Here is a 53153-nt window from a genome sequence, read left to right as displayed (position 1 = left end):
GACTAAGGATTGGCTGACGCTCTTGTCCGAGGCCGTGGCGGAATCCAGCAAGGCCGCCGTCGCGGAGGAGCTGGGCGTTAGCCGCCCGGCCGTTAGCCTGCTGTTGCTCGGCAAGTACCCCGGCAAAACCGACCGCATGGCCGCCCGGATATTGGAGCGCTACGCCCGCTTGGATTGCCCGCACACGGGCAAGAGCGTGACGCCGGACCATTGCCGCAAGTTCTGCGGCCCGGTGCCCACCTCAAGCCCCGCCGCCCTGCGACAATGGCGCGCCTGTCTGACCTGCCCCAACAACCCCAACCGCGAGGAGCACGCCGCATGATTCACGAGTCAATTTCCAACGTGGCCAATGTGTTGGATGACCTGCGCCAGCATGTCACCCAGGAAGAGTCGGAAGTCATCCGCCAGGCCTGCATCGTGTTGGATGCCGCCGCCGAGGACGTGAAGAATCTGGAAACCCTGCTGCCCATCGCCGGAACCGGCGAGGAGTGCAGCGCAACGCCTGCGGCTGCGTAGGCAAGGAGAACAGCAATATGGCCACCAGAACCAAGCCCCAGCCCCTCATCATCGGCGACCTGCCCCAGGCCGACGAAGCCCTGCGCAAGCTGGCCGAGATCACCCGCGAGCAGGCCCTCATCGAACAGGGCCTGAACGAGCAGATTGACCAGCTGAAGGCGGCGGCGAAGCTCCAGCTGGAGCCCCTCACCGCCTCGCGCAAGCGCCTGGAGGACGCCCTGGCCGTGTTCGGCACGCTCAAGAAGGACGAGCTGTTCGGCGCCAAGCGCAGCCTGGACTTGACCTTCGGCGTCATCGGCTTTCGCAAGGCCACCAGCCTGCGCCTTTTGGCCAAACACACCTGGGCCATGGTGCTGAAGCGCCTTCAGGACCTGGGCCTTTCCGAAGGCATCCGCACCAAGCTGGAAGTGGACAAGGACGAGCTGCGCGGCTGGCCGGACACCCGCCTGGAGACCGTGGGCGTGCGGCGCGAAAGCACGGACGAGTTCTTCATCGAACCCAAGCAAGAAGAGATCGCCAGCAAGGCCGCGTGAACCAAGCGAAACCGCCCCGGCCAATGGGCTGGGCGCGGTCGCCGGGGCGTGGTTGCCCCGGCCTGATGAGCAGCCAAACACATGGAGCCCGTATGAAAACCGAATCCCGCCGCAGCTTGCTAGCCAAGGTGCATATCGCCGCCAAGGCCCTGGGCCTGGAGGATGACGCCTACCGCGACATGCTGGAGGCACTGACCGGCCAACGCTCGGCCGGAAAACTCACGGAGAAGCAACTGGTCCTGGTCATCACCGCCTTACGCAAAAAGGGCTGGGTGGACGAGGACCCGCGTCCGGCCCGCAAAAAGCCCACGCCCCGCGCCACGCCGGGCACCGCGCCCTTGCTGGACAAGATCGGCGCGCTTCTGGCCGATGCCGGGCGGCCCTGGGCCTACGCCGTGGGCATGGCCGCGCGCATGTACAAGGTGGAGCGTCTGGAATGGGCCAAGGCCGAGCAGCTGCGCGGCATTGTGGCCGCGTTGGTGAAGGACGCCAAGCGCCGCGCGCAAAAGGAACAGGAGGTGCCCGCATGAATACCGACAACCCGTCGTTTGCGCAGCTTGAGCTTGAGCAGCTGCCCGTCATGGCGCGGGAGCTGGCAGCGGCCATTGGCTTGCGCCAAGCCATGCGCCTGGTGGACGCCCTGGGCGGGACCACGTTCCCGGTGCCCAAGCGCGAAACCAAACAGGGCGAGCTGCGCTTTAACACCTTGGCCCACGTCATAGGCCCGGCGGCGGCGGAGGTGCTGGTGCGGCGCTACGGCAGCACGGACCTGTACATTCCCCGGTGCGCGGATGCCCTGCGCCGCGTGCGCGATACGGCCATTTGCCGCGAGTATGACCGGCTCATTCAGACCATGAGCGGCAACCAGGCTGTGCAGCGCCTGGCGCGCGCCAATAGCCTGTGCGACCGCCGCATCTTCGACATCCTGAAGCAAACGCCCGTGCCCACCTTGAACGTGGGCGGGACGGGGCAGCTGCGGCTGCTGGGATAGCCCAAGCGAAACCGCCCACACGGGCGGTCGCCGGGGCGTGGTTGCCTCGGCCTGATGAGCAGCCACAGACAAAATAAGGAGGGGGGCTTTTGCCCCGGAACCATGGCAGAAAAGCGTAAAAAAAAGGGGTCTGTTTTGCTCCGGTTCCGGGGCAAAACGCGGAATTTCGACGTGTTCCCTGCCGAGCAGTGGCCGGACCAGCACGGGGCGGACCTCGGGCTGTATCGACTCTGCGAGTACACCTGGGAGAGCGGTAAACGGCGCGAGAAGTGGTTCAGCATCGGCGGTCAGAAGTACACGTTTATCACCCCCGAAGCCCTGGGGCAGCTTGTCTCTAAGGGGCTGACGGAACCCGGCTGGCTGGAGGCGCTGGAGCGGCCCGCCCCGAAGTTCAAAGCCAAAGATTGGGTGCGCTGGTACGGACCGCAGCTCAGCGCCCGTCAGTTCCGGCTTCGCAGCGACCCATTCCTCTGGGTGGACGGCCAGTGGCGCGTGCTGATTGAGGACTTGCGGCTCGGCAAGCAACTGGTGTGCTGTGACGAGCTCGTGCTTTTGGACCGCTTCGGCAAGGAGATTGCCCGATGATCTGGCGCGCGCTGGTCTTCTTCGACGTGCTGACCGTCGGCAACTATATCTGGCGCGATCATGGCGAGGCTGCGGCCTGGCCGAACAAAAAGCCCTGTTGTCCAAGATTCTCAAGGGGTACATGAGATGACTTTCGACACCCGCAAGGGCTTGTCCCGCGAGCCAGGCTGTGACAAAAACAGATCCTTGAGCAAATGAGGAGGATGCCATGTTTGTGGAAGCAATCTCTATTGGGGCAGTCGCTGGGCTGTGCATCGCCGTGGCGCGGCGCTACCCGTGGTACGGGGCGCTTTGCCTCTTCGTCGGGCTCACGTTGCTGGGCATCTTTGGCATTGAGTATGCTTACTCCGCCACCGGCAAGGTGGGTATTTTTAGCGTGTTGGTCATCGCTCCATTTTTCGCTATCCCCGAGGCGCGAAAGGCCATGAAAGGACAGCCCGTTACGGCTGCGGCCATGAAATACGTCTATGGTACATACGGCGCGCTGGCCGTTCTTGCCCTGTGGGGTGTTGGACGCACCGTCGAAATTTTCTCGAAGTAGCCCCCGCCTACTGAACCCCTTCCATCTGTTCCGCCCCCATTTGCCGCCTAGGATAGGCGGCACGTGGGGGCGGTCTTTTTCGCCTCCTGAACACCAAAGGAGGCCCCTCCGTGAACAAGATCAAGTCTCTCACCGATTGGTTGCGCCGCAAGTCGCCGCGCATGACCCTGCCCAGCATCCTGGCCACTGTGCTTATCCTCGCCGTGGTGGCCATCGCCCCGCACCAGGCCCCGGTACTTATCTACAAGCTCGGTGATGTGGCCGGGGGCGGCGTCCTCGGCTACCTGCTCGACGTGGCCGCGTTCCCTTACGCCAAGCCCTCCGGCTATCTGCGCGTTGACTGGCGCGATGTGGACAACTTCGAGGATGACCGAGTGGACTTCGGCTTTGCCCTCGGCGGCGAGCTGCCGTTCCTCATTGCCTGCGCGCGCCGCGCGGCCATCATGTGCGCTTGCATGCTGGCCGTGGCCCTGGCGCTGTAGGAGGCGGGCATGCGTCGTTGGCTGGTCGCTCTTCTTCGGAACATCCCAGATTCTGCGCTGCTGTTCGCAGGCAAGGTCCTTTGCTTTGTCGCGCACAGGATAGCTACGGGCTTCTGGATCGGCGTTGGTTTTACCCTCGCGGTTGTCATGGTGCTTTCGTGGCTCGGCTATGCCCACGCCGAGCCCATTCCGGCCGCCGCCCAGCAATACCGCTCGGTGGTCATCCGCGCCGCGCGCGTGGAGGCCGGGATCAATGCCCCGGTGGCCGTGTTCGCGGCGCAGCTGGAGCAAGAGAGCGGCTGGAACCCGCAGGCCGTAAGCCCCGTGGGCGCGCGCGGTCTGGGGCAGTTTATGCCCGCCACGGCGCGTGACATGGGCCGCACCCGGCCGGACCTCGGCCCGGCCGAGCCCACCAACCCAGGCTGGGCCATCCGCGCCTTGGTGGCCTACGACCTGGCCAACCTGCGCCGCGTGCGCGCCGCCACCCCTTGCGACGCCTGGGCCATGGCCCTGTCCGCTTACAACGGCGGCCTCGGCTGGGTGTGGCGCGACCAGGAGCTTGCCAAGCGCCTGGGGCTGGACCCCGCCCGTTGGTGGAACAGCGTGGAGACCGTCAACGCCGGGCGTAGCCTGGCCGCAATCAGCGAGAACCGAAAGTACCCCTACGGAATCCTGTTCCGGCGTCAACCCAAGTACCTGGTGTGGGGGCCGGGTATCCTTTGCGAGGTGCCCCAATGATCGACCTTGACCTCACAAAACCCGCCACCAAGCTGGCGCTTGGCCTCGGCGCGGCGCTGCTCGTGCTCCTGCTCTGCCTGGCCTGCGGCTGGGGCGGCTATCGCCACGGCTACACCACGGCCACGGACAAAGGCGACAAGGCCCTTGCCGAGTTGCGCAAGGCGCAGGCGGACGCCTGGGCCGAAAGCAAGGCCAAGGCGCTGGACCGCTACGTGCTGGCCACCCAGCGCGCGGACCAGCTGGCCACGGAACACCAGGCCGCCCAGCTGCGCCTGGCCGATACCCGAACCCTCATTTTGAAGGAGATACCCCATGCGACGGCTGGCCTTGCTGCTTGCTCTTTCGGCCCTGATTTCCTGCGCACGTACAACCGAGCCCTCGGTCTCGGTGCCGGTGGAGTGCCAGCGCCCGCCGGTTCCGGCGGCCTTGCGGCAGACAACGCCACCGCCCGCGCCGCTGACGCCGGGGTACGCGGCGGCGCATCCGTAGAGGCAAGCCCGGCGGACCTGCTCACCCACGCGACCGACTACGGCAAGTGGTGCCAGGACACGGCCGACCAACGCGACAAACTGCTCAAACTGCTGACCGAGGAGGCCCGGTAATGGATTGGTGGAACATGGCTTTCAATGCAGCCTCCCTGCTGCTGCTCGTCTTCCAAGGCCTGTTGGCCTGGGCGCTGTGGAGTCTGCGTAAACAGTTCGTTTCCGGCACCCACTGCGAGAAGCAATGCAAGGCCGCAGCTGAAAAGCACACCAAGCTTGAGCAAGAGCAAGCCAAGCTGAAGCAAGAGCAGGCGCGGCTTGAACAGGCGCAACAGGCCCTGCCCGATGCCGCCGAGGTGCAGGCAATGGCCGTACAGCTGGCGGAGATCGAGGGCAGCATCAAGGCCGTCATGGCCACGGTGCAGGGCCAGGCCGAGTTGATGCAGCGCATCGAGCGGCCGCTCAACCTGTTGCTTGAGCACCATGTGCGGGGTGACAAATGAATTTTGCCAAACTTTTGTCCGAGGACCGCCGCCTGGTCATCCTGCGCCTGCTCGCATGCGCGCCGGAATACAGCTTGAACGCCTTTGTGCTGCGGCCTGGCCTGGAGGCCGTGGGCCACGCCATGAGCGCGGACCAGCTGGCCACGGAACTGGCCTGGTTGTCCGAACAGGCCCTGGTGAACCTGGACGCCGTGGCGGACATGACCGTGGCGCACCTCACCCCGCGCGGGGCGGACGTGGCCACCGGCCGCACGGTGACGCCGGGCGTTAAACGGCCCGAGCCGGGCGTTAACGACATGATGAGCCTGGGCCTGAACCTGATACGCGGGAAAATGGGGGCGTAGGCCATGGCCCACAAGGACGAGAAGCGCCAGGCCTTGCGCCAGGCGTATGTGTTCGACCGCCTGCCCCTGGAAACGGCGGCGGACAAGGTGGACGTGCCGCACAGCACGGCGGCGCGCTGGAAGCGCCAAGCGCGGGCCACGGGCGAGGATTGGGACAAGCTGCGCGCAGCCAACCTGCTGGCGGGCGAGGGCATGGAGAACGTGGCCCGGCAGATGCTGGCCGACTACGTGGTGCAGCACAAATCCCTTATGGACCTCATCAACGGCGACGCCAACCTGGGCGCGGCAGCCAAGGTGGATATGCTGGCCAGCCTGGCGGACAGCTTCAACAAAACCGTGGCGGCCAGCCGCAAGGTGCTGCCCGAGACGAACAAGCTGGCCACGGCGCTTTCCGTCATCAACCGCCTGTCCGATTTCATCCGCGCGAACTTCCCCCAGCATGCCGCCGCCTTTGTGGAGATTCTGGAGCCCTTCGGCGACGAACTGTCCAAGGATTAGGAGCACACCATGGCCAAGACGAGCGCCCGGTTCGGCCAAAAGAACTTTTTGGAGGAGCTGGCCAAGCTGGCCACCTCCCTGCGCCAGCAGATAGAGGCCGAGTGCTCCGGCTTCGCGCCGGACCCCAAGGCGTCGAAAGAACGCAAAGAGCAGGCGCAAAACGACTTCGCGTTCTTCCGCCGCACCTACTTCCCGCACTACACCAAGTACGGCGATAGCGTTCTGCACACCTGGCTGGACGAGAACCTGCCCCGCCTGGTGGACCTGCCCGCAGGCCAGCGCCTGGGCGTGGCCGCCCCGCGCGGCGAGGCCAAGTCCACGGTGGTGGGCCTGCAATTCGTCATCTGGTGCGCCGTAACCGGGCGCAAGCGGTACATGCTGGAGATCGCCGACGCCTTCGAGCAGGCCGCCGCCCAGTTGGAGGCCGTCAAGGCCGAGCTGGAGGCAAACCCGCGCCTGGCGCTGGACTTCCCCGACCACACCGGCCAGGGGCGCGTGTGGAACGCGGGCGTCATCATCACCAAGGGCCAGGTGAAGATACAGGCCTTTGGCGCGAACAAGCGCATGCGCGGCCTGCGCCACGGCCCGCACCGCCCGGACCTGGTTATTTGCGACGACCTGGAGAACGACGAGAACGTGAAGAGCCCGGAACAGCGCGACAAGCTGGAGAAGTGGCTGCGCCGCACCGTGCTTTCCCTGGGCGAAGCCGGCGACACTATGGACGTGTTCGTCATCGGCACCATTCTGCACCACGACTCCGTGCTTTCGCGCCTGCTGAAGGCCCCCCTGTGGCGGCACAAGAGCTTCCGGGCCATCCTCAACTGGCCGGACCGCATGGACCTGTGGGACGCCTGGGAGGAAACGCTTTTGAACAGCGGCGAGGAAGCCGCCCTGGCGTATTACGGCGAGCACCTGGCGGACATGGAACTCGGCGCCACCGTTTCCTGGCCATCCGCCCGGCCGCTGTACAGCCTTATGACCAAGCGCGCCCGCGACGGACACGACGCCTTTGACAGCGAGCAGCAGAACGCCCCCGGCAGCGGCGACGATGCCCCGTTCAAGGTCATCACCTTTTGGGTGGACGTGCGGCACGATTGGACGTTCTTCGGCGCGGTGGACCCGAGCCTCGGCAAGCTGGGCAAGAGCCGCGACCCCTCGGCCATTCTGGTGGGCGGCTGGTGCCGCGACACCATGACCCTGGACGTGGTGGAGGCCAGCATACGCAAGCGCCTGCCCGACCGCATCATAGAGGACGTGCTGGCCATGCACGCGCAATACCGCTGCATGCTGTGGGCCGTGGAGGCCGTGCAGTTTCAGGAGTTCCTGCGCACGGAGCTGATACGCCGCGCCATGGTGCGGGGCATGGTCATACCCGCCCAGGCCGTCACGCCCATTGCGGACAAGGCCCTGCGCATCGAAAGCTTGCAGCCCTATTTCGCGCAAGGCCGCATCCGCCTGCACCCCTCGCAGAACACGCTCATTGAGCAGTTCCGCAACTTCCCCCTGGCCGACCATGACGACGGCCCGGACGCAACGCACATGCTGTGGGAGATAGCCGTGGGCGGCTTTGTGACCATGGCCTTCGACCCCGTGCCCAAGCACGGCGGCATCAACACGCGCAACCTTTGGAGCGGCTCCGAGGAGATGGATGATGAAGATGACGACGATTATTGATCGGCTGAAGGCGAGCTGGGGCGGACTGCGCAACGGTCCGGCCGAAACGATGCAGAGCGAGGCCCTGGCCTTGCTGCGCAGCGAGTACCTGGCCAGCCTGGTGGGCGGCCTGACGCCGCGCAAGCTCAACCAGATTCTGGCCAACGCGGATGCCGGGGATATTGTGGACCAGTGCCGCCTCTTTGCGGAGATTGAGGACCGGGACGAGCATGTCCACGCCGAGCTTTCCAAGCGCCGCCGGGCGCTTTTGGGCCTGCAATGGAACATCGTTCCCGGCAAGGGCAAGGGCACGCCCAAGAACCCGGACAAGCGCGCCGCCGCCGTGGCCGAGGCCGTGCGCGAGCAATTCGACTCCATCCCCGACTTTGAGGACATGGTCCTCGACCTGGCCGACGCCATCGGCTACGGCTTCGCGGCCCTGGAAATTGAGTGGGGCTTTGACGGCCGCGTCCATGTGCCCGTGTGCCTGCACCATCGGCCGCAGACATGGTTCCAGCTTTGGCCGACGCCCTTCGGCGGCGACGGCAACACCTTGCGCCTGCGCGACGGCAGCATGGAAGGCCTGCCGCTTTTGCCCCTGGGCTGGGTGCTGCACCGCCACCGCAGCAAGTCCGGCTTGCTGCCGCGCTCCGGCCTGTTCCGCGTGCTGGTGTGGACCTACCTGCTCAAGGGCTATGCGCGCGGCGACTTCGCCGAGTTCTTGGAGATCCACGGGCTGCCCTTGCGCGTGGGCACGTACCCGGCCACGGCCACCAAGGATGACAAGGCCGCCCTGAAGCGCGCCATCCAAGCCATCGGCCACGACGCGGCGGGCATCATCCCCCAGGGCATGGTCATTGATTTCAAGGAGGCGGCCAAGGGCAGCGAAAAGCCCTTTGAGGCCATGCTGAACCACTGCGAACGCGGGCAGAGCAAGGCCATTTTGGGCGGCACGCTCACCAGCCAGGCGGACGGCAAGAGCAGCACCAACGCCCTGGGCAAAATCCACGACGACGTGCGCCGCGACATCATGGCCAGCGACGCCCGGCAGATCGCCAGCACCATAACCCAGCAGCTGCTCATGCCGCTTGCCGTGCTGAACGTGGGCGTTTCTGACCCGGCGCTGTTGCCCTATTTCATGTTCGACACCTCCGACCCGGCGGACCTGACCGAATTGGCCGAGGCCCTGCCCAAGCTTTCCGAGTGCATGCGCATCCCCGAGGCCTGGGCGCACGAAAAGGCGGGCATTCCCCTGCCCGAGGGTGACGAACCCATACTGCGCCCGAACCTGGGCCAGGCGCAAAACGCGGGCGCAAAGCCTCCGTTAACGCCGCCCGCCGCCACTGCCGCGTTAACGGCCGGTGAAGAAGGCGCGGCGCGCTTCCCCGACCAGGACGCCCTGGACGCGGCCAACGTGCCGGAAGCCACGCTGCAACGCATTATGGAGCAACTGACGGGCAGCCTGGTGGCGGAGCTGAAGGACGGCAAGACGCCGGACGAGCTGCTGGCCGCGCTGGCCAGCCACTACCCGCGCATGGAGACCCGCGACATGGAGGAGCTGCTGGCCCGCGCCATGTTCGTGTCCGAGGTGTGGGGCCGCGTGTCGGCTGCGGCCGAGGCCGGGGGGGAATAGATGAAGCTGGAGCTTGAGGACCTCACCAAAGAAGAGTTGATCAGGCTGTTCCGAAGGCACGTGTTTCGTGGACCGACACAATGGGACATGCTTTGGGAACGTTGGGAGACCATTGTGGCCAAGGCACGGTGCTTGGGGGAGGAGGGCCAGAAAGCCCGCCAGGCGCGAGATTGGAAACGGGCCGAGAAGCTGTGGGCAGAAGAACAACGCGCGTGGAAGAGGGCCGAAGCCGTGCTTGCGGAGGCGGAGAAAATATGCCTGAAGCTCTAAGCCTTTCCTTTGCCATGGGCCTGCCGCCCAAGGACGCAATCAGCTACCTGGAATCCAAGGGCGCGCAGATCACCTTTGACTGGAAAGAGGTGTGGCAGGGGGCGCAGGCCAAGGCGTTCACCGTCACCAGCGTGGCCCGCCTGGACGTGCTGGAGGACATTCGGGGCGCGGTGAAACGAGCCCTGGCCGAGGGCCGAACGCAGAAGATGTTTGCCAAAGACCTGGAGCCCGTGCTGCGGGCCAAGGGCTGGTGGGGCAAGCGCACGGAAGTGGGCGCGGACGGCAAGGAACGCCAGGTGCAAATGGGCAGCCCGGCCAGGCTGAAGCTCATCTATCGCCAGAACATGCAGACCGCGTACATGGCCGGGCGCTACAAGCAAATGCTGGAGAACGCGGACAACCGCCCCTGGTGGCGCTACGTGGCCGTGCTGGACCAGCGCACGCGCCCGGCGCACCGGCTCTTGAACGGCCGCACCTTCCGCCATGACGACGCCTTTTGGGGCTCGCACTACCCGCCCAACGGCTGGGGCTGCCGCTGCCGCGTGCAGGCCCTTTCAGACATGGGGCTGGAGCGCGAGGGCGTGACGCCGGAGACGGGCGAGGGCCGCATGGTGCAGCGCAATGTTGACCTGGTGGACCGCCGCACGGGCGAGGCCACCACGCGCCAGGTCACGGGCTACAAAATCGGCCCGGCCCTGGACGCGCCCACGGTTTGGACCGACCCCGGCTTTAGCTACAACCCCGGCGCGGCGGCCTATGGCCTGGACATGGAAGCCGCCCGGCGGCTTTCCCTGGTGCAGGACACCAGCCTGCGCGCCCAGGCTGTGCAGGCCTTGAACGGCAACCCGGCCCGGCAAACGGCCTGGGAGAACTTCGCGCGCGGCGTGCTGGACACCAGGCGCGGCGGCACGGCCCAAGCCCAGGTGGTGCATTTCATGCGGGGCGAGGTGGCCCAGGCCGTTGCCGAGGCAGGCGGCGAGCCCGTGCAGGTGGTGACGGCCAGCGCCAAGCGCATGCTGCACGCGGACAGCCCGAAGCACGCCCGCATGGGCACGGCCCCGGCGCAAGAGGACCTGCTGCGCCTGCCGCAGCTTATGGACGAGGCCACGTCCATTTTGTGGGACGCCGACAACGCCAACCTGGTCTACGTGTGCCCGGCCAAGGAATCCGGCAAGGTGCTCAAAATCGTGGTGGACGTGCCCATGCGTCCCAAGGACGCCAAGGGCCTGGCCAAGCTGGGGCGCTTCGACGCCGTGGTGAATGTGATGGAGGTGTTGCCTTCGGACATGCCGCTTGGCGGGCAAGCGCAGTACAAAAGGCTATGGGCAAAAAAATAACCCTGTGGGGGCGGACTTGCACCGCATACCGCGAGGAGGTTTCCCTCCCCCCGCCCGATTACTACCAGCTTCGGGTACGCCCACAGGGTCTAGCGAGTACATACGAATGATCGACATCGAAGTCAACATAGATAGCCTGAACAAGGGCCTCACGCGCCTGGCGGAGCTGGGGCGCAACATGACGCCGCTGACGCGCGACCTGGCGGAGATTATGAAGGGCGGCGTTGACCGGGCCTTCAAGGACGAAGTGGACCCGGCCACGGGCGAGAAGTGGCACCCGCTTTCCCCCGTCACCTTGGCCCGCCGCGCCAAGGCCGGGCACACCGGCTCCATTCTCCAGGTCACTGGCCAGCTGGCCGCCAGCATCCAAACCGAGCACGGCCCGCACCACGCCCTTGTGGGCACGAACAAGGTGTATGCCCGCACGCACCAGGAGGGCGCGGCTAAGGGCTCCTTTGGCACCGCCAAGCGTGGGGCGCGTTCCGGCAGCCGCAGCAACACGCGCAACTACACGGCGCGCGGCGGGGCAACTGTGGGCGGCTGGCTCTCCGGCCGCGCCCAGGGCGGCACCATGCCCTTGCCCTGGGGCGATATTCCGGCCCGCCCCTTCCTGGGCGTTGGCGCGCCGGAGAGGGCGGAAATTGAGGAGAGCGTGCGTAGGGCCGTGCGACGGGCGCTTGCTGGGGCCTAGGGCGGTTTGGAGCGTTGCGGAAGTTCTAACGGGGTGCTAACGCCATTTCAGGGCCACTAAGAAGGAGACGCCATGGATAAAAGCACCGAGGAGATACTGACTCGCTTTCTGCATGCGAGTGATAAGCGGGAATTGGATTACTTCCACCGGGGGAAACTTGTCGCCAGCAGCAGCGGTGATGGACGCGCCCAGGTGGATGTTTCCAAATCCTCTTTGATGGACCGGGCGTTTCCATCAACCAGGGAGTGTTCCTCCCCACAGGAACTCTTCGCCGCGTTGCGTTGGGGTATGTCTGAACTCTGTGATGCAGATGATGTGGACGATACGCTGGAAACCTTTGTCGGCTACCTAAACCAGCCACGCCAGGACTAGCCCCCGCCTACTGAACCCTTTCCTCCTGTCTCGCACCCCCTTGCCACCGTAAAACCGGTGGCATGAAGCGCAAGCACTCCGACCCCACACAGAACGTCGCCTCCCTGACCATGCCCCTTTCGGGGGGCGTGGCCTTGGCTGTTGGCGTTTCGGCAGAGGACATGCCGCCGGGCATGAACGCCCAGCTCTTCCCTGACGGCAGCTTTGCCGCGCGTGACGGCCGCCCGGCCAGCACTACCGAGGGCGCGCTCACCGCCTGGCGCATGGACGCGGACATTGCCGCCGCCGTGACCGCCAAGGTGGAGGCGCGCGCGTCCCAGCTGCCCGTGGACTATGAGCACCAGCTGCTGCTGGCCAAGCAAAACGGCCAGCCCGCGCCCTCCTCCGGGTGGATAACCGCCGTCAGCTACGTGCCCGGCCGGGGCCTCTTCGCCGCCGTGAGCTGGACCGCCCGCGCCCGCGAGCACATCTCGTCCGACGAATACCGCTACATTTCCCCCGTCTTCCGCTTCGACATAGCCACCGGCGCGGTGCTCGAAATCTTGAGCGTCGCGCTCACCAACAACCCGGCCCTGGACGGCATGGACGCCGTGGCCCTGGCCGCGCTGTTTCCTTCAACCACTACCGCAACCGCAACGGAGGACCACATGGACGAACTTTTGGAACGTCTGCGCTGGATGCTCAACCTGCCCATTACCGCCGGGCCGGAAGAGATCAAGGCAGAGCTGGACAAGCTCAAGACCATGCTCACGGAAGGCGACGCCGCAGCCGCAAGCGTGGACCTGCTGGCCCTGCTCAAAGGCAAGGACGAGAACATTGCCAGCCTGACCAGCCAGGTGGCGACCCCGGACCCGGCCAAGTTCGTGCCGGTGGCCGCCCTGGCCAGCCTGCAAAGCGCCAACGCGACGCTGAAAGCCCAGGTGGCGCAGCTGGCCGTTGGCGCGCAGGAGTCCAAGGTGGACGCGCTTGTGCAGGCCGCCCTGGCCGACGGCCGCCTGACCGCCAGCCTGGAGCCTTGGGCGCGCAGCCTGGGGGCCAAGGACGAGGCCGCGCTGACCGCCTTCCTCGACTCGGCCGCGCCCGTGGCCGCGCTCACCACCATGCAGACCGCGGGCCTGCCCGGCGGCCAGCCCCCGGCGGGCGGCTCCAGCACGGCCGCGCTTTCGACCGAGGAAGCATACGCCGCCGACATGTGCGGCATGACGCCTGAAGAGTTCAAGAAAGCCAAGGAGGCCAACTAATATGGCAATCGTCACCCCCGCGCTCATCGCGGCGCTGTTCACCGCCTACAAGGCCGAATACCAGCGCGTGTTCGGCGAGACCCCGTCCAGCTGGGCCGACGTGGCCACGCTGGTTCCGTCCAGCAGCAAGAGCAACACCTACGGCTGGCTGGGCAAGTTCCCCAGGCTCATTGAATGGGTCGGCCCTCGCGTCGTGAAGGCCATGGCCGCCCACGGCTATTCCATCACCAACAAGAAGTTTGAAAGCACTGTGGAAGTGGAGCGCACCGACATCGAGGACGATGAGGTGGGCGTGTACAAGCCGCTGTTCGGCGAAATGGGTATGGCCGCCAAGACGCACCCGGACGAGCTGGTGTTCGCCCTCTTGAAGGCTGGGCTCTCCACGCTCTGCTTTGACGGCCAGTTCTTCTTCGACACCGACCACCCGGTCTTCCCCAACGTCGACGGCACCGGCGTGGCCGAAACCGTGTCCAACTACCAGGACGGCACCAGTGCGCCGTGGTTCCTGCTGGACTGTTCCCGTGTGCTCAAGCCCTTCATCTTTCAGGAACGCACCAAGCCCGAGCTGACCAGCATGACCGACGCCAAGGACGAGCAGGTGTTCAACACGGACACCTACCGTTTCGGCGTGCGCTACCGCTGCAACGTGGGCTTCGGCTTCTGGCAGCTGGCGTACATGAGCAAGGCCGAGCTGACCGCCGCCAACTTCAACGCCGCCTATGCCGCCATGTGCAGCTTCAAGGGCGACGGCGGCCGCCCGCTGGGCGTCAAGCCGACGCTGCTGGTGGGCGCGCCCAGCCTGCGTGAAAAGATTCTGGAGATCACCAAGAGCACCCGCCTGGCCAACGGCCAGGACAACATCAACCAGGGCGTGGTTGACCCCCTGGTGACGCCTTGGCTGGCGTAGGGAGGTCCGTGCATGGCCCGCATCATCCGCATCAATGCCCAGCCCAACGCCATCGGCGGCCGCTTCTGCCGTGCTGGCCTGTGCTTCGGCACCGTGCCCACGAACCTGACCGAGGACGAGCTGACCCCCGAGCAGCTGGCGGCGCTTCAGGCCGAGCCCATGCTCGTGGTGGAAATCACCGAGGAGGTGATGCCCACGGCGCCCCAGGCCAAGGCCGAAGCCAATGCCAAGGAAGGGACCAAGGAAGAGGCCAAGGCCCCGGCCAAGTCCACCGCTAAGGAGGGCGGCAAGTAATGGCTTACGCCACCGTTCCTGACCTCATCGCGGCGTACGGCATGCAGGAGGTAATAGCCCTGACCGACCGCGAGGAGCGCACGGATGCCGACAACCTCGGCACGGTGGACAGCACCGTCGCGCTGGGGGCTCTGGAAAGGGCCTCCAGCGAGGCGGACACCTATCTTGCGGCCCGCTACCCCCTGCCGCTGGCAAGCGTGCCCCAGGCCCTTGCGGCCGTGGTGTGCGACATCGCCCGCTACCGGCTCTCCGGCGGCGAGACCACGGAGACCACGCCCATCGCCGACCGCTACAAGGCGGCCGTCACCTGGCTGAAGGACGTTGCCGCTGGCCGGGCCGTGCTGCCCGGCGTGGCCACCGTTTCCGCCGGAGGCGAGGGCGGCGTGGAGTTCAACACCGGCCGTCGGGCCTTCGCGCGCACTCCTGAAGGGGCCGCGTAATGCTGGCCATCATCGAAGACGCCATCCTGGCGCGCATCGCCGGGGCCAAGCTGCCCTACCTGCGCACTCTGGCCACCTATGGCGGCGAGCTGGACGAGGAGCTGGGCGAGGCCGTGCGGCGCTTTCCCGCCGTGTGGACGGCCTTCAAGTCCGAGGGCGAGGGCGTGCCGCTGAACACCGTCAAGAGCGTGTACCGCATCCCGGCCACGTGGGTGGTGTTTGTGGCCGCGCGCAACCTGCGCAACGAGGCCGCCACCAGGCGCGGCGACAAGGTGCAGGTGGGCACCTACCAGATGCTGAAGGACGTGCGGGCGCTTTTGGTCGGGCAGGACTTCGGTTTGGAGATCGACAACCTTCGGCCCGGCAGAACGCAAAGCCTCACCAATGCCCGCTTTAAGGGCCTGGGCGTGAGCGTCTACGCCCAGGAGTTGCACACGAAATACGACTACCGCGTGACCGAGCGCGGCACGGGCGCGCCCCTGGACGCAACCGGCCAGCCCGCGACACTGCCGCCGATGTCCAGCATCGGCCTGCGTTACTACCTGCTGCCCGACGACGGCAACGCCGACGCCGTGGACCTCATCACCCTGCAACAGGGCCGGGCCGAGGGCTCGGAATAAAGGAGACCCCATGCTTGTGACTGCCGCACCCGGCTTGCTTGTGCCCAAGGAAGGCAAGCCCCGCCAGTACATCACCGAGGCTGCCGCCGTGGAAGTACCCGAAACCGCCTACTACCTGCGCCGCCTGGACGAGGGCGACCTGGTGAAGGCTCCGGCGACTCCGGCCGCCAAGTCCAAAACCACGGCGGCAACCACGGCCCCCGTCCAGGCCCCGGAATAAGGAGGAACCCATGGCCAGCAAGAACATCAGTTTTGACAGCATCCCCGGCAGCATCCGCAAGCCGGGCAAGTACATTGAGTTCAACACCAAGCTTGCGGTGCGCACCCTGCCCACAAATGCGCAAGAGGTGCTCATCCTTGGCCAGCGCCTGGCTGGCGGCAGCGTGGGGGCGCTCACGCCCACGCGGGTGTTCAGCGACGCCGAGGCCGCGACCTACTTTGGCCAGGGCAGCATGCTGCACCGCATGGTCCGCGCGGCCATCAACGCCAACGCCTACGTCTCGCTGACCTGCCTGGCCGTGGATGACGCGGCGGCGGGCGTTGTCGCCACCGGAGGATTGGCGCTCACCGGCCCGGCCAGCGGCACGGGCGTGGCCACCCTCACCGTGGGCAAGGATGCCGTGCAGGTGGCCGTGGAATCCGGCGACACCGCCGCCGAGATCGCGGCCGAAATCGTGGCCCAGGCCGCGCAGCAGCCGGACCTGCCCGTGGCGCTGGCCGCCAACGCCGGGGCGCTCACCATCACCGCCAAGCACAAGGGCAGCCTGGGCAACAGCATCAAGCTGGCCTTCGCCAGCACGGCGCCCGGCTTAGCCGGAGCCGTCACCGCCATGACCGGCGGCCAGACGGACCCGTCCGTCACCGCCGCCTTGGCCGCCGTGGCGGGTGCCGGGCACAACATCATCATCACCCCGTACTCGGACGTGGACAACCTGGTGGCCCTGCGCACGCACCTGGAGTTCACGGGCGGCCCGCTGGAACAGCGCGGGGCCGTGGCCGTTTACGCCCTTGCCGGAACCCTGGCCAGCGCCACCACCCTTGCGGGCAGCGTGAACCACGGCCGCATTAGCGGGGCGCTTTTGCGCGGCGCGCGCCGCCTGCCCTGGGAGATCGCCGCCGCTTACGGCGCGGTCGTCGCGTCGGAAGAAGACCCGGCCCGGCCGCTGAACACCCTGGCGCTGACCGGCATCGACGTGCCGGACGTGGCCGACCGGCTCACACGCACCGAGCAGGAGGTGTTGCTGCACAACGGCGTGACCCCGCTTGAGGTGGGGCCGGACGGCACCAGCGTGCAGATTGTGCGCGCCATCACCACCTACACCGTTAACGCGGAAGGCGTGGATGACGTGGCCCTGCTGGACCTCACCACCATCCTCACCATGGACTACGTGCGCAAGGCCGTGCGCGAGCGCGTCGTGTTGCGCTTCCCCCGCTCCAAACTTTCCAGCCGCACCCCGCCCGCCGTGCGCGGCGAGATTCTGGACGTGCTCTTCAAGCTGGAGGAGCTGGAGATTGTGGAGGAGGTGGAGGCCAACAAAGACGGCGTCATTTGCGAGCGCGACCTTCAGGACGTGAACCGCCTGGACGCCAAGATTCCCACGGACGTGGTGAACGGCCTGCACGTGTTCGCGGGCCGCATCGACCTTCTGCTGTAGAGCCTTTGCGGCTCTAACGCCCAACACCAAACGCTAACGGAGGCCATCCATGGCGCTGAAGGAATACCTGGGAGCCATCATCCTGGAAGTTGACGGCAAGGAATACGAGATCGAGTCCTGCAAGCCGGACCACAACAGCGGGCGGACCATGGTTAAAACCATGAACCGCACCGGCAGGCCGAGCGGCTTTGCCGAGGGCGTGCATGAGTGGACGCTGCAAATCACCGCGCCCATTCCCGTCAATGACCCCTTGGATTGGGACACGATCAAGGGCGCGAAGCTGACCATCTTCCCGGTGACGCAGAACGGCAAGCGCGTCACCTATCAGGACTGCGTGAGCCTGAAGGACTCGGAAGAATACGGAACCCAAGGCGAAGCCAAGATCAGCGTGACCCTGGCCGCCGCGAACAAAATCAAGGAGTAGCAAATGCTGACGCAGAAAGGGACCCTGCTTTACGGGGTGGAAAAGGACGGGGTTTGGCACAAGGAATTCGAACTGCGCCTGCCCACCCTGGAGGACCAGGAGGACGCGCTCGAAGCGGCCGGAGAAGGAGCCTGCAACGCCCGCGTGCGGCGTCATCTGTGGGCGCGCACCCTGCTGAAGCTGGGCGGCATCGACGCCAAGGAGATCACGCCCGAGCTGCTGGCCACGCTGCCCGCCGATGAATACGGCCAGCTCGCCGCGACCGAGGCGGCGCTGCTGGGAAAGCTGACGGCCGCGAGCGCACCTGCCGCGAGCTAAGGCTCGTCGAACTGGCGCTGACGCGGCACGGATTCAGCCTGACGGACATAAGGGCGCTGACCACCCCGGAGGCCAAGACGTACATAGACCTGCTGGCCGAGGTCGCCACCGGAAAGGCCGGGGGCACCGTGTATGTGAACCAACGACTCAAGAAAAGGAATAGGCGCAAGTAGCACATGCCGGACATGGACATGCAAGTCACCCTCAAGCTGCGCGACCAGTTGAGCGCCGAAAGCACCCAGGCCCTGGACAAGGTGGTCAAGGGCGCGCGGGCCACGGGCGTGGCGGTGACGGAATCCGGCAAGGCCACGCGCGAGGCTGGCCGCGCGGCGGTGGAGGCTGGCAAAGCCACGGTTCAGGCGGCCAACGCCGCCACCGAGGCCCATAAGCAGACCTCCGCCGCCGTCAGCCAGGAGGCCGCCGCGACCACCCGTGCCAGCCAGGCCACGCGGCAGTATGCCGAAGATTGCCGCGTGGCCACGGCCAGAGGCAAGGAAATGGCGGAGGCCTGGACCGCCCTGGGCCACAAGGAGCGCAACGTCCTGGGCCTGGTGGGCAGGCTCAAGCAAGTGGACCAGTACGCGCGCCAGGCCGAGAAGGGCTTGTCCGCCGCAGCCAGCGCGGGCGGCCGCTTGGGCCAGGCCGTGGCCCAGGGTGGCGCGGCCCTGGCCGCAGGTGGGTACGTGGCGGGCCGGGCCTTGGCCAAGCCCGTGGATTTTGAGCACCGCCTGGCGCAAATGTCGAACACCGCCTACGCGGAAGAGGGCCTGGAGGGCCGCCGCGCGGGCATGGGCAAGCTGCGCGGGGCCGTGGACCTGGCCGTGCGCGAAGGCGGCGGCACGCGCGACGAAGCGGCCGAGGCCTTGGACAAGATGCTGGCCAGCGGCGCTATCAAGTCCGGCGACGCCATGCGCATACTGCCCACCCTGCAACGCTTCGCCACGGCCAGCGGCGCGGGCTCCGGCGACCTGGCGGACATCGCCATACGCGGCATTCAGCAAGGATTTTTCAAGCCCGAGCAGATCGGCCAGGCCTTGGACAAGGCCCTGGTGGCCGGTCAGATGGGCGGCTTTGAGCTGAAGGACATGGCCCGCTGGCTGCCGCAGATGATGGCCAACGCGGCGGGCATGAAGAGCATGGGCGGGTACGAGCGCATCCTGGCCAGCGCCCAGGCCAGCGCCGTCACGGCGGGCACCAAGGACCAAGCGGGCAACAACCTGGTCAACCTGCTGCAAAAGCTGAACAGCCAGGATACCGCCCAGGACTTCAAGAAGCTGGGCATCGACCTTTCGGGCACCCTGGCCAAGGCGCGCGAGAAGGGCACGCTGCCCCTGGACGCCTTTGTGCAGCTCATCGACCAAAAGGTGGTGGGCAAGGACAAGAAATTCCAGGCGCTCAAGACACGCGCGGCCGGTGCCCAGGGCAGCGAGAAGGCCGAGACCCTGGACGCCATGGCCGACATTCTCCAGGCCTCGGCCATCGGCAAGGTGGTGCAGGACCGCCAGGCCATGCTGGCCCTGGTGGCCGAAATGACCCAGCGCAGCTACATCCAAGACGTGCTGGGCGGCATGGGCAAGGCGGGCGGCGCGGGTAAAACCAGCTTTGACCTGGTGGCGGGCACCACATTTTATAAGTCCCAGCAGGTCACCAACGAAAAGGACATGGCCGCGTCCAACACGCTAGACGCCATCGGCGGTCCGCTGGGCAACGTGGCCACCAAAGCCGCCGACCTGGCCCGCGAGTTCCCTCTGGTCACGACGGCAGCCTTTGCCACCGCCACGGCCTTGTCCGCTGTGGCGGCTTCCGCCGGGGTGCTCGCCGCCGGGCGCTTGCTCTTTGGCGGTGGGGCCGCCGCCGCAGGCGCTGGCGCGGCCGGTGCCGCAGGGGCTGCTGGCGCGTCGACCTCGGCTCTGGGCCGGGCGTGGGGTGGGCTGAAAGGCGGCTGGACCGGTGCGGCGGGCGGCGTGGCGCGGCGCTGGGGCGGTATCCTTGGCCTGGGCTTCAGTGCCATGGACGCCTTCGGCACCGAGACAGACAGTACCCTCACCCGCGCGCAAAAAAACGCCGCCCACGCGGGCACAGCCGGAGGCGCGGCTGGCGCTTGGGCTGGTGCCGCTTTTGGCGCAAAGGCCGGTGCGGCGGTTGGCGGTGGCATCGGAGCGTTGTTTGGCGGCGTGGGGGCTGCGCCAGGTGCGGCCATCGGTGGCGTTATCGGCGGTATAGGCGGTGGCATCGGCGGGTACATGGGAGGCCAGAGCCTGGGCAAAAAGGCTGGCGAGCTGCTGTTCGGCGGCGGCGAAACCGTGGTCCGTCACGAAATCAAGCTGGTGGCCGACGGCCGCGAGCTGGCCACGGTGGTGAACGAGTACAACAGCCGCCAGGCGCAACGGCATTAGGGGGCGCACATGGCCTGGGAAGATCGTCTGCTGAACGCCAGCTTCCGGGGCGCACCCTTTGAGGTGCTGCGCACCAGAGATCGCGGCGAGCACGCCGTGGCGGAACATGAATACCCGTACCGCGACGGCGGCGAGGTGGAGGACATGGGCCGCAAGGCCCGGCGCATCAGCATCACCGCCGCAGTATGGGGCAAAGATTATGAAACCGTCCTGGAGCGGCTCCTCAAGGCTCTGGACGAGCGTGGCCCCGCCGAGCTGGTCCACCCGGTGTTCGGCTCCACCAAGGCCCAGGCCTTGCCCTGGGACATCACCCACGATGCGGAACGCCGGAATTATGCAGAGCTGGCGCTGGAGTTCGTGGTGGCCGGGACGGACAACCCGTTCTTTTCCCGCGCCTGGCCAAGCGCCGCCGCCAAAACCGAGACCGCCCGCACCGGGGCCGCCGAGGTGTTGAGCAAGGCCGCCGCCGCGTGCAAGAATCCCACGGCCATGGGCAAGGCTGGCTTGGCCACCCTGGCCAACCTCAAGAGCCAGGCCACGGGCGTGCTCACCAGCGGCGCGGAGATCGTCGGCGCGCCCGCCACCTGGGCGAACGACATCGCCAGCCTGGTCACGGGCATTGTGGACCTGCGCTCGTTTTCCTCCGGCTCGCTGCTGCCGGACTTTTCGGCCGTGTGCGCCGCCTTGTCCTCGGCCATCCTGCTGCCTTCGGGCAGTTCGTCCAGCGGCTCCAGCTACTACTCCGGCTCCGGTTCCGGCACAGGCGCCACCACCACGCCCGTTACGGCGGGCACGGAGCTTGACCAAGTGGCCGCCCACGTGCAGCTGGAGGCGGCCCTGGGCGTGGCCGAGGCCGCGCAGATCGTGCTGGAGTCCGAGGCCGTGACGCCCACGTTGACGCCGGACGAAATTGAGACCGTGACGGCGACCACGCGCGAGGGCTTGCAGCAAAGCATAGACACCTACCGGGACCTGTACCCGCTTGAGCAGGCGCGCGCCGTCACCGAGCCCACAAAGGACGTGGCCGCCGCCGTACAGGAGGCCGCCGCCGCCGTGCTTGAGGCCCGCCCGCCGCTCACCACCGTTACCGTGGCCGCGCGCACCTGCCCGCGCTTGCTCGCCCACCGGCTGTACGGCGACCACGCGCGCGCGGCCGAGCTGGTGCGGTTAAACCGCATGAGCGACCCGAACTTTCTAACGCCTGGCCAGGAGCTGAAGGTCTATGCAAGCTAACGCCAGCACCGCCGAAACCCTGGCCCTGCGCATTGGCCAGCATGAACACCGGGATTGGGAGCGCGTTGAAGTGGACTCGGACCTGCTGACCCCGGCCGACGGCTGGCGCGTGAGCCTGGGCCTGCCCGAGTTGAAGGGCGGCCTGGGCGTGCCCGCGTACGTGCGGCCCTGGGAGCCCGTGACGCTGACCCTGGGCGGCCAGGTCATCATGCGCGGCCGCATCGACACCGTGGAGTCCGACGTGGACAAGGCCAGCCACACGCTGGCGCTCACTGGCCGCGACCTGGGCGCGGTACTGGTGGATTGCTCCGCCCCCATCTTTGCCGCGCGGCAGTGCAGCCTGGCCGAGATCGTGGCCAAGATGGTGCGGCCCCTGGGCATTACGTCCATCAAGGTGCAGGCGGGCGCGGCCACGCACGACAAAATTTCCGTAGACCCCGGCATGACCGCCTGGGACGCGCTCCAGCGCGTGTGCGAGCAGAACGGCTGCTGGCCGTACTTCGCGCCGGACGGCACGCTCATCATCGGCGGGCCGGACTACACCGACGCCACCAATCCGGCCGTGGGCCAGCTGGTGTTGCGGTGGAACGGCAAGGGCAACAACGTGCTGCGCCTGGTTGAAAAGAAGGGAATACAGGAGCGGCATAGCGAGGTGACGGTGCTTGGCCAGGCCCACGGCTCGGAGCACTCGGCGGGCGCGCACAACATCCGCGCCACGGCCAAGGACAACGCGGCCTACTTCAAGCGGCCCAAGATCGTGGTGGAGGCGGATTGCGACAACACCGGCCATGCCCAGCGCCGGGCGCGCAAGATCGTGGCGGACGGCAAGCTGGCCGCCTACGAGATACAGGCCAGCGTGCGCGGGTATCGCGTCCTTGGCGCGGCGGGCGCTCCCTTGTGGACGCCTGGCCAGCGCGTGCGCGTGCTCTCCGAGCCCCACGGCATCGACGGCGTGTTCTATCTTATGCGGCGCGTGTTCCTGTGCGGGCTCGGCACGGGCCAAACCACGGAGCTGACCCTCAAGCCGGACGGCCTGTGGCAGCCGGACGTGGGCCACCACAAGCGGCACAAGTACAAGGCCAAGGCCGGTGCCGGGGAGATCGTCGACTTATGATTCGTGACGTGATGCGCTACGTGGACCGCAGGCTGGCGGGCATTCGCCTTGCCTACCGCGCCACCTTGTCCGTCCTTTCCAAAGGCGCGGCCGTGCAGCTGGTCCAGGCCGAAGCCTTGGCAGGCGAGACCATACAAGCGGCGGAGCTGGTGCAGCAGTTCGGCTTTACCAGCGGCCCACCGGCCGGGACGCAGCTCATCATTCTGCCCCTGGGCGGCAGCACCGCGCACAGCGTCATCATCGCCACGGAGAACGGGAGCTACCGCGTGGACGTGGCCAGCGGCGAGGCCTGCCTTTACAACATGTGGGGAGACAAGGTGCATCTCAAGAAAGAGCGCATCGAAGTGGAGACCAAGACATACCACGTCAAGGCCAGCGAGCAGGTCATCTTCGAGACGCCCGCGCTCTCCATGGTGGGCACGGGCGGCGGCGATGCGGCAGCCACCTTCACCGGCAGCCTGCACACCACGGGGGCTATCTCTTCCGACGCGGACCACGTGGCGGGCGGCGTGAGCCTGGAGCACCACACCCACCCTGGGGATAGCGGCGGGGTGACGGGGGAGCCGCAATAGCGACCGGGCGTTTCTTCTTTGCTGTATGCTGAGGGATACCTGTTTCAATAATTCCAGCAGCACGCTTTATCTGTATCAAAAGAGTAGAAAACGCATTCACTATGCTAACAGCAGCTTCAACTTGCTGCTGAGTTGGAGAATGATTCCTGTGGACTGCACTATGGCCAAGCTCTACTGATTGTTCAAGCATGTTACGTTGATCTGGCGTGACATGATTGTTTTGCTCTAAATATGCTAGGCAAGGTCCAAATTTGTCAAAGTTAGAGCCTGTTGCTTTGTTTACTATTTGCATTACCAATGTGCGAATGCCCATTGCCGCAATTCTGAAAAGCTTGAATGTTATCGCAGTATTGATTTCATTAATTAGGTCTGTGATTTCTTGGGTATTGTTATTGAAGTCAAACCAATGAAACGGATGCCGGATATGCTCGATTACAGTATTCGGGTAGCAGTGGTCAGTATGACTCTCATCAGCTCCATCAGGAGAATACTCTACACATCTCGTCATGTAAAAATTTGTTGTACATCCTCCACATCTTAACGCGTGGTAAATTTCTTTACCGTCATAGTTCGGATTTGAAACGTCAACCTCGTGGGAATAACAAATCGTACATGATTTATAATCTTTGCACGTAGGGCACCAAGCCCAAAAGCTTTCCTCGCTCATTGCCCCTCCCCAGTATAATACCGAAACAGATATTACATTTTAACGGACCGGACAAGTCCTCCCCCTACTGAACCCCTTCCTCCTGTTTTCTCCCCGCGCCGCCACTAGTGTGGCGGCATGGCGGACGCATTCCTCGACCCCACAACCGGCGGCTACACGCTGACCGACGGCAGCCTGACCCAGGACCCCGCGCGCGGTTTGGCCAACGCGGTATTTCTGCGCCTTATGACGCCGCTGGGCAGCTATTGGGCGGACGCCACGCTTGGCTCGCGCCTGCACGAGCTGGAGCGCGAAAAGGACCTGGAACGCGTGGCCGTCCTGGCCAAGCAATACAGCGAGCAGGCCTTGCAGCCGCTGTTGGATGACGGCCGCGCCCAGGCCATCGCCGTGGAGACGGAGCGCCAGCACGACGGCTGGCTGCGCCTGGCCGTGCGCGTCACCGACGCGGGCGGACGCGAACACCTGTTTAATCACCATGTGAGGGTCATGTAATGAGCTTCATCACCCCGGAATACGCGGACATCAAGGCCGCCATCCTGCGCGATATGCAGAGCCAGCTGCCCGACGCGGCCGTGGCCACGGACTCGGACTTCGGCATGCGCGCCGGAGCCGTGGCCGCCACGGTGGAGGGCCTGTACCAGCACCAGGCGTACATCGCCCGGCAGATTTTCCCCGACACGGCGGACTCGGAATACCTCGAAAAACACGCCGCCCTGCATGGCCTGACCCGCAAGCGCGCCACCGCAGCCCAGGGCACGGCCACCTTTGCGGGCACGGCGGGCGCGGCCATCGCCGTTGGCACGGAGGTGAAGACCGTGGCCGGGCTGGCCTTCGTCACCACGGAAGCCGGGCTGATTAGCCCCATAGTAGGCGGCGCGGGGGGCACCGCCGTTGTGGCCGTGCAGGCCAGCGCCACGGGCAAGGATTCCAACCTGGCCAGCGGCACCGCGCTCACCTGCACCAGCGCGCCTTCGGGCGTGCAGGGCGTGGCCGGCCTGGCCACCGCCACCACGGGCGGCACGGATGTTGAGACCGACGCCGAGCTTTTGGCCCGGCTGCTCGACGTGCTGCAAAACCCGCCCGCCGGAGGTAACAAGACCGATTGGCGACGCTGGGCGCTTGCCGTGGACGGCGTGACGGCCGCCTATGTGTTCCCGGTCCGGCGCGGCCTGGGCACGGTGGACGTGTGCATCACCTCGGCCGACGGCCTGCCCTCGGCCGCGATTCTGGCCGTCTGCACCGCGTATCTGGACAGCGTGCGGCCCGTCTGCGCGGCGGACTTTCTGGTGTTGGCCCCCAGCCTGGTGGCGGTCGCCGTGTCCGTCAAAGTGCGCTTGTCCGGCCTCACCCTGGCCCAGGCGCAAACGGCTATTGAGACCGCCCTGGGCGTGTACTTCGCCACCCTGGAGCCGGGCGACACGGCCTATCTTTCGCGCATCGAGACGGCGATCAGCGGCGTGGACGGCGTGGTCGACCGCCAGGTGACAAGCCCGGCGGCCAACGTGGCGGCCGGAGTCATCGAATGGCCGCGCCTGGGCGTTGTCACAGTGGAGCTGCTCGCATGAACGGACATGCCGAACTGCTGACGCTGCTGCTGCCCAAGCCCTACGAGAACACGGGGGAGGTGTTGTCGGCCAGCCTGGCGGCCGAGGGCGCGGCGTTGGACGCGGCGCATGCCTCTGCCCAGGTGGTGGCCGAGGGCATAAGCCCAGCCGGGGCGGGCGCCCTGTGGCTGGCGGATTGGGAGCGTGTGCTGGGCCTGCCCGACACCTGCGCGGGCGGCTATGGCCAGACCCAGGCCGAACGCATAGCCGCCGCCCTTTCCAAGGTGCGCCAGCGCGGCGGACAAAGCCGGGCCTACTTCATCGGCATCGCCGCCGCCCTGGGCTACAAAATCACCATTGAAGAGCACACGGTCTACACCTGCGATTCCGGCTGCGATCAGCCCATTTGCGACGAGCCTTGGCGCTTCGTTTGGACCGTGCGCGCGCCGGAAACCACGGTCCGCGAATTCAGCTGCGACTCTGGCTGCGACGATCCTTTGTCCAGTTGGGGCAACGCACTGCTTGAATGTGTCATCAGCCGACTCAAGCCAGCCCACACCTACGTTCAATTCGCCTACGGAGGATAGCCATGCAACGCGTCAAAACCGCCACCGCCATCGCGGACAAGCCCCCTTACACCGAGACCGGCACGCCCGGATATTTCCGCTCTGGAGATCCCGTCGCGGCCACGTCGCCCACCGTGCCCGGCCAGGATTGGTTCAACATGGTGCAAGAGGAGCTGCTCAACGTCATCAAGGCGAGCGGGCTCACCCCCAGCGCCACGGATGACACCCAGCTTAAAAAGGCTGTTCTGGCGCTCATAGCCGCCAACGCCGTGACCGTGAGCCCCGCCAGCGAGACCGTGGCGGGCATCCTCAAGCTGGCCACGGCCGCCCAGGCCCTTGCGGGCGCAGACACCGCCACGGCCATGACCCCGGCGGACGTGGCGGCGGCAGCGTTGAGCGGCACGGGCCGCGTTGCCCTGGCCGCAGGCACGGCGGACGCCCTCACTGCCACGGTGCCCACCCCCCAGACGGCCCTGGTGAACGGGATGAGCGTGCTTGTGCGCGCGGCCGCAGCCAACACAACCACTACGCCGACGCTCAACCTCACACTCGGGGCCACGGCCACCGGGGCCAAGGGCATCGTCGGTCCGGCGGGCGCGGCCCTGGCCGTTGGGGCCATCGCCGGGGCCGGGCACTGGCTGGCGCTCACCTATGACGCCACGCTGGACAAATGGATGCTGGGCAATCCCACCGTTACCGCATCGGCCTCCATCATCGGGGCTGCGCGCAATCTCACCATGAGCGCCACCGGACTCTCCGCGCTGGTCTCCATGACGGCGGACGAGCTCGTCCTCAAAAGTGCCGGGGTGGCAAAGCTCTGCTCCGGTTTGGCTCTCTCTGCTTCAACGGCGGCGGCTGGTGCTGGCGGACTCGACACCGGGGCAATAGCCGCCAGCACATGGTATGCGGTCTTCATCATCGCCAAGGAAGACGGGACCACGGCCCTCTTGCTTTCCCTCTCCGCCACGGCCCCCACAATGCCGCTCGGCTACACCTACAAGGCGCGCATCGGCTGGATTCGCACCGATGGCACGGCCAACAAGTACCCGCTTGGCTTCGTGCAGGTCGGCAAGTTGGTGCATTATCGCGTGGCAGCCGGGTCAAACCTGGCGGCCATGCGGCAGATGATTTCTGGGGCCCAGGGCGAAGTCACGACGCCGACATGGATCGCCGTGCCCGTCAATAATTTTGTTCCCGCCACGGCGATCAAGATTGCAGTGGCGCTCATCAACGGCGGCAACGGGTACGCGGTCGCAGCGCAAAACAACTCGTACGGCCCCATGTCCTCAACAACCAATCCTCCCCCGGTGACGGTCAACGCGACGACAACCAACGTGGTGAACAAAGATTTTATCTTGGAGAGCACGAACCTGTATTACGCGGCCAACCTGGCGGGCGGCGGCCTGTTCTGCGTTGGCTGGGAGGACTGCTAAATGGGTTACGCAGTACGTAAAGACGGCTTGGGCTGGCGCATTGTGGCTGCCTCCACGGATTGCGCGGGGCACGAAACGTACAGCGATGAGCAGCCCGCCCCTTACGAAGCGACGGCCGAGGGCAAGGCCGCATTAATCCGCGCCACGCGCGACGCCAAGCTGACCGCGTGCGATTGGACACAGCTTGCGGACGCGCCGCTCTCGGCCGAGGTCAAAGCGGCCTGGTCCACCTACCGCCAGGCCCTGCGCGACATCACCGCCCAGGCGGGCTTTCCGCAGGACGTGACCTGGCCAAGCGAACCGGGGGCGTAAAGAAACGGTCTTTCAGTGCAACGGCGGGGCCTTTGCAGGCCCCGCCGTCGTTTGAATGGGAGAGGCAGGGGAGCAGACGACTCCCCCACTGGCCGGATGCTCTAACATCCGACCACGGCCGAAGCCGCTCTCCGGCCCCCGTGCACGGGTTGCCGGAGTGGTAGCAGGCGGAGGCCCAACACGTAAAGGCTCAGGAACATGCGGGAGATCAGATGCGGCCAGTGTAATCGGCTTTTGGCCAAGGGCGAGGCGTTGGACCTCGCCATCAAGTGCCCCAGATGCGGGGCGATCAACCATGTGAGGGCCGCGAGCCCCAACAGCGAGGGCTCGCAAGCCCTAGGCAAGGGACTCTCACATGACCACAACGATCATTGACAACGGAATAAGTTTATACAGAGGCGACGCGCTGACCGTGCTTCGGGATCTTCCGGACGCCAGCGTCGACGCCGTGGCCACCGACCCGCCATATTCCAGCGGCGGGACTTCCAATGCGGCCCGCAAGGCCGATCCGGAACAGAAGTACCTAGCGAGCGGCATTAAGCGCAGATTCCCGGCCATGCTCGGCGACAACAAAGACCAGCGATCATTCCTGATCTGGGCCACGCTCTGGCTTTCGGAGTGCTGGCGCATCGCCAAGGACGGTTCGCCGCTGCTCATGTTCAGCGACTGGCGGCAACTGCCGGTCATGAGCGACGCAATCCAGGCCGCAGGGTGGACCTGGCGTGGGGTGGTGGTGTGGGCCAAAACCTCGGCCCGGCCCATGCGCGGCCAGTTTCGAGCCCAGGCGGAATATGTAGTCTTCGCCAGCAAAGGGCGCTTCGCGCGCGCCACGGACCGCTGCCTGCCGGGCGTGTTCCGGCATTCTGCGGAAATGGCGAACAGGGTTCACCTGACGGCAAAGCCCGTGCCTCTCATGTGCGAGCTGCTGGAAGTGACCAAGTCCGGCGGCGTGGTGCTCGACCCCTTCATGGGGGGCGCATCGACCGGACTGGCCTGCAAGGAGACCGGGCGCGGCTTCATCGGCATCGAGCTGTCACCCGAGTACTATAAAATAGCGTCCGCCCGCCTCGCCGGTTAATCGGGCGGCGCATGCCCCGCTGAAGGCCACCGAGCCTCTGCCAGAGCCGCAAGACGGCCACCCTGGAGGCTCAATGTGGCTTTTTCTCCCCCCTCACTTTATGGACTCGCCCTCTGCGCCGGAGCTGGCGGGCTCGAACTCGGTCTGCATATCGCAGCACCTGGCTACCGAACTGTTTGTTACGTCGAGCGGGACGCACATGCTGCGTCCACTCTCGTGGCCAGGATGGAAGACCAGACCCTGGATCAAGCTCCTCTCTGGTCTGACGTGCGCGCCTTCGACGGCCGCCCGTGGCGTGGCAGCGTGGATATCCTCACTGCGGGCTACCCGTGCCAGCCGTTCAGCCTTGCCGGGCGGCAACTTGGCCAGGCCGACCCCAGACACCTCTGGCCAGACGTCGCAAGGATCGTCGACGAGGTCCGGCCGGAGTGGGTGTTCTGCGAAAACGTCATTGGCCATCTTCATTTGGGATTCGACGTGGTCGCCCGAGACCTTGAAGGCCTGGGCTACCGCGTTGCAGCGGGCGTGTTTTCAGCGCGAGAAGTCGGCGCTGGCCACTTCCGGCGCAGACTCTTCATCCTGGCCCACGCCGTTGGCCTCCCTGTTCAAGCAAGTAAATGGGCTGACTGTCGGGGCAGGAAGGGTCAAGTTCGAGTCCAAGCATCAGACGACACTGTACGGAACGGCGATCGCTTGGACCCTGTTCTGGCGGTTACTGCACTCAACCCTGGGACCGGAGCTGGTGCGGTTGATCGCGATCTGCCCCTCTTCGCCCCCGGTCCAGGTGACATTGCAGCCTGGTCCGACGTGCTCTTGCGCGACTCTGGGCTTATCCCCGCGCTTCCTGGAGATGCTGATGGGATGGCCGGATGGATGGACCGACAGCGCCTCGCCGGTAACGGGGTTTGCCCGCTGGCTGCGGCGTATGCGTGGCAAACTCTCTCGGCTGTGCTGATGGAGGCTGAAGACTCGCGCTTGCGCGCGTAGCAAAGAGCGGGCCGGAAACTGAGAGCCCCCGGCGAGGCAAAAGGCTCCAGCCGGGGGCGTTAAAAAAAGGTGTGAGGGGGGAGCGTTAGCGAGTTGTGCCGAATTGCGCGCCGATCAGTGCCGAATTGCGCGCCGGTTTACTCGTTGAGCGGCAAACGCCTTGCGCCCGGCCACCTCAATGGAAAGGGCTCGGGATGCGTTCTTCGCATCCCGAGCCCTTTCCATTGCACGAGGGGGTCTGGGGGGAATCATTCCCCCCAGCCGCCGGAGGCTCTTCTTCCTCCCGCGGCGCCCGGTATTATTTCTTGCCGATCCAGCCTTCCAGCGCGTCGATGATCTTGCGCGCCTGGTCCTCGCTGGAGATGGTGAACTTGCTCTGCTGCTTGTATTCGCCGTTCTGCTTGCGGTAGCGGCGGATGGTGAAGGCCACCGGGCCGTAATCGTTCTTGGCCTTGTCCCAGGAGCGGTACTTGTAGAGCACGGTGGCCCAAGCGCCCTTGGACAGGATGACCTTGTCCAGCTCGTCGGTGACGACGACGCCATCTTCCTCGTAGCTGATGGTCAATTCTTCGACTGTTTCGGCCATGGCTCCTCCCTGTAAATGTTGTTCGTGCCTGCCGGGGCAGGGCCGCGTGTCTAACCCAGCGCCGCCATGTTGTCCAGAATGTGGTTGAGCAGCTCGCGCAGCACGGCCAGGCGCTCGGGCCGGGCGGTCATGTCCGCAGCGGACTGCACGTAGGGGTAGCGCACGGGGTCCACGGTGATCTCGTCCGCGCAGCCGGTGGCCAGGGCGGCCAGGCTTGCGGCATTGGTCTCCAGGTGGAACTGCAGCCCGACCACGCGGTCATCGCAGGCGGCAAAGGCCTGGTGCGCGCAGGCCGCGCTTTTGGCGACCCAGAGCGCGCCGGGAGGAATGGCGAAGGTGTCGCCGTGCCAGTGGAAGGCATCGTAGGATTGCGGCAGCCCGGCGAACACGCGGCTCTTGGCGGCGTCGGGTCCGGCCGCGACCTGATGCCAGCCGATTTCGCGCGTGCCCTTGGTGACCTTGCCGCCGAGGACATCGCTCAGCAGCTGCGCGCCCAGGCACACGCCGAGGATGCGCTTGCCGGCTTCGGCGCTGGCCTTGAGGAAGCGTTTTTCCGCCGCGAGCCAGGGGAATTTGTCCTCTTCGTAAATGTTCATGGGGCCGCCCATGACGATGAGGAAATCGAAGGTGTCGAGCCCGGGCAGGGTCTCGCCGTTCCAGAGGTCCGTGTGGGTGAGGGTGTGGCCGTGCTCTTTGGCCCAAACGGCTATTTCGCCCTCTTTTTCAAAACTTTCGTGACGCAGGCCGTGCAGACGCATGGACGTCCTCCGCATTGGGTTGGGGTTGGCTGCCGCGCGGAAGAATGCCTGCGAAGCGGAATCTTGTCCAGGCCTGCGCGGTTACAGATCGACCAGTGTGATGTCCGCCGCGGCCAGGGGCGTGCCGAGGAAAATCTCGCCCACCTTGGCGAAGCGCTCGGGATCGTCCGTGGCGAAGAAGCGCACTGTGCCGCCGGGCTGCTCGCCATCCTTCATGCCCTGGGGCACGGGCTTCAAGAGGCCGCGCTCGGCCAGCTCCTGGGCCACGCTCTCGGCCGTGGTCTCGGCGGAGTCCACCAGACACACGCCCTTGGGCAGCACCTTGCGGATGGCCTCGGCCAGGACGGGGAAGTGCGTGCAGCCAAGAACCAGGCAGTCCGGCCCGCCCTCTGGAAATTCGGCCATGAGGGGATCGAGGTAGCGCTTGGCCACGGCCTCCACCTCCGGGCCTTCGGTCCAGCCTTCCTCGGCCAGGGCGACGAAGACCTGGGCCGGGCGGGTGGCGATGGTGGCCTGGGGCCGGTGGTGCAGGATGGCGGTTTGATACGCCGCGCCGCGCACGGTGCCGCCGGTGGCGATGACCGCGATGCGGCCATGGGGGGCGCGGGCGCAGCAGGCCCGCGCGCCGGGCTCTATGACGCCGACAACGGGCAGGCCGGGGTAGGCCTCGGCCAGGCCGGGCAGGGCCACGGAGGACGCGGTGTTGCAGGCGATGACCAGCAGCTTGACGCCCTGGTCCACCAGCACGCGGGTGGTTTGCAGGGCATAGCGGGCCACGGTGACGCCGCTCTTGGTGCCGTAGGGCAGGCGGGCGGTGTCGCCCAGGTAGAGAAAATCCTCGTTCGGCAGCGCTTTTTTCAGCGCGCGCAAAACGGTCAGCCCGCCCACGCCGGAATCGAACACGCCGATGGGCAGGTTGGCGGCGGGCAGGCTCGTGGCGGATTTGTTGTCAGTGGTCATGCGAATAACGCTCCCTTAACGGCTTTCGCCGCGAGGGCGTTTGTGCACCGGGAAGGGGTGGGGAGTCAACGGAGCTTAAAAGAGCAAGAGTAGATAAAGTTGTTTCACGACACCACTTGCAATGACAGCCATTAAAGCACCGGCACCAGCCAATCCCGTTAAGACTGAGGAATAGAGACAAATTCGACCAAGTCTCGCAAATGACAACGTAAACTGTGCCTCAGCCACTTTCGCTTCTTCAAACTTGCTGAGTCCTTGAGCATACTCTCCCTTTTTATACATTTCAACAATCGCGGAGATAATTTCTTGATAATACTTCGTTTGCGAAGAGACTTTTTGCATTTTATAAACTTCAAAAAACACAAATATTGCTGCAGAGATGCCAACAAGTAATACCGAAAACAAGAAAATTATTTCAGACTCAACGTGCGTTTTTGTTCCATTCCAGATTGTAAAAAAAGCTGCATACCCAGCAAGGGTCACCATGTTGGAATATTTCGATGCTGAATCGTAAAGATGAGCAACGTTTTTTGTGAAATTATCACTTAACTCCTTCAGTGCCTTTTTCTGAAGTTCTGCAAATTGCGCTTGCTGTATTTCCATCAGAACTCTGCCTTGTCGATCAATCGCCTCAGCTAACTTCATATCATTTTTATCTAATTGCTTAACAACGCGCCGAAAGGTTTCGTCTTCAACCATTCCCATGCCACATCTCCTAACGCACAAAATAAAGCACCGACAATGCACACGTCAATATTACACATTAACTGACCCGCAACCCTCCAGCACCCGCTTCGCCTCCGCCGCGTCCTCCACAATCTCAAAGGCCGTGCGCAAGGATTCCGGCACCTTGGCCGGGCGGCCGGTTTTCAGGTCGATGAACACCCACTGGGTTTCGGCCTCGGCCAGGACAACGCGGTCGGCCGCGCGCCAGAACAAATATTTGCGGGCGCTTTGCCGCGGGGCGAAGCTTGCAATCCAGGTGCAGGCGGTGATGGTCTCGCCCAAGAAGCACGGGCGCTTGTAGGTGATGGTGTGCTGGCGCACCACCCAGCCCGCGCCCTCCGCCACATAGCGCGTCATGGGCCAGCCTTGGGCCGCGCTGTGCGCCACGGCCACGTCCTGCATCCAGGCCACGTAGCGCGTGTTGTTCACGTGGCCCTGAATGTCGATGTCCGACTGCTGGATGGCGATGTCGAGGGTGAAGACTCTGGGCATGGGGGGATGCTCCTTCTGCGGATGCAAAAACGCCTGCGCCAGGGGCCCGGTGTGCGAGCCCGCCGGCGCAGGCGGCGGCGTTCCATTTCGGTCGGCTACACTTTCGGGTCGACGCCGGCCTTGTGCAGGGCGGACATGCCGCCCGCCACGTTGACCACGTTCTTGTAGCCCGCATGGGCCAAAATGACAAAGGACTCAAAGGAGCGCGCGCCGGAGTTGCACACCAGCACGACCTTGCGGTCGCGGGGCACTTCGGCCAGCCGCTCGGAGAGCTGCCCCTGCGGAATGCTGTGCCACACGCCGGGATAGGCGGCGAGGTACGGCTCGGCATTGGGCTTTTCGCGGCAGTCGACAAAAAACAGCGCGTCCGAGTCGCGTTCGTCGAACAGCGTGGCGAACTCCATGGGGTCGATGCTGGTGTTGCGGCCGGCAAGCACGTTCTCGCCCACGTTGCCCAGCAGGTTCACAATGTCCATGGCCGAGTTGAAGGGCGGCGAGTACGGCAGCTCCAGCACGGAAAGATCCGTCACCGTGGGCTTGTGCGGCATGAGGGCCGAAACCGCGCCGATGCGCCCCACCAGGGCGTCGCCCATGCTGCACACGCCCTGCACGCCCAAGACGCGCCGGGTGCCGCGCTCCGCCACGAGCTCCAGGAACATGAAGTCTTTTTCCGGGTAGAAGTGCGCGCGGTCGAACTGGCTCACCAGCACGGAGATGGCGTCGAACCCGGCGCGGCGCGCGGCCTCCAGGGTCAGGCCCACGCCGGAGGCGTTCTGGTCGAACAGCTTGACGCACCAGGCCCCGGCAGCGCCCTCGAAGCGGGAGTGCCCGCCGCACAGGTTGTCGCCGATGATGCGGCCCTGGCGGTTGGCCAGCGAGCCCAGGGGCAGAAAGAAGCTCTCGCCGGTGACGAGGTTCTTGATCTCCGAGCAGTCGCCGCCCGCATAAATGTTCGGATCCGAGGTGCGCAGCTCCTCGTCCACAATGAGCCCGCCGCGCGGCGAAACGGCCAGCCCGGCGGCCTTGGCCAGCTCGGTGTTGGGGGTGACGCCCACGGACATGATGACCAGATCGGTCTCGATGGTCTCCTCGCCGCTGGCGGTCTTCACCACCACGCGCTCAACCTTGCCCTCGCCCTCCACGCGCATGACCTGCGCGCCCAGGCGGAAGGACACCTCCTTCTCCTCCATGTGGGTCTGCACCATGGCCGCCAGCGCGGGCGAAAGCACAGTGGGCAGCACGCTCGGCGCGTACTCCACCACAGTGGCCTCGATGCCCCACATGTCGGCCACGGCCACGGCCATTTCCAGGCCGATGAAGCCCGCGCCCACCACCACGGCCCGGCCCACGGCCCCGGCCGTGAGCTGCGCGCGGATGGCCACGGCGGCGTCCAGGTCGGCCACGGCGAAAACGCCGGGCAAATCCGCGCCGGGAATGGGCAGCTTGCGCGGCGTGCTGCCCGTGGCCATGACGAGCTTGTCGTAGGCCAGGGTCTCTTCCGCGCCGGTGTCCAGGTTCTTCAAGCGCACGGTCTTGGCCGCGCGGTCTATGCCCAGCGCCTCGGTTCTGGGCCGGGCCTCCACGTCCTTGATGTCGTGGAAGAAGGGCGCGTTGCGCACCATATGATAGGAGGTGGACTGCAGCTCGTCGGCGTCGCTCACATCGCCGGAGACATAGTAGGGAATGCCGCACCCGCCGTAGGAGATCCGGCTTCCGCGGTCGATGAGGATCACGCGGGCGTCCGGGTTCAGGCGTTTGCAGCGGCAGGCGGCCTTGGGTCCTAGGGCCACGGCCCCGATGATGACGACGGTCTCTGGCATGAGAACTTCTCCTTCCCCGACGGCGCGGCGCTAGGCTTTGGCCTGGCGCGCCTCATAGGCTTTCACGATTTCGGCCACGCGGCCCTCGATGTGCAGGGCGATGGCCTGGGCCTCGTCCTCGGTATATTCCCTCATGTCCGAGCACAGCCCGGCAATCTCGTCCTCGGTCAGGCCCGCCGCCTTCTCGATGAGAAAGCTTTCGGGCTCGGCGCCGTCGCGCAGGCCGCCGCAGCCGCCCACCATGCCCACAAACTCGCCCCGCACGACCACCGGAACGCACACGACCATGAGCCCGGCGTCGCAGTCCGTCACCGAGGCTTGGCCGGACTGGCGCACCTCCGCGCCGACCACCTGGTTCACCACGGCGCAGATGCTCGTGGCGGCGCTCTTGTTCCGGCGCAGGGCCGGGCACAGCCGGTTGCCCCAGGTCACATGCCCGGTGAATGGCGAGCCCTTGGCAGTGTAGGCGTGGGCATTGACGCCGAAGCGCTCGTGGATTTCCTGCTCCAGCTGCGCCCATTCTTCTTTCGGCAAAAGGTCTGTCATCTCCATCCTGGCACCTCGCTTGGATATTCCCCGCCTGGGCATTCCCCCCGGGGGATCCCCTTTTCTGGCATATGCCTAAGAAAGCGTCAAACCCGGACGGTTATTTACCACAACACGTACAGGATGCACGCACGAAAAAAAATTCGACCAAAGTGGTTGACATCTTCTTAGGAAAGATTACTACTTTAATCACACGCAAGGAGGATCACATGGGCAGCCTGCAAAACTACCGCAATCTCGAGATCGATTGGACCATGACGCCTTGGGACGCCGTGACCCTGTACCTGGAGTGGGGCAACAACTCCTGGCGGGCGGACAGGCAACCCGTGCGGTCCAAGTCGGACTACAGCAACTATTTCGTGGTCTACACCTGGGACAAGGCGCCAAGGGCCATTCTGGTCAGCCGCAACTCCGAGGAAGCGCGCGAGCTTGCCGAACTGGAGCTGCCCGAGGACCTGGGGCGCAAATTTCTGGAATCAGTGGGCAACCTCAAGGGCGTGTACCCGCCCAACAATGAGGTGCGCAGCTGGCTTGAAACCCAACTGCACCCGCAAAACTAAGCGAATCCGTTCTCCTCCTCCCTTCTCCGCTCTTACCACTCCTCTCGCTCCACTCGCCAGACGGGGCCGGGCAACCGGCCCCCTTTTTTTGCATGCGCGGCAACGCTTGCAAGGCCGCAAGCGGCAGGATACACCGCCTGTGACCTTGTCCAAGAATCGTTCTTGGCCAAACCAACGTTCGCCGGAGCCGCCCATGCGCACAGTTTTTCGCCTCAGCCGCGCTTTGTTGTGCCTCGCCTTCTTGGCGCTGTTTTCCGCCTGCAGCTACATGCCCCGCATGCTCGGCGGGCCCGCGGACGTGGACCTGAAGCTCGACGGCGAGCAGAAGCACGCCACGGACCTGCCCGTGGGCAAAAGGCTGACCCTCGACATGCGCGACCCGCACGCCAGCGGCTATGTGTTTGCGGGCACGTCCTTCGACCCCGCCCTGCTGCGCCTCGACAACATCGAGCCCTACGACGGCAGCAAGCGCATCCGCTACGCCTTCACCACCCTGGCCGAGGGCGAAAGCGACATCGTCATCAAGATCCGCAAAGAGGAGCCCGGCTACCGGCCGGATGTGTTCAAGCGCATCACCGTCACCATCACCAAGTAGCGTTCCGGGCGCGGCCGCACCCCCAGCTCCGGCGCCGCGCGCCACGCGAAAGCTCCCTCGAACAGCGGTTCAAGGGAGCTTTTTCATGCCCTGCGGCAACGCGGTCGAGCCGCTGCTTTCGGATCAGAGCTTGGACTTCAGCACAATGTCGGTGATGGGGCCGCGGCTCTTTTCGCCCTTGAGCACCATATGCGCGTAGTTCTTGAATCCCTTCAGCTTCTTGACCGTCCAGTTGAGGCCGTTGTTGCTCTCGTTCAAATAGGGGTTGTCCACCTGGCGCGTGTCGCCCAGGCAGATGCACTTGACGCCTTCGCCCATGCGCGTGAGCAGGGCGCGCGTTTCCCCGCGCGAGAGGTTCTGCATCTCGTCCACGATGACCACGCAGTTCTCCAGGTTCATGCCCCGGATGTAGGCGATGGGCTGGATGATGAAGCGCTTGGGATTCAGGCGCAGCACGTCGGACTGCGGGTCCTGGAAGATGCGGTTGGCGGGCCGCAGCTCGTGCAGCTTCAGCAGCAGGTCGGTGATGTAGCGCACGTAGGGACCCATCTTTTCCTCAACGTCGCCGGGCAAAAAGCCCATCTTGGCGCCAATCTCCACCACCGGTTTGACCAGATAGATGCGCTTGAAGGGGTTGTCCTTGCGCTCCAGGGTGAGGTAGAGCGCCACGGCCAGGGCCAGAAAGGTCTTGCCGTAGCCGGCCTCGGACTGCACCGAAACCAGATCGATGCGCGGGTCGAGCATGAGCTCCAGGGCCAGGTTCTGGTACACCGTGCGCGGCTTGAGTCCCCAGATCTCGTGGGTGTAGCCGATGGGCTTGGGACCGTCCGGTCCGTGGAACACCGGAGTGCCGGCCTCCCAGCGGAAGGAGTTGGGCACGGGCTCTTCGTCCTCTTCCACAAAGCCCGTGTAGATTTGCGACTCGCTCTGGAAGGGCACGGAATCGCGGTAGCCCTCGCAGGGAATGCCGGAGACCCGCGCCTTGAGCTGCAAAATGCGGTCGTTGGTGACGAGGATGGGCTCGCTTAAGGGGTGGTGGCTTATCTCGCGCAGGATGCGGTCGTCGGGCGATTCGTCCGTGGCCAGGGGCAGGGCGCTGCCGCCGGGCGAGAATATATGCACGTCGGGATCGGAGAGGATGGTGGTGACGGCCTGGGCCACCACATGCCCCAGACGGGGGTCGCGCTTGAGTTTGTCCAGCTCCGTCAGCACGGTGTACGGAATGTGGATGTTGTTGTCCTGGCCGTTTCGGAGCGCCTGGATGCACTTCGGATTCTCAATGAGCACGTTGGTGTCGAGCACGAAGTTTTTCGATGCCATTAGGATCCCTTGGGCTTTTGGTTTCGGCCCCTGGAGCGGGCCGGCAGGGTCCCCTGTTGTCGTGCTATGTATTTTGGTTGCCTTTCGCACCCACCCCCTTTTGCGGCCTTTGGCCCTTGGTCTTTAAAAATTCTCTAAACATTCGGTGCAAGGAAATCCAGCGCAAAAACGCGCCGAAATGGTGACGATGCGGTGACGGAGCTCAGGGAACCAAGGACCGCCCCATCCCCCGCGCCTCCCTATCCTGAATTGCCGGTGCGAAGAACAACCTGGCCGCCCTTCCTTTTCCGCAACCTCCGCACGCCGCTCCCATATCGCGCACAGATCTCGTCCTAAAGCGTCTCGCGCCGCAAACGCCAAAGGGCTGGACCGAACGAACGTTCAGCCCAGCCCTTTGGCGTGACATGAGGGGGTCTGGGGGGAATCATTCCCCCCAGCCGCCGGAGGCTCTTCTTCTCTTACAGCCCTTCGCCCAGGGCCTTGGCCAGACCGGGGATGGTGTAGTCCTCGGGCTGGATGTGCGGGGTGAAGCCAAAGCGCGACAGCGTCTTGGCGGTCACCGGGCCGATGCAGGCGATCTTCACGTCCGGATATTTTTTCAAGGTATCGGGCGCGAGCAGGGTGAAGAAGTTCTCCACGGTGCTGGAGCTGGTGAAGGTGATGGCCTGGATCTTGCCTTTCTCCAGGGCGGCGACGATCTCCGCCGGGTCCTCCTGGGTGAGCCTGGTCTCATACACCGGCAGCACGCGCACATGCGCCCCGGCCGCGGCGAGCTGTTCGGGCAGCACCTCGCGGGCGACCTTGGCCCGGGGAATGAGCACGTTCTTGCCCGCAATGCCGAGCTTGAGCAGACCGGCCACAACTTCCTCGGCCACGTACTTGGGCGGCACGAAGTCGGGCGTCACGCCGCGCAGCTTCAGCTCATCGGCCGTGGCGGGCCCGATGGCGGCCACGTTGATGCCGCCGAGGGCGCGGGTGTCGAGGCCGATCTCGCCGAGCTGGGTCCAGAAGTGCTTCACGCCATTGACAGAGGTGAACACGAGCCAGTCCACGGCGCTGATGCCGAGGATGGCCTTCTCCACTTCCTCGTAGTCGTCCAGGGGCTGCACCGTGATGGTGGGAAATTCAAAGACGCAGGCGCCCATGTCCTTCAGCACGTCGGCCAGGTCGCTGGCTTGCTCGCGCGCGCGGGTGACCACGACGCCCTTGCCGAGCAGCGGCTTTTTCTCGAACCAGGCCAGCTTGTCGTGCAAACCGCACACGCCGCCCACGATGATGATGCTGGGCGCGGCGAACTTGCGCTTCTCGGCTTCCTCGGCCACGTGCTCCAGGGTGCTGACCATGGACTGCTGGTTGCAGCGCGTGCCCCAGCGCACCAGGGCCACGGGGGTGTCCTTGTGGCGGCCGTTCTGCATCAGGTTGCCGGCGATCATGGGCAGGTTCTTGACGCCCATGTAGAATACGAGGGTGCTGTTGCTCTTGGCGTAGACTTCCCAGTTATGCCCGCTCTCTTCCTTGGTCGGGTCCTCGTGGCCGGTGATGAAGCACACCGAGGTGGTGAAGTCGCGGTGGGTGACCGGGATGCCCGCGTAAGCCGGGGCGGCCACGCCGGCGGTGACGCCGGGCACGACCTCGAAGGCGATGCCCTCGGCCACCAGCTCTTCGGCTTCCTCGCCGCCGCGGCCGAACACGTACGGATCGCCGCCCTTGAGGCGCGCCACGCTCTTGCCGGACTTGGCCTTGCCGATGATGAGCTGGTTGATCTGGTCCTGGGGCAGGGTGTGGTCGCCGCCCTTTTTGCCCACGTAGATGATCTCGGCGTCCTTCCTGGCGTATTTGAGGAATTCCTTGTTGGCCAGGTAGTCGTAGACCACCACGTCGCAGGTCTCGATGAGCTCCTTGGCCCGGATGGTGAGCAGGCCGGGATCGCCGGGGCCCGCGCCGATGAGGTAGACTGTGGACATGGTCGCTCCGGGCTAGTCGCCGTATTGTTTGGTCGCGGCGGGTTCAAAGAGCATGACGCGGCACTCGTCTTCACAGACGGGCATGTGCTCCACCCCGCGCGGGATGATGAAAAACTCGTTGGGGCCGAGGATGATGTCGCGGTCGCGCAGGCGGATGGTGAGCCGCCCTTCCATGACCCAGAACATCTCGTCCTCGTCCATATGCTTGTGCCACTCGAACCGGCCTTTGAGACGCACGAACTTCACCAACTGGCCGTTCAGCTCGCCCACCTGGCGCGGGCTCCAAAAGGCGTCGATGCGCTGAAATTCCTCGGCGGCGCTTATCTTCTTCATGCCTGTTCCCCTTGGGCCGCAGGGCGGATGAGCCGCAGGGCGTCCGCATTGGCCAAGACCACGCTGGTCTCCACCTGCCGCGCCGGAATGTCCCAATAGATCCGCAGGAGTGTTTCCTTTTCCGCCTGCGAGGTCAAGACGAAGCCGTGCTTTTGGTAGAAGCCCAGCGCCCAGTAGGAAGCGGCCCAGGTGCCTATGAGCACCGGGCGCGTCACCATGCCCATGAGATGCGCCAGCAGCCTGCCGCCCAGGCCCTTGCCACGCTGCGCGGTGGCCACGTAGGCGTGGCGCACCAGGGTCACGTGGCCTATGCCCTGCGGATTATCGTTGTCCACGTCCTGAATGCCCATGACGCCCACAAGCTCCCCGGCCACGTCCGCGCCCCAAAAGCGCACGCCCGCGGCGATTTCGCCGCGCAACTCCGCAAGGGGCATGTACGGCTCGTGGTAGCGGTCCGCCGGAATGACGCCCTTGTAGGCTTGCGCCGCGTCGTTGACGATGTCCGCCATGCGCGGCTCGTCGGCCTTGGCGCAGGGGCGCAGGACCACGTCCGGCATTTGGGCTAGCCCTCGGCCAGAGCGCTCTTCAGGCGCTCCTGCAATTCGGACAACTTGGCCTTGGCGTCCTCCAGGCCCGCCAGCTTCTCGCGCTCCGCGGCCACGATGTCCGCCGGGGCGTGGTTGGCGAACCCGGGCGCGGCGAGCTTGGCGTTCAGCGCCGTCAGCTGCTTGTCCAGCTTGCCCAGCTCCTTGTCGAGCCGGGCCACCTCGGCCCCGAAGTCCACAATGCCCTTGAGCGGCACGAAGATGCGCGCGCCCTCGACCACAGCCGTGCCGCTGGCGCGGGGGCCGGTCTTGCCGGGGCCGATGTCCGCCGTTTCGATGCGGGCCAGGGACTGGATGAGGTGCACGTTTTCGGTCAGCACGGCCTGGGCGCCGGGGTAGCCGTCCGTGGTGTCGATGATGAGTGGCAGCTTCTTGGCCGGGTCGATGCACAGCTCGGTGCGGATGGTGCGCACCGCGCCCACCACGCCCTGGAAGAAGGCCATGCCGCGTGCGGCGTCTTCGTTTTTGCACTGGGGCCTGCGCGCGGGGAAGGGCCGCAGCGCCAGCTCGGCGTCGGCGATGCCGGGCAGCACGCTCCAAATCTCCTGGGTCACAAAGGGCATGACCGGGTGCAGCAGCACCATGGTCTCGGAAAGCACGGTGAGCAGCACGCGGCGCGTGGCGTCCTTGGCCTTCTCGTCCTCGCCGTACAGGTCGCCCTTGGCCATCTCCACAAACCAGTCGCAAAACTCGTTCCAAATGAACTTGTACTGGGCCTGGGCGATGTCGTTGAAGCGGTATTCGAAGGCGGCGCTCTCCACCTCGTCCTTCACTTCCTCCAGCCGGTGCAGAATCCAGCGGTTGGCCAGCGGTGCGTTCTCCAGAGCCTCCTCAAGGGTCGCCTTGGGCTCGCCCGGCAGATTCATGAGGGCGAAGCGCGCGGAGTTCCAAATCTTGTTCACGAAGTGGCGGTAGCCCTCGATGCGCTTTTCGCTGAGCTTGATGTCGCGGCCCATGGCGGCGAAGGAGGCCAGGGTGAAGCGCATGGCGTCGGTGCCGTACTTGGCGGTCATGGCCAGGGGGTCGATGACGTTGCCCGTGGACTTGCTCATCTTCTTGCCCTGCTCGTCGCGCACAAGGGCATGCAGATACACGTGCTTGAAGGGCACCTCGCCCATGAAGTGGATGCCCATCATCATCATGCGGGCCACCCAGAAGAACAAAATGTCGAAGCCGGTGACCAGCACGCTGGTGGGATAATAGGCCTTGAGCTTGGCGCCGGGGCCGCCGTCAGGAGCCGTGTCGGGCCAGCCCATGGTGGAGAACGGCCACAGGGCCGAGCTGAACCAGGTGTCCAGCACGTCGTCCTCCTGCTTCAGCGCGCCGCCGCACTTGGGGCAGCCGTGCGCCAGGTCGGCCGGGTCCTCGGTCTGCACGAGCATTTCGCCGCAGGACTCGCAGGTCCAGGCGGGAATGCGGTGCCCCCACCAGATCTGACGGGAGATGCACCAGTCGCGGATGTTGTCCAGCCACTCGAAGTACGTCTTCTCCCAGTTGGGAGGGAAAATCTGCGTCTGTCCGGGCACGGCCTCGCGCGCGGCCTTGGCCAGAGGGCCCACCTTCACGAACCACTGCTCGCTGACGTGGGGCTCGATGACGGACTTGCAGCGGTAGCACTCGCCCACGCTGTGGTCGTGGTCGGCAATGTCCACCAGCAGGCCCGCGGCGTCCAGGTCGGCCACGATCTGCTCGCGGCAGGCGGCGCTGGCCATGCCCTGGTAGGCGGCCGGCGCGTTCTCGTTCATGAAGCCCTTGTCGTCGATGACCGTGATGACCTCAAGCTTGTGCGTGCGCGCAAGGGCCCAGTCGTTCATGTCGTGGGCCGGGGTGATCTTGAGGGCTCCGGTGCCGAAGGCCATGTCCACGTAGGCGTCGGCGATGACCGGGATCTCTTTGCCGACCAGCGGGAGAATGACCTTTTTGCCCACGGCATGCGTGTAGCGCTCGTCCTCCGGGTGCACGGCCACGGCCACGTCGCCCAGAAGCGTCTCCGGCCGGGTGGTGGCGACGATCAGCTCGGTCGTCCCGTCAGGAAGGGGGCCGCCGGCCAGCTTGTAGCGGATGCGGTAGAGCTTGCCCTTCTTGGGCGCGTGCTCCACCTCGTCGTCGGCCAGGGCCGTGTGGCAGCGGTTGCACCAGTTGACGATGTAGTTGCCCTTGTAGATGAGGTCTTCGTGGTACAGGCGCACAAAGACCTCGCGCACGGCCTTGGACAAGCCCTCGTCCATGGTGAAGCGCAGGCTGTCCCAGTCCACGCTGGCGCCCAGGCTGCGGATCTGGTTCAGGATGCGGTCGCCGTACTCCTTTTTCCAGTCCCACACGCGCTCGATGAATTTCTCGCGGCCCAGGTCGTCGCGCTTCTTGCCTTCTTTCTTCAGCTGGCGCTCCACCACGTTCTGCGTGGCAATGCCCGCGTGGTCGGTGCCGGGCACCCACAAGACGCTTTTGCCCTGCTGGCGCATGAAGCGGCACAGGATGTCCTGCACGGTCAGGTCCAGGGCGTGGCCCATGTGCAGCGCGCCCGTGACGTTGGGCGGCGGAATGACGATGGAGAACGGCTCCTTCTTGCCGGAAAGCACGTCCTGGGGATCGGGCGTGAAGGTCTTGTTCTCCTCCCAGTGCCTGCCCCAGCGGGCCTCCACGTCTGCGGGCTCGTAGCCCTTGGGCAGCGCGGCCTCCTGCATGGTCGGCTGGTTCTCGGAATTCTCGGACATCGTCTCTCCTTCGTGCGCGTGGGCGGCCATGGGCGGTCTTTCGGATCCTGGCGCACCCGGCTTCAAACGCCGGGTGCGCGCTCCGCCGCAGCCCTTGCCAGGGGGCGCGGGCGCGGATAGGGTGCCCGAAAAACCTTGGGGGCCAATGTGACGCGCGTATTCGTCGTATGGGATGACTCGCACCTGTGGGGGCTCTTGGTGCTGCGCTTTTTGCGCGCGCTGAACGTGCCCCACGGGATTTTACGCGCCCATGACATAGCCGAGGGCGCGCTGTCTGGCAAGTCCGGCCGGGGGGTGCCCCCCGCGCTGCTCATCGCCCCTGGCGGCTGGGCGCGGGGCCGGGCGCTGCGGCTCGGCGAGGCCGGGCTTGCGGCCATCCGCGAATTTGTGGCCGCCGGCGGCAATTACCTGGGGTTTTGCGGCGGCGCGGGTCTTGGCCTCACCAGTCCGCGCCCCGGCGAATCCCTTGGCCTGTGCCCCTGGGGCCGCATGGGCTTTGCCGGACGCCTGCAACATTTCCTCTCCGGCGACGTGCGCCTGGCCACGGGCGGGCGCGACGCCCTGACCCTGCCAGAATCCGCTGAACTGCTGGCCCAGGTGTGGTGGCCCGCGCAGTTTGCGCCGCCCGCCGCCAAGCCCGGCGCCAAGCCCGGCGAAGACACCGGCGACGGCGTCTGCGTGCTGGCGCGCTACGCCGGCCTGGGCCCGGACTTCTGGGTGGCCGACCTGAACCTCTCGCGCTTCCCCGAGGAGGCGCTCTGCGACTGGGAGAACCTCTACGGCCTGCAAGTGCGGCCGGACTTCCTCACCAACCGCCCGGCGGTCATCTCCGGCCGCTACGGCCAGGGCCGCTATGTCCTGTCCTACCCGCACCTGGAGACGCCGGATTCGCCGGAGGCCAACCGCTGGCTGGCGCACCTGCTGCGCGGGCTGGCCGGGGCGCACTGCCCGGAGGACACGGCCCAGACCCCGCCCTGGCGCGTGGGCGCGGACGAAGTGCTCTGGGACGACCCGGCCCTGCGCGCGGCCAAGGCCGCCCTTGAGGAAGCCATCGGCCTGGGGCAGGACCACCTGCTGCTGTTCTGGCGCAACCCGTGGCTGCTGGGCTGGCGGCGCGGCGTGCCCGGCCCCGGCATCAACAGCGTGTACGCGCTCATCTGCGAGGCCCTGGCCCAGCGGCCCACGCCAAAAGCCCTGGCCTACTGGCGCACCCAGGCCGACGAGTTCGCCGGGCTGGCGCGGCTGTTCTGCCAGGGACTCTCCGGCCTGCTGCTGGCGGAGCGCCTGGACATGACCGTGCGCCAAACCCCGGGGGTCGACGGCGCGGACGATGTGTTCACGAAAAATCTGCGCGAGATGCGCACCGCGCTCTTCGGCCCGCCGCCCGCGGCCGGCGGCGTGTGCGGGCAGATGCTGGGGATATTGGAGGAGCTGTGCGCCAGGCTGTGGGGCTGACGCCCGCGCTGGCACCTGGGGTGGGTTCCTCGCTGCTCCCGCGTTGACGCCCACTTTGACGCCCGCGTTGACGCCCACTTTGACGCCTGCGTTGACGCCCACGTTGACAACCAGCCGCGCCTCAACTAGCCCCCTCTCTCCACACATCTCCGGCCCGGCGGGACGACCCGACGCCGCCTTTCTTCCACGGGGACGACCCCGCCAGCCTCAAAGGACTCACCCATCATGTCATGGATCTATCTGGCCATCGCCGGACTCTTCGAGGTCGCCTGGGCCGTGGGCCTCAAGTACACGCAGGGCTTCACGCGGCCCGCGCCCTCTGTTTTCGTCGCCGTGTCCATGCTGGCCAGCGTGGGCCTGCTGGGCCTGGCCGTGCGCGACCTGCCCATCGGCACGGCCTACGCCGTGTGGACGGGCATAGGCACTTTGGGCGCGGCCATCTTCGGCATGCTGGTGCTGGGCGAGCCCGCCGGCGCGCTGCGCGTGGGCTGCATCGGGCTCATCGCCGCGGGCATTGCGGGCTTGAAGCTGCTGCACGCCTGAAAAAACGAAGGCCCCGCATCCATCTCGGAAGCGGGGCCTTGCTGAATGTGCTTACTTTCTAGTAGCGGCGGGGCGGGCGGGGAGCACGCTCCTTGGCTTCGTTGACGCGCAGGGTGCGGCCGCCGAAGTCTTTGCCGTCGAGGGCCTCGATGGCCTTCACGGCGCCAGCGTCCTCCATCTCCACGAAGCCGAAGCCACGGAAGCGGCCGGTTTCGCGATCCATCACGAACTTGACCATCTGCACCTCGCCGTACGAGGCGAACAGATCACGAATCTCGTCTTCCTTGGCGCTGAAAGGCAAATTGCCGACGTAAATGGACTTCATCGCTTCCTACTCCATAAGTGAAATACACGGAATACCCGCCTTGTTTCGCCCGCGCACGACTCACCCAAAGCCGAGTTTAGACGCTCCAAGCTTGCCTTGACCTATTTGCCGCAGTATCCCAGTGAAACAAAAACAGCAAGAGGGAAAAGCCCTAAATCGTGCGGTGTTGCAAGAAAAATTCGGGCAGGGTGTATGGCGCAGCCGGAACGCCGTGCCGCAGACAGCCATCAGAGCCTAGAGCATCAACGATTTCAGGCGGTTCAGCCCTGGCGGCGCAGCAGCGCCCCGGCCCCTCCAACACCCAGTGCATCCAACGAAAAGTTGTCAGCGTCATCATAGGTGTCGAGCACCTGCCCGCCCCGCTCCACCTGGGCCTCTGTTTTTGGGGCCATGGGCGCGGCCAGCATGTCCGGCCCTGCGGCGTTCTGCGTTGGCGAGGCTGCGGAGGCAACTCCGGCCAGCGCCGAGCCGCCCGCGCCCAGAGCCTCGTCCGCACGGTTTTGCAGGGCGGTCAAAAGACCTTCCGGGCCCGCGAGCGTGGCCCGCGTCGCGGCCGGGTCGGACCAGTATGCGGTGAGGAAGGACTCCTCGGACAGCCACAGGGACGTGCCCGCGCGCAGCACGCCCACGGAGGCCAGCGCAGGCGCGCGCGCAGCGGCCAGCCCGGTCCAGTCCGCCGCTGCGGCCGCGTGGGCCGTTTGTTCGTCGGCCGTTTGGGTCTTGGACGCCTGCTCCCTGGGGGCCTGGACGTTGGCCGCCAGCAGGCCGCCCACCTCGTTGTACGAGGCCAGCACGTCGCCCAGGGCGTCCGCCAGCCGGGCCACCGGGGCGGCGACGCGCATGGGCGCGGCCTCGCCCAGGGCCGCGTCGGCCTGGCCCGTCCCGCTTGCCGCGGCGGCGCTCTGCCCTGTTTCATGCTGCGGCAGGCTGAGGGCGTTGCGGTTCACCGGAACCAGACGCGAGAGCATGCCGACGCTGGCCGACCCCAAAACGCGGGAGAGGCGTTGCAGCACGTCCTGCCAGGTATCGCCACCGTACACGCGGATAACGGCCTGCTCCGCGCCGCTGCCGGACGCGGCGGCCGCATAGCCCAAGGTGTAGGAGCCGGGAGCCAGGGTGGTCAGGGCCTCTGGATCGACGCCGCCCACATCGGCAATGGCCGCGTCTTCGGATTGCGTGCCGGTCAGGCCGGCGGCGCCGGCGCTGGCGGAGGTTCCGGAGCCGGAGCCTTGCGCGGTGTTGGCCAAAGCGTTGCCGGAAGCTGCTGTCGACGCGGAATCCGGCCAGGACACGGCGGCGAGGCGCTCGTCCAGGCGTTTGAAGGTCGCGGCCAGGGTGGAGAAAACAAGGCCGTTCAGGCCGGAGGGCGTGGCCTCGGGCAGGGAGTTTTGCAGCTCGGCGTTGGCGGCGGCCAGGGTTTTGGGCGCAGGCAGGAAGACGGATGGCGCGCCGGCGTCGACCGTATTTTCGATGTTCAGGCTAGGGGAGCTCACGCTCCCGGTGGCAATCGTCATGGGCCGCGCCCTCCTGGCCCGTCTCGCCCGCAACTGTATTGGCCGCGCCGGTCTCGACCGCGCCGGCGTCCGCCTCTGGCGCATCCATCCGGCCGGACTCGTCGGCATCGCCGGGGTAGAACACCCGCTCCATGCACAGGCCGTGGGCCGGGGCGGTGGGCAGGCTGTGGTTGCGGTCGCAGCGCTCAAGGATCAATCGGACGTCCTCGGGCGTTGCTTTACCCTTGCCCACGGCCACCAGGCAGCCCACGAGGTTGCGCACCATCTGCTTCAGGAAGCCGTCGGCCCGGGCGCGCCATACGGTCTCCGCCGGGCAGGAGCCGGGCTCGCGCCACAGGGCCATGAGGTTGCGCACCGTGCCGCGCGCGCCGAGCTTCGTGCCCAGGTTGCGGAAGCTGTTGAAGTCGTGGCGGCCCACCAGCACGGCGGCGGCCGCGTCCATGGCGGCCTCGTCCAGCGGGGGCACGTCCCACACGAAGCGGCGGCGCATGGGGTCCACGTAGCCGCGGTCGTGCCACAGGGTATAGGCGTAGATTTTGGAAACAGCGTCGAACTGGGCGTGGAAGCGGGGATGGGTGATGGACGCCTCCACCACGCGCACGTCCAGGGGCAGGTTGCTGTTGAGGGCGATGCGCCAGGGCACGCGGCTGGCCAGTGGCTCGGGGAGGTCCACATGGGCGCACTGGCCCAGGGCGTGCACGCCGGAATCGGTGCGGCCCGCGCCCTGCACGGGCCTGCGCTCGCCCACGATCTTGGCCACGGCCGCCTCCACCACGCACTGCACCGACCTCGCGTTGGCCTGGTGCTGCCAGCCCGAAAAATCGGTGCCGTCGTAGGCGATGATGAGCTTGATGCGCGTCATGGGCGGCAACTAGCACAGCCCCGCCCGGGCGTCCACGGGGTTTCCCGGCGGACGGTCCAAGCGGGGCTGTCGAAATCGCGCGTTGCTTGCGGGCTACTGGCCGGGGCCCTGCATGGGCGCCTGCACCTTGGTCATGGCCTCGGTGAGCTTGGCGGCCTTGTCGGTCTTCACGTAGGTCATTATCTCGCCCGCGACCTTGGGCTTCATGCCGGTCAGAATCTTGACGGCGAGCTCCTGGTCCATGTTCGAGAGCACCTCCGCGGCCTGCTTGGGCTTCATGGCCTGGTAGGTGGCCACCTGGCGCTTGATGCGCTCGTCCTTCAGCACGTCGGCCTGGTCGAGCAGCTTCTTGATGGAGGCCTCGACGCGCTTGAGCTCGGCCAGCTTGTCGTCGACGCTCTTCTCCATGGCCGTCAGGGCGCGCTCCTTGGCGGCCAGCTCGGCCTCGCGGCGGTTGGCGTCCTTGGCGGTCTGGCTCTCGTTCACGCGGGTCTGCGGAATGGCGTTCTCGGCCAGCATGTCCCCTTCCCCGGCGGAGGCGGAGGCGTCGGCCGCGGGGGCCACGTCGGGCGGGGCGGGCTGCTTTTCCGCCTTGCCGGTCTGCGCGGCAAGCGCCTTGGACAGTGGCAAAATATCGTCGCCCTTGAGCTGCTCCCAGAGGTTGATTCCCAAAGCGCCAAGCACGGTGAGCTTGAGTGCGGCCACAACCGCCAACGCCGCAAGGACGCTAACGATCTTGGGATTTATGGCGAATCGTTGCCATTTCGTCGAACTCTTTTTGCTCTCTTTGGTTCTCTTGAACATGGTGTTTTTTGGCCTGCCGGTCCTTCAGTTTTTCCAGGAGCTTCTTTTCCCTGGAACGGAGCACGGCCTCCTGGCGGCATGTTTGCAAAATCGAGGCCAGCCTTTCCAGCTCGGCCCTGGCGCTGACAAGGTCCTTTTCCAGGGCCTCGCGGTACTGGGTCCAGAGCCAAATGTCCGACTGGGTGGCGTGGGAGCCGAAGCCCCGCTCGTTGTGGGCGGCCAGACGCGTGCTTATGTCCACGATGATCTGCTGCTGCGAGTCGTGCCGGGCCTGGGCCTGGGCCAGCGCTAGGCGCGCCTGCTCCTCCAGCTGCCGGCGGTACTCCAGCACTTTTTCCAGTCGGAACACAAAAGGCTTGCCCATGGCCCGTCATGCCACGATAGCCCCACGGCGGCAAGGGCCCGCCCCGGCGCGTCCGGCGAAGCGGCGCAAGCAGCCCCGCCCGCTTGCGCGCAAACGGCCGCCGGTGTACACGCAAGGCCAACAGAGCACCCTCTTCCGGCCTGGCCGCGAACCAAGGACACCCATGACGCCCCCCGCACGCGCAATCATCTTCGACCTGGACGGCACCCTGCTGAACACCCTGGCGGACCTGGCCGACTCCGGCAACGCGGCGCTGGCCGCCCTGGGGCTGCCCCAGCACCCGCAAGACGCCTACCGTTTCTTCGTGGGCCTGGGCATGGAGGAACTGGTGCGCCGCATGCTGCCGGAGGACCGCCGCGACCCGCAGACCCTTGAGACCGCGACGAAAACCGTCGTGACGGAATACAAGCGCCGCTGGAAGGACAAGACCCTGCCCTACCCCGGCATCAAGGAGCTGCTGGACGCCCTGCACCAGCGCGGGCTGCCCGTGTGCGTGCTTTCCAACAAGCCCCAGCCCTACACCGACCTGACCATCGAGGCGTTCTTTCCCGGCGGCCCCTTCACCATCGTGCGCGGGGCGCGGCCAGAAGTGCCGAACAAGCCGCACCCGGCCGGCGCCCTGGCCCTGGCCGCGGAGCTTGGCCTCGCGCCCGGCTCCGTCGTCTTCGTGGGCGACTCGGCCACGGACATGAAGACCGCGCGCGGCGCGGGCATGCTGCCCGTCGGCGTGTTGTGGGGCTTCCGCGACGAAGCCGAGCTTTCCGCCAACGGCGCGCGGCACATCATCAGCCAGCCCGGCGAGCTTTTGGGTCTGCTGGACGGCATAAGCGCCAAGGGAGCCTAGCCGCCCATGCGCCAGGCGCCGCCCCGCTGCACGGATCAGGACGCCCTGCCCGGCGACACCGACCTGCTGAACGCCGTGAACGCGGGCGTGCTGGTGCTCGACGCGCAAAACGGAGAGGTGCTCTGCGCCAACGACCGGGCGCGGGTCATGCTCTGCGGCGGGGACGAAACGCCCAGCCTGGCCACGCTCTTTCCCCGGCAGGAGTTCAGCCTCATTGAACTGGCAAAAGGCATACACGGCGTGGAATGCCGGTTGCCCGGCCCAGGCGGCAAAAGCGTGCCCGTGCTTCTGGCCTCGCGCCCGGTGGCGCGCGCGCAAGGGCAGAAGCTCGTCATCCTGACCCTGACGGACCTTTCACTCTTGCGCCAGGCCGAGGCCCGCTACCAAAGCTTTTTCGAGAACGTCATCGAGGGCGTGTTCCAGTCCACCCAGAGCGGCCATTACCTCATGGTCAACCCGGGGCTGGCCTCCATTCTCGGCTTCGACTCCCCGGCCGAGCTCATCGCCCACTTCAACGACCTGCGCAGCCAGCTCTACGTGGACCCTTCCGACCGCGACACGCTTTTCAAGGTCCTGCGCGAAACCGGGCAGATCACCGGCTTCGAAACGCAGTTCATCTGCAAGAACGGCGCGACCAAATGGATCTCCCTCACCGCGCGCGAGGTGCGCGACCCGGCGACAGGCGAGCTGCAGTACATCGAAGGCCTGAACATCGACATCACCGCCCGCAAGGAGGCCGAGCGCGCCCTGAAGGAAAGCGAGGAGAAGTTCCGCCACACCTTCGACCAGTCGCCCATCGGCGCGTCCATCGTCAGCCTGGACAACACCTTTCTGCGCGCCAACGAGGCCTTCTGCCGCATCACCGGCTACACCGAGGCCGAACTCAAGACCATCACCTTCGACTCCATAACCCACCCGGACGAACGCGGCGAAAGCCTGTTCCAGTACGACCGGGTGAAGCGCGGCGAGATAGACTCCTGGGAGCAGGACAAGCGCTACCTGACCAAGGACGGGCGCGAGGTCTGGGTGCACCTTTCCGCCGGGCTCGTGCGCGACTCGTCCGGCAAGGCGCTCTACCTGCTGCCCATGGTGCAGAACATCAACGACCGCGTGGAGACCGAGCTGGCCATGCAGGCCATCAACGCCGAAAAGGAGCGCCTGCGCTCCGGCCTGGAGGCCGTGTTCCGCTCCATCCCCGACGCCATCATCACCGTGGACACGAACATGCGCATCATCCAGACCAACCGCGCCTTGAGCGAGGTCTGCTGCATCGGCTCAGAGCTTTCGCAGGACAAGGACATCTCCTGCATCAGCGGCTCGTGCAACCGCGCCTGCTTCACGGTTTTGCGCACCACGCTGGAAACGCGGCGGCCCGTGCAGGAGCACCGCGTGGAATGCCAGACCCACGCCCCCGGCAAGGTGGTGGTCATCAACAGCTCGCCCCTGCTCGACAGCGAGCACAACTTCGCGGGCGCGGTGCTCGTCATCCGCGACATAACCCGCCTGGCCGACCTGGAGAAGCGCCTCACCGACCTGCACAGCCACCGGGGCATTGTGGGCAAAAGCAAGGTGATGCAAGACATTTACGCCGTGCTGGACCAGCTCTCCGACGTGGAATCCACGGTGCTCATCACCGGCGAGAGCGGCACCGGCAAGGAGCTGGTGGCCGAGGCCCTGCACTTTGGCGGCGCACGCAGCAAAGGCCCCCTGGTGAAGGTCAACTGCTCGGCCCTTTCCGAAAACCTGCTGGAGAGCGAACTTTTCGGGCACATGCGCGGGGCCTTCACCGGAGCCATCCGCGACAAGATCGGCCGCTTCGAGGCCGCCGAGGGCGGCACCATCTTCCTCGACGAAATAGGCGACATCTCCCCGCGCATTCAGCTGAACCTTCTGCGCGTGCTGGAGCGCAAGGAGTTCGAGCGCGTGGGCGACTCGCGCACGCGCAAGGCCAACGTGCGCGTGCTGGCCGCCACCAACGTGGACCTGCTGGACAAGATCCGCCAGGGACTCTTCCGCGAGGACCTCTACTACCGCCTCAAGGTCATGGTCATCCAGCTGCCGCCCCTGCGCGAGCGCACCGAGGACATTCCGCTGCTCATGGCCCACTTCATCACCCATTTCCAGGCCAGCTTCGGCAAGCACCTCAGCAAATGCTCCGACGAGGTCATGCGGGTGTTCATGACCTACCCCTGGCCGGGCAACGTGCGCGAGCTCAAGTACTCGCTGGAGCACGCCTGCATCTTGTGCCCGGGCGGAGAAATCACCTCCGCCCACCTGCCGGCCGACCTGCTGCGCTTCAGCAAAGGGCAGGGCCAGGTCAGGCCCGCGCCGGCCTTGCTGACGCCGCGCCTGGGGCAAAGCGGCGGGCTGCGGCAGGAGGACATCCTGGCCGCCCTGGCCCAAGCGGGGGGCAACAAGGCCAAGGCCGCGCGCGTTCTTGGCGTGGACCGCCGCACCCTCTACCGCAACATGGCGAAACATCAGCTTTCCTGA

Annotated in this window: 65 protein-coding genes and 2 other RNA genes (2 of these 67 running past the window's edge); 49 read left to right on the top strand and 18 right to left on the bottom strand. The window is 66.0% G+C overall.

What is annotated here, in order from left to right; translation table 11 throughout:
- Positions 1-6: the final stretch of a winged helix-turn-helix domain-containing protein gene (locus ACYQ4W_RS15245; protein WP_459858329.1), read on the top strand. Its footprint begins 576 nt before the window's first position; only the last 6 of its 582 coding nucleotides appear in the window; its start codon lies off the left edge, out of view; it ends in the stop codon at positions 4-6.
- Positions 1-322 carry the 3' portion of a LacI family transcriptional regulator gene (locus ACYQ4W_RS15240; protein WP_459858327.1) on the top strand. It extends 2 nt beyond the left edge of the window, so 322 of the gene's 324 nt are visible here — the last part of the coding sequence; only part of the start codon is in view: it crosses the left edge, with 1 base visible at position 1; the stop codon is at positions 320-322. The genes ACYQ4W_RS15245 and ACYQ4W_RS15240 overlap by 8 nt, the downstream gene beginning before the upstream one ends.
- Positions 319-516, top strand: coding sequence for a hypothetical protein (locus ACYQ4W_RS15235; RefSeq protein ID WP_459851391.1), 198 nt, complete (start codon positions 319-321; stop codon positions 514-516). Before ACYQ4W_RS15240 ends, ACYQ4W_RS15235 begins: the two co-directional genes overlap by 4 nt.
- A gap of 17 nt (positions 517-533) precedes the next feature.
- Entirely contained in the window at positions 534-1049 is a 516-nt protein-coding gene (locus ACYQ4W_RS15230) for a host-nuclease inhibitor Gam family protein (RefSeq protein ID WP_459858325.1), read from the top strand.
- Positions 1050-1052: 3 nt separating this feature from the next.
- Positions 1053-1128, top strand: an RNA gene (locus tag ACYQ4W_RS15225) — hammerhead ribozyme type II.
- Between the two features lie 13 nt (positions 1129-1141).
- A complete protein-coding gene (locus ACYQ4W_RS15220; protein WP_459851395.1) occupies positions 1142-1579 on the top strand; it encodes a gp16 family protein in 438 nt (145 codons plus the stop codon).
- Positions 1576-2040, top strand: coding sequence for a Mor transcription activator family protein (locus tag ACYQ4W_RS15215; RefSeq protein WP_459858323.1), 465 nt, complete (start codon positions 1576-1578; stop codon positions 2038-2040). Before ACYQ4W_RS15220 ends, ACYQ4W_RS15215 begins: the two co-directional genes overlap by 4 nt.
- Positions 2041-2043: 3 nt before the next feature.
- Positions 2044-2108: hammerhead ribozyme type II (locus ACYQ4W_RS15210), an RNA gene on the top strand.
- A gap of 34 nt (positions 2109-2142) precedes the next feature.
- Complete coding sequence (locus tag ACYQ4W_RS15205) at positions 2143-2625, top strand: hypothetical protein (protein ID WP_459858321.1); 483 nt, start codon at positions 2143-2145, stop codon at positions 2623-2625.
- A 208-nt stretch (positions 2626-2833) separates the two neighbouring features.
- Positions 2834-3166, top strand: a complete 333-nt coding sequence (locus tag ACYQ4W_RS15200; protein ID WP_459858319.1) for a hypothetical protein — start codon at positions 2834-2836, stop codon at positions 3164-3166.
- Positions 3167-3276: 110 nt separating this feature from the next.
- A complete protein-coding gene (locus ACYQ4W_RS15195; protein ID WP_459858317.1) occupies positions 3277-3648 on the top strand; it encodes a putative holin in 372 nt (123 codons plus the stop codon).
- Positions 3649-3795: 147 nt separating this feature from the next.
- Positions 3796-4386 (top strand): transglycosylase SLT domain-containing protein, encoded by a 591-nt coding sequence (locus ACYQ4W_RS15190; RefSeq protein ID WP_459858315.1) that lies wholly within the window; start codon positions 3796-3798, stop codon positions 4384-4386.
- Positions 4383-4988: a hypothetical protein gene (locus ACYQ4W_RS15185; RefSeq protein ID WP_459858313.1), complete on the top strand. Its 606-nt coding sequence runs from the start codon at positions 4383-4385 to the stop codon at positions 4986-4988. The genes ACYQ4W_RS15190 and ACYQ4W_RS15185 overlap by 4 nt, the downstream gene beginning before the upstream one ends.
- A complete protein-coding gene (locus tag ACYQ4W_RS15180; RefSeq protein ID WP_459858311.1) occupies positions 4988-5371 on the top strand; it encodes a DUF2730 family protein in 384 nt (127 codons plus the stop codon). Before ACYQ4W_RS15185 ends, ACYQ4W_RS15180 begins: the two co-directional genes overlap by 1 nt.
- Positions 5368-5715, top strand: coding sequence for a VpaChn25_0724 family phage protein (locus ACYQ4W_RS15175; RefSeq protein WP_459858309.1), 348 nt, complete (start codon positions 5368-5370; stop codon positions 5713-5715). The genes ACYQ4W_RS15180 and ACYQ4W_RS15175 overlap by 4 nt, the downstream gene beginning before the upstream one ends.
- Positions 5716-5718: 3 nt before the next feature.
- Complete coding sequence (locus tag ACYQ4W_RS15170) at positions 5719-6213, top strand: DUF1804 family protein (RefSeq protein WP_459851418.1); 495 nt, start codon at positions 5719-5721, stop codon at positions 6211-6213.
- A gap of 9 nt (positions 6214-6222) precedes the next feature.
- The gene (gene terL / locus ACYQ4W_RS15165; protein WP_459858307.1) at positions 6223-7887 is read left to right on the top strand and encodes a phage terminase large subunit; all 1665 of its coding nucleotides are present in this window, start codon (positions 6223-6225) and stop codon (positions 7885-7887) included.
- Complete coding sequence (locus ACYQ4W_RS15160; protein WP_459858305.1) at positions 7871-9499, top strand: DUF935 domain-containing protein; 1629 nt, start codon at positions 7871-7873, stop codon at positions 9497-9499. The genes terL and ACYQ4W_RS15160 overlap by 17 nt, the downstream gene beginning before the upstream one ends.
- Positions 9500-9769 carry a hypothetical protein gene (locus ACYQ4W_RS15155; protein WP_459858303.1) on the top strand — a complete coding sequence of 90 codons (270 nt, stop codon included), beginning with the start codon at positions 9500-9502 and terminating at the stop codon, positions 9767-9769.
- Positions 9754-11106, top strand: coding sequence for a phage head morphogenesis protein (locus ACYQ4W_RS15150; protein ID WP_459858301.1), 1353 nt, complete (start codon positions 9754-9756; stop codon positions 11104-11106). The genes ACYQ4W_RS15155 and ACYQ4W_RS15150 overlap by 16 nt, the downstream gene beginning before the upstream one ends.
- A 106-nt stretch (positions 11107-11212) precedes the next feature.
- Positions 11213-11797, top strand: coding sequence for a phage virion morphogenesis protein (locus ACYQ4W_RS15145; RefSeq protein WP_459858299.1), 585 nt, complete (start codon positions 11213-11215; stop codon positions 11795-11797).
- 72 nt (positions 11798-11869) lie between these two features.
- Positions 11870-12169: a hypothetical protein gene (locus tag ACYQ4W_RS15140; RefSeq protein WP_459858297.1), complete on the top strand. Its 300-nt coding sequence runs from the start codon at positions 11870-11872 to the stop codon at positions 12167-12169.
- Positions 12170-12231: 62 nt separating this feature from the next.
- Entirely contained in the window at positions 12232-13410 is a 1179-nt protein-coding gene (locus ACYQ4W_RS15135) for a phage protease (RefSeq protein ID WP_459858295.1), read from the top strand.
- Between the two features lies 1 nt (position 13411).
- Positions 13412-14317 (top strand): Mu-like prophage major head subunit gpT family protein, encoded by a 906-nt coding sequence (locus ACYQ4W_RS15130; RefSeq protein ID WP_459851433.1) that lies wholly within the window; start codon positions 13412-13414, stop codon positions 14315-14317.
- A 12-nt stretch (positions 14318-14329) separates the two neighbouring features.
- On the top strand, positions 14330-14611 hold the full coding sequence (locus ACYQ4W_RS15125) for an HI1506-related protein (RefSeq protein ID WP_459858293.1): 282 nt from the start codon (positions 14330-14332) through the stop codon (positions 14609-14611).
- Positions 14611-15051: a gp436 family protein gene (locus ACYQ4W_RS15120; RefSeq protein WP_459851436.1), complete on the top strand. Its 441-nt coding sequence runs from the start codon at positions 14611-14613 to the stop codon at positions 15049-15051. The genes ACYQ4W_RS15125 and ACYQ4W_RS15120 overlap by 1 nt, the downstream gene beginning before the upstream one ends.
- The gene (locus ACYQ4W_RS15115) at positions 15051-15671 is read left to right on the top strand and encodes a DUF1834 family protein (RefSeq protein ID WP_459858291.1); all 621 of its coding nucleotides are present in this window, start codon (positions 15051-15053) and stop codon (positions 15669-15671) included. Before ACYQ4W_RS15120 ends, ACYQ4W_RS15115 begins: the two co-directional genes overlap by 1 nt.
- A 10-nt stretch (positions 15672-15681) precedes the next feature.
- Positions 15682-15891: a DUF2635 domain-containing protein gene (locus ACYQ4W_RS15110; protein WP_459851440.1), complete on the top strand. Its 210-nt coding sequence runs from the start codon at positions 15682-15684 to the stop codon at positions 15889-15891.
- A 10-nt stretch (positions 15892-15901) separates the two neighbouring features.
- A complete protein-coding gene (locus tag ACYQ4W_RS15105) occupies positions 15902-17326 on the top strand; it encodes a phage tail sheath subtilisin-like domain-containing protein (protein WP_459858289.1) in 1425 nt (474 codons plus the stop codon).
- 49 nt (positions 17327-17375) lie between these two features.
- The gene (locus ACYQ4W_RS15100; RefSeq protein WP_459858287.1) at positions 17376-17750 is read left to right on the top strand and encodes a phage tail protein; all 375 of its coding nucleotides are present in this window, start codon (positions 17376-17378) and stop codon (positions 17748-17750) included.
- Positions 17751-17753: 3 nt separating this feature from the next.
- Positions 17754-18068 carry a hypothetical protein gene (locus ACYQ4W_RS15095; protein WP_459858285.1) on the top strand — a complete coding sequence of 105 codons (315 nt, stop codon included), beginning with the start codon at positions 17754-17756 and terminating at the stop codon, positions 18066-18068.
- A 185-nt stretch (positions 18069-18253) separates the two neighbouring features.
- A complete protein-coding gene (locus ACYQ4W_RS15090; protein WP_459858284.1) occupies positions 18254-20464 on the top strand; it encodes a phage tail tape measure protein in 2211 nt (736 codons plus the stop codon).
- A gap of 9 nt (positions 20465-20473) precedes the next feature.
- Positions 20474-21697 (top strand): DNA circularization protein, encoded by a 1224-nt coding sequence (locus ACYQ4W_RS15085; RefSeq protein ID WP_459858282.1) that lies wholly within the window; start codon positions 20474-20476, stop codon positions 21695-21697.
- Complete coding sequence (locus ACYQ4W_RS15080; protein ID WP_459858280.1) at positions 21687-22811, top strand: phage baseplate assembly protein; 1125 nt, start codon at positions 21687-21689, stop codon at positions 22809-22811. The genes ACYQ4W_RS15085 and ACYQ4W_RS15080 overlap by 11 nt, the downstream gene beginning before the upstream one ends.
- Complete coding sequence (locus tag ACYQ4W_RS15075) at positions 22808-23383, top strand: phage baseplate assembly protein V (protein ID WP_459858278.1); 576 nt, start codon at positions 22808-22810, stop codon at positions 23381-23383. Before ACYQ4W_RS15080 ends, ACYQ4W_RS15075 begins: the two co-directional genes overlap by 4 nt.
- Here ACYQ4W_RS15075 and ACYQ4W_RS15070 read toward each other — a convergent pair.
- On the bottom strand, positions 23286-23891 hold the full coding sequence (locus ACYQ4W_RS15070; protein WP_459858573.1) for a DUF4145 domain-containing protein: 606 nt from the start codon (positions 23889-23891) through the stop codon (positions 23286-23288). The genes ACYQ4W_RS15075 and ACYQ4W_RS15070 overlap by 98 nt on opposite strands.
- A gap of 276 nt (positions 23892-24167) precedes the next feature.
- Between ACYQ4W_RS15070 and ACYQ4W_RS15065 the strand changes: the two genes are divergently transcribed.
- From ACYQ4W_RS15065 to ACYQ4W_RS15030, 8 genes are all read left to right on the top strand, one after another.
- The gene (locus ACYQ4W_RS15065; protein WP_459858276.1) at positions 24168-24542 is read left to right on the top strand and encodes a phage GP46 family protein; all 375 of its coding nucleotides are present in this window, start codon (positions 24168-24170) and stop codon (positions 24540-24542) included.
- The gene (locus ACYQ4W_RS15060) at positions 24542-25615 is read left to right on the top strand and encodes a baseplate J/gp47 family protein (protein ID WP_459858274.1); all 1074 of its coding nucleotides are present in this window, start codon (positions 24542-24544) and stop codon (positions 25613-25615) included. Before ACYQ4W_RS15065 ends, ACYQ4W_RS15060 begins: the two co-directional genes overlap by 1 nt.
- On the top strand, positions 25612-26181 hold the full coding sequence (locus tag ACYQ4W_RS15055) for a YmfQ family protein (protein WP_459858272.1): 570 nt from the start codon (positions 25612-25614) through the stop codon (positions 26179-26181). Before ACYQ4W_RS15060 ends, ACYQ4W_RS15055 begins: the two co-directional genes overlap by 4 nt.
- A 2-nt stretch (positions 26182-26183) precedes the next feature.
- On the top strand, positions 26184-27593 hold the full coding sequence (locus ACYQ4W_RS15050; RefSeq protein WP_459858270.1) for a hypothetical protein: 1410 nt from the start codon (positions 26184-26186) through the stop codon (positions 27591-27593).
- Positions 27594-27905 (top strand): tail fiber assembly protein, encoded by a 312-nt coding sequence (locus tag ACYQ4W_RS15045; protein WP_459858267.1) that lies wholly within the window; start codon positions 27594-27596, stop codon positions 27903-27905.
- 198 nt (positions 27906-28103) lie between these two features.
- Positions 28104-28280: a Com family DNA-binding transcriptional regulator gene (locus tag ACYQ4W_RS15040; RefSeq protein ID WP_459858264.1), complete on the top strand. Its 177-nt coding sequence runs from the start codon at positions 28104-28106 to the stop codon at positions 28278-28280.
- The gene (locus ACYQ4W_RS15035) at positions 28261-28983 is read left to right on the top strand and encodes a DNA-methyltransferase (RefSeq protein ID WP_459858262.1); all 723 of its coding nucleotides are present in this window, start codon (positions 28261-28263) and stop codon (positions 28981-28983) included. Before ACYQ4W_RS15040 ends, ACYQ4W_RS15035 begins: the two co-directional genes overlap by 20 nt.
- Before the next feature lie 75 nt (positions 28984-29058).
- Positions 29059-29970, top strand: a complete 912-nt coding sequence (locus ACYQ4W_RS15030) for a DNA cytosine methyltransferase (protein WP_459858259.1) — start codon at positions 29059-29061, stop codon at positions 29968-29970.
- 298 nt (positions 29971-30268) lie between these two features.
- Here ACYQ4W_RS15030 and ACYQ4W_RS15025 read toward each other — a convergent pair whose 3' ends face one another.
- The 7 genes from ACYQ4W_RS15025 to ACYQ4W_RS14995 form a co-directional block, all read right to left on the bottom strand.
- Positions 30269-30556: a hypothetical protein gene (locus ACYQ4W_RS15025; protein ID WP_459858256.1), complete on the bottom strand. Its 288-nt coding sequence runs from the start codon at positions 30554-30556 to the stop codon at positions 30269-30271.
- A gap of 50 nt (positions 30557-30606) precedes the next feature.
- Positions 30607-31314 carry a type 1 glutamine amidotransferase gene (locus ACYQ4W_RS15020; protein WP_459858254.1) on the bottom strand — a complete coding sequence of 236 codons (708 nt, stop codon included), beginning with the start codon at positions 31312-31314 and terminating at the stop codon, positions 30607-30609.
- Positions 31315-31395: 81 nt separating this feature from the next.
- The gene (gene murI, locus ACYQ4W_RS15015) at positions 31396-32274 is read right to left on the bottom strand and encodes a glutamate racemase (protein ID WP_459858252.1); all 879 of its coding nucleotides are present in this window, start codon (positions 32272-32274) and stop codon (positions 31396-31398) included.
- A 75-nt stretch (positions 32275-32349) separates the two neighbouring features.
- Complete coding sequence (locus ACYQ4W_RS15010; RefSeq protein WP_459858250.1) at positions 32350-32979, bottom strand: hypothetical protein; 630 nt, start codon at positions 32977-32979, stop codon at positions 32350-32352.
- Positions 32980-33030: 51 nt separating this feature from the next.
- Positions 33031-33492 carry an acyl-CoA thioesterase gene (locus ACYQ4W_RS15005; RefSeq protein ID WP_459858248.1) on the bottom strand — a complete coding sequence of 154 codons (462 nt, stop codon included), beginning with the start codon at positions 33490-33492 and terminating at the stop codon, positions 33031-33033.
- A gap of 95 nt (positions 33493-33587) precedes the next feature.
- Positions 33588-35312: an FAD-dependent oxidoreductase gene (locus ACYQ4W_RS15000; protein WP_459858245.1), complete on the bottom strand. Its 1725-nt coding sequence runs from the start codon at positions 35310-35312 to the stop codon at positions 33588-33590.
- Positions 35313-35342: 30 nt separating this feature from the next.
- The gene (locus ACYQ4W_RS14995; protein ID WP_459858242.1) at positions 35343-35864 is read right to left on the bottom strand and encodes a PocR ligand-binding domain-containing protein; all 522 of its coding nucleotides are present in this window, start codon (positions 35862-35864) and stop codon (positions 35343-35345) included.
- 203 nt (positions 35865-36067) lie between these two features.
- On the opposite strand from ACYQ4W_RS14995, the gene ACYQ4W_RS14990 reads away from it, so the two are divergent.
- Positions 36068-36418 carry a DVU0772 family protein gene (locus ACYQ4W_RS14990; protein ID WP_459858239.1) on the top strand — a complete coding sequence of 117 codons (351 nt, stop codon included), beginning with the start codon at positions 36068-36070 and terminating at the stop codon, positions 36416-36418.
- A gap of 193 nt (positions 36419-36611) precedes the next feature.
- Entirely contained in the window at positions 36612-37013 is a 402-nt protein-coding gene (locus ACYQ4W_RS14985; RefSeq protein WP_459858236.1) for a hypothetical protein, read from the top strand.
- Positions 37014-37136: 123 nt separating this feature from the next.
- Here the strand turns inward: ACYQ4W_RS14985 and ACYQ4W_RS14980 are convergent, their stop codons facing one another.
- The 5 genes from ACYQ4W_RS14980 to ACYQ4W_RS14960 form a co-directional block, all read right to left on the bottom strand.
- Positions 37137-38333: a PhoH family protein gene (locus ACYQ4W_RS14980; RefSeq protein ID WP_459858233.1), complete on the bottom strand. Its 1197-nt coding sequence runs from the start codon at positions 38331-38333 to the stop codon at positions 37137-37139.
- 458 nt (positions 38334-38791) lie between these two features.
- A complete protein-coding gene (gene cobA, locus ACYQ4W_RS14975; protein ID WP_459858230.1) occupies positions 38792-40297 on the bottom strand; it encodes a uroporphyrinogen-III C-methyltransferase in 1506 nt (501 codons plus the stop codon).
- Positions 40298-40309: 12 nt separating this feature from the next.
- Positions 40310-40630 carry a cupin domain-containing protein gene (locus ACYQ4W_RS14970; RefSeq protein WP_459858227.1) on the bottom strand — a complete coding sequence of 107 codons (321 nt, stop codon included), beginning with the start codon at positions 40628-40630 and terminating at the stop codon, positions 40310-40312.
- Positions 40627-41187, bottom strand: a complete 561-nt coding sequence (locus tag ACYQ4W_RS14965; protein WP_459858224.1) for a GNAT family N-acetyltransferase — start codon at positions 41185-41187, stop codon at positions 40627-40629. Before ACYQ4W_RS14965 ends, ACYQ4W_RS14970 begins: the two co-directional genes overlap by 4 nt.
- A gap of 5 nt (positions 41188-41192) precedes the next feature.
- Complete coding sequence (locus ACYQ4W_RS14960; protein WP_459858570.1) at positions 41193-43919, bottom strand: valine--tRNA ligase; 2727 nt, start codon at positions 43917-43919, stop codon at positions 41193-41195.
- A gap of 177 nt (positions 43920-44096) precedes the next feature.
- Here ACYQ4W_RS14960 and ACYQ4W_RS14955 point away from each other — a divergent pair, with 177 nt between their 5' ends.
- Entirely contained in the window at positions 44097-45404 is a 1308-nt protein-coding gene (locus ACYQ4W_RS14955) for a BPL-N domain-containing protein (protein ID WP_459858221.1), read from the top strand.
- A 225-nt stretch (positions 45405-45629) separates the two neighbouring features.
- A complete protein-coding gene (gene sugE / locus ACYQ4W_RS14950) occupies positions 45630-45947 on the top strand; it encodes a quaternary ammonium compound efflux SMR transporter SugE (RefSeq protein ID WP_459858219.1) in 318 nt (105 codons plus the stop codon).
- Positions 45948-46005: 58 nt separating this feature from the next.
- On the opposite strand, the gene ACYQ4W_RS14945 is transcribed toward sugE, so the two are convergent.
- The 5 genes from ACYQ4W_RS14945 to fliJ form a co-directional block, all read right to left on the bottom strand.
- A complete protein-coding gene (locus ACYQ4W_RS14945; RefSeq protein ID WP_459858217.1) occupies positions 46006-46272 on the bottom strand; it encodes an RNA-binding regulator in 267 nt (88 codons plus the stop codon).
- 260 nt (positions 46273-46532) lie between these two features.
- Positions 46533-47786, bottom strand: coding sequence for a hypothetical protein (locus tag ACYQ4W_RS14940; RefSeq protein WP_459858215.1), 1254 nt, complete (start codon positions 47784-47786; stop codon positions 46533-46535).
- Entirely contained in the window at positions 47752-48648 is an 897-nt protein-coding gene (gene truA, locus ACYQ4W_RS14935; RefSeq protein ID WP_459858213.1) for a tRNA pseudouridine(38-40) synthase TruA, read from the bottom strand. The genes ACYQ4W_RS14940 and truA overlap by 35 nt, the downstream gene beginning before the upstream one ends.
- A 93-nt stretch (positions 48649-48741) precedes the next feature.
- Positions 48742-49353, bottom strand: coding sequence for a MotE family protein (locus ACYQ4W_RS14930; protein ID WP_459858211.1), 612 nt, complete (start codon positions 49351-49353; stop codon positions 48742-48744).
- Between the two features lie 22 nt (positions 49354-49375).
- Positions 49376-49816: a flagellar export protein FliJ gene (fliJ, locus tag ACYQ4W_RS14925; protein ID WP_459858209.1), complete on the bottom strand. Its 441-nt coding sequence runs from the start codon at positions 49814-49816 to the stop codon at positions 49376-49378.
- Positions 49817-49979: 163 nt separating this feature from the next.
- Here fliJ and ACYQ4W_RS14920 point away from each other — a divergent pair, with 163 nt between their 5' ends.
- Positions 49980-50660: an HAD family hydrolase gene (locus tag ACYQ4W_RS14920; protein WP_459858206.1), complete on the top strand. Its 681-nt coding sequence runs from the start codon at positions 49980-49982 to the stop codon at positions 50658-50660.
- A 6-nt stretch (positions 50661-50666) separates the two neighbouring features.
- Positions 50667-53153, top strand: coding sequence for a sigma 54-interacting transcriptional regulator (locus ACYQ4W_RS14915; RefSeq protein WP_459858203.1), 2487 nt, complete (start codon positions 50667-50669; stop codon positions 53151-53153).

The organism is Humidesulfovibrio idahonensis, assembly GCF_054657715.1.
Note: the sequence above shows the minus strand (reverse complement) of the source record. Positions and strands in the feature narration are given on the sequence as shown.

Excerpts from the sequence above, each read along its gene's own strand:
- ACYQ4W_RS15235 (WP_459851391.1), top strand. The coding sequence starts at position 319 with ATGATTCACGAGTCAATTTCCAACGTGGCCAATGTGTTGGATGACCTG.
- ACYQ4W_RS15230 (WP_459858325.1), top strand. The coding sequence starts at position 534 with ATGGCCACCAGAACCAAGCCCCAGCCCCTCATCATCGGCGACCTGCCC.
- ACYQ4W_RS15220 (WP_459851395.1), top strand. The coding sequence starts at position 1,142 with ATGAAAACCGAATCCCGCCGCAGCTTGCTAGCCAAGGTGCATATCGCC.
- ACYQ4W_RS15215 (WP_459858323.1), top strand. The coding sequence starts at position 1,576 with ATGAATACCGACAACCCGTCGTTTGCGCAGCTTGAGCTTGAGCAGCTG.
- ACYQ4W_RS15205 (WP_459858321.1), top strand. The coding sequence starts at position 2,143 with ATGGCAGAAAAGCGTAAAAAAAAGGGGTCTGTTTTGCTCCGGTTCCGG.
- ACYQ4W_RS15200 (WP_459858319.1), top strand. The coding sequence starts at position 2,834 with ATGTTTGTGGAAGCAATCTCTATTGGGGCAGTCGCTGGGCTGTGCATC.
- ACYQ4W_RS15190 (WP_459858315.1), top strand. The coding sequence starts at position 3,796 with ATGGTGCTTTCGTGGCTCGGCTATGCCCACGCCGAGCCCATTCCGGCC.
- ACYQ4W_RS15185 (WP_459858313.1), top strand. The coding sequence starts at position 4,383 with ATGATCGACCTTGACCTCACAAAACCCGCCACCAAGCTGGCGCTTGGC.
- ACYQ4W_RS15180 (WP_459858311.1), top strand. The coding sequence starts at position 4,988 with ATGGATTGGTGGAACATGGCTTTCAATGCAGCCTCCCTGCTGCTGCTC.
- ACYQ4W_RS15175 (WP_459858309.1), top strand. The coding sequence starts at position 5,368 with ATGAATTTTGCCAAACTTTTGTCCGAGGACCGCCGCCTGGTCATCCTG.
- ACYQ4W_RS15170 (WP_459851418.1), top strand. The coding sequence starts at position 5,719 with ATGGCCCACAAGGACGAGAAGCGCCAGGCCTTGCGCCAGGCGTATGTG.
- terL (WP_459858307.1), top strand. The coding sequence starts at position 6,223 with ATGGCCAAGACGAGCGCCCGGTTCGGCCAAAAGAACTTTTTGGAGGAG.
- ACYQ4W_RS15160 (WP_459858305.1), top strand. The coding sequence starts at position 7,871 with ATGACGACGATTATTGATCGGCTGAAGGCGAGCTGGGGCGGACTGCGC.
- ACYQ4W_RS15155 (WP_459858303.1), top strand. The coding sequence starts at position 9,500 with ATGAAGCTGGAGCTTGAGGACCTCACCAAAGAAGAGTTGATCAGGCTG.
- ACYQ4W_RS15150 (WP_459858301.1), top strand. The coding sequence starts at position 9,754 with ATGCCTGAAGCTCTAAGCCTTTCCTTTGCCATGGGCCTGCCGCCCAAG.
- ACYQ4W_RS15145 (WP_459858299.1), top strand. The coding sequence starts at position 11,213 with ATGATCGACATCGAAGTCAACATAGATAGCCTGAACAAGGGCCTCACG.
- ACYQ4W_RS15140 (WP_459858297.1), top strand. The coding sequence starts at position 11,870 with ATGGATAAAAGCACCGAGGAGATACTGACTCGCTTTCTGCATGCGAGT.
- ACYQ4W_RS15135 (WP_459858295.1), top strand. The coding sequence starts at position 12,232 with ATGAAGCGCAAGCACTCCGACCCCACACAGAACGTCGCCTCCCTGACC.
- ACYQ4W_RS15130 (WP_459851433.1), top strand. The coding sequence starts at position 13,412 with ATGGCAATCGTCACCCCCGCGCTCATCGCGGCGCTGTTCACCGCCTAC.
- ACYQ4W_RS15125 (WP_459858293.1), top strand. The coding sequence starts at position 14,330 with ATGGCCCGCATCATCCGCATCAATGCCCAGCCCAACGCCATCGGCGGC.
- ACYQ4W_RS15120 (WP_459851436.1), top strand. The coding sequence starts at position 14,611 with ATGGCTTACGCCACCGTTCCTGACCTCATCGCGGCGTACGGCATGCAG.
- ACYQ4W_RS15115 (WP_459858291.1), top strand. The coding sequence starts at position 15,051 with ATGCTGGCCATCATCGAAGACGCCATCCTGGCGCGCATCGCCGGGGCC.
- ACYQ4W_RS15110 (WP_459851440.1), top strand. The coding sequence starts at position 15,682 with ATGCTTGTGACTGCCGCACCCGGCTTGCTTGTGCCCAAGGAAGGCAAG.
- ACYQ4W_RS15105 (WP_459858289.1), top strand. The coding sequence starts at position 15,902 with ATGGCCAGCAAGAACATCAGTTTTGACAGCATCCCCGGCAGCATCCGC.
- ACYQ4W_RS15100 (WP_459858287.1), top strand. The coding sequence starts at position 17,376 with ATGGCGCTGAAGGAATACCTGGGAGCCATCATCCTGGAAGTTGACGGC.
- ACYQ4W_RS15095 (WP_459858285.1), top strand. The coding sequence starts at position 17,754 with ATGCTGACGCAGAAAGGGACCCTGCTTTACGGGGTGGAAAAGGACGGG.
- ACYQ4W_RS15090 (WP_459858284.1), top strand. The coding sequence starts at position 18,254 with ATGGACATGCAAGTCACCCTCAAGCTGCGCGACCAGTTGAGCGCCGAA.
- ACYQ4W_RS15085 (WP_459858282.1), top strand. The coding sequence starts at position 20,474 with ATGGCCTGGGAAGATCGTCTGCTGAACGCCAGCTTCCGGGGCGCACCC.
- ACYQ4W_RS15080 (WP_459858280.1), top strand. The coding sequence starts at position 21,687 with ATGCAAGCTAACGCCAGCACCGCCGAAACCCTGGCCCTGCGCATTGGC.
- ACYQ4W_RS15075 (WP_459858278.1), top strand. The coding sequence starts at position 22,808 with ATGATTCGTGACGTGATGCGCTACGTGGACCGCAGGCTGGCGGGCATT.
- ACYQ4W_RS15070 (WP_459858573.1), bottom strand. The coding sequence starts at position 23,891 with ATGACGAGATGTGTAGAGTATTCTCCTGATGGAGCTGATGAGAGTCAT.
- ACYQ4W_RS15065 (WP_459858276.1), top strand. The coding sequence starts at position 24,168 with ATGGCGGACGCATTCCTCGACCCCACAACCGGCGGCTACACGCTGACC.
- ACYQ4W_RS15060 (WP_459858274.1), top strand. The coding sequence starts at position 24,542 with ATGAGCTTCATCACCCCGGAATACGCGGACATCAAGGCCGCCATCCTG.
- ACYQ4W_RS15055 (WP_459858272.1), top strand. The coding sequence starts at position 25,612 with ATGAACGGACATGCCGAACTGCTGACGCTGCTGCTGCCCAAGCCCTAC.
- ACYQ4W_RS15050 (WP_459858270.1), top strand. The coding sequence starts at position 26,184 with ATGCAACGCGTCAAAACCGCCACCGCCATCGCGGACAAGCCCCCTTAC.
- ACYQ4W_RS15045 (WP_459858267.1), top strand. The coding sequence starts at position 27,594 with ATGGGTTACGCAGTACGTAAAGACGGCTTGGGCTGGCGCATTGTGGCT.
- ACYQ4W_RS15040 (WP_459858264.1), top strand. The coding sequence starts at position 28,104 with ATGCGGGAGATCAGATGCGGCCAGTGTAATCGGCTTTTGGCCAAGGGC.
- ACYQ4W_RS15035 (WP_459858262.1), top strand. The coding sequence starts at position 28,261 with ATGACCACAACGATCATTGACAACGGAATAAGTTTATACAGAGGCGAC.
- ACYQ4W_RS15025 (WP_459858256.1), bottom strand. The coding sequence starts at position 30,556 with ATGGCCGAAACAGTCGAAGAATTGACCATCAGCTACGAGGAAGATGGC.
- ACYQ4W_RS15020 (WP_459858254.1), bottom strand. The coding sequence starts at position 31,314 with ATGCGTCTGCACGGCCTGCGTCACGAAAGTTTTGAAAAAGAGGGCGAA.
- murI (WP_459858252.1), bottom strand. The coding sequence starts at position 32,274 with ATGACCACTGACAACAAATCCGCCACGAGCCTGCCCGCCGCCAACCTG.
- ACYQ4W_RS15010 (WP_459858250.1), bottom strand. The coding sequence starts at position 32,979 with ATGGGAATGGTTGAAGACGAAACCTTTCGGCGCGTTGTTAAGCAATTA.
- ACYQ4W_RS15005 (WP_459858248.1), bottom strand. The coding sequence starts at position 33,492 with ATGCCCAGAGTCTTCACCCTCGACATCGCCATCCAGCAGTCGGACATC.
- ACYQ4W_RS15000 (WP_459858245.1), bottom strand. The coding sequence starts at position 35,312 with ATGCCAGAGACCGTCGTCATCATCGGGGCCGTGGCCCTAGGACCCAAG.
- ACYQ4W_RS14995 (WP_459858242.1), bottom strand. The coding sequence starts at position 35,864 with ATGGAGATGACAGACCTTTTGCCGAAAGAAGAATGGGCGCAGCTGGAG.
- ACYQ4W_RS14990 (WP_459858239.1), top strand. The coding sequence starts at position 36,068 with ATGGGCAGCCTGCAAAACTACCGCAATCTCGAGATCGATTGGACCATG.
- ACYQ4W_RS14985 (WP_459858236.1), top strand. The coding sequence starts at position 36,612 with ATGCGCACAGTTTTTCGCCTCAGCCGCGCTTTGTTGTGCCTCGCCTTC.
- ACYQ4W_RS14980 (WP_459858233.1), bottom strand. The coding sequence starts at position 38,333 with ATGGCATCGAAAAACTTCGTGCTCGACACCAACGTGCTCATTGAGAAT.
- cobA (WP_459858230.1), bottom strand. The coding sequence starts at position 40,297 with ATGTCCACAGTCTACCTCATCGGCGCGGGCCCCGGCGATCCCGGCCTG.
- ACYQ4W_RS14970 (WP_459858227.1), bottom strand. The coding sequence starts at position 40,630 with ATGAAGAAGATAAGCGCCGCCGAGGAATTTCAGCGCATCGACGCCTTT.
- ACYQ4W_RS14965 (WP_459858224.1), bottom strand. The coding sequence starts at position 41,187 with ATGCCGGACGTGGTCCTGCGCCCCTGCGCCAAGGCCGACGAGCCGCGC.
- ACYQ4W_RS14960 (WP_459858570.1), bottom strand. The coding sequence starts at position 43,919 with ATGCAGGAGGCCGCGCTGCCCAAGGGCTACGAGCCCGCAGACGTGGAG.
- sugE (WP_459858219.1), top strand. The coding sequence starts at position 45,630 with ATGTCATGGATCTATCTGGCCATCGCCGGACTCTTCGAGGTCGCCTGG.
- ACYQ4W_RS14945 (WP_459858217.1), bottom strand. The coding sequence starts at position 46,272 with ATGAAGTCCATTTACGTCGGCAATTTGCCTTTCAGCGCCAAGGAAGAC.
- ACYQ4W_RS14940 (WP_459858215.1), bottom strand. The coding sequence starts at position 47,786 with ATGACGATTGCCACCGGGAGCGTGAGCTCCCCTAGCCTGAACATCGAA.
- truA (WP_459858213.1), bottom strand. The coding sequence starts at position 48,648 with ATGACGCGCATCAAGCTCATCATCGCCTACGACGGCACCGATTTTTCG.
- fliJ (WP_459858209.1), bottom strand. The coding sequence starts at position 49,816 with ATGGGCAAGCCTTTTGTGTTCCGACTGGAAAAAGTGCTGGAGTACCGC.
- ACYQ4W_RS14920 (WP_459858206.1), top strand. The coding sequence starts at position 49,980 with ATGACGCCCCCCGCACGCGCAATCATCTTCGACCTGGACGGCACCCTG.
- ACYQ4W_RS14915 (WP_459858203.1), top strand. The coding sequence starts at position 50,667 with ATGCGCCAGGCGCCGCCCCGCTGCACGGATCAGGACGCCCTGCCCGGC.